The sequence below is a fragment of the Synechococcus sp. MIT S9509 genome (genome assembly GCF_047303035.1).
Lineage (GTDB): Bacteria > Cyanobacteriota > Cyanobacteriia > PCC-6307 > Cyanobiaceae > Synechococcus_C.
The window spans coordinates 2,718,435-2,773,299 of the sequence record NZ_CP138940.1 but is presented as its reverse complement, the minus strand read 5'-3'; the positions used below and the strand labels follow the sequence as shown (position 1 = coordinate 2,773,299).

Annotated in this window: 66 protein-coding genes and 3 tRNA genes (2 of these 69 only partly in view); 50 read left to right on the top strand and 19 right to left on the bottom strand. The window is 54.6% G+C overall.

What is annotated here, in order from left to right; translation table 11 throughout:
- From SIB73_RS15435 to SIB73_RS15425, 3 genes are all read left to right on the top strand, one after another.
- A protein-coding gene (locus SIB73_RS15435; protein WP_413403811.1) for a ComF family protein crosses the window boundary here: on the top strand, positions 1-587 show its 3' portion. The gene continues 79 nt to the left of window position 1, outside the view; only the last 587 of its 666 coding nucleotides appear in the window; its start codon lies off the left edge, out of view; the stop codon is at positions 585-587.
- A 30-nt stretch (positions 588-617) separates the two neighbouring features.
- Positions 618-690, top strand: a tRNA-Phe gene (locus tag SIB73_RS15430).
- A 357-nt stretch (positions 691-1,047) separates the two neighbouring features.
- Positions 1,048-1,617, top strand: coding sequence for a hypothetical protein (locus SIB73_RS15425; protein WP_413403812.1), 570 nt, complete (start codon positions 1,048-1,050; stop codon positions 1,615-1,617).
- Between the two features lie 28 nt (positions 1,618-1,645).
- Here the strand turns inward: SIB73_RS15425 and SIB73_RS15420 are convergent, their stop codons facing one another.
- A complete protein-coding gene (locus SIB73_RS15420; protein WP_413403813.1) occupies positions 1,646-2,104 on the bottom strand; it encodes a hypothetical protein in 459 nt (152 codons plus the stop codon).
- A gap of 171 nt (positions 2,105-2,275) precedes the next feature.
- On the opposite strand from SIB73_RS15420, the gene SIB73_RS15415 reads away from it, so the two are divergent.
- From SIB73_RS15415 to SIB73_RS15365, 11 genes are all read left to right on the top strand, one after another.
- Positions 2,276-2,722, top strand: a complete 447-nt coding sequence (locus SIB73_RS15415; protein ID WP_413403814.1) for a hypothetical protein — start codon at positions 2,276-2,278, stop codon at positions 2,720-2,722.
- The gene (locus SIB73_RS15410) at positions 2,719-3,345 is read left to right on the top strand and encodes a phycobilisome polypeptide (RefSeq protein WP_413403815.1); all 627 of its coding nucleotides are present in this window, start codon (positions 2,719-2,721) and stop codon (positions 3,343-3,345) included. Before SIB73_RS15415 ends, SIB73_RS15410 begins: the two co-directional genes overlap by 4 nt.
- A 26-nt stretch (positions 3,346-3,371) precedes the next feature.
- Positions 3,372-4,094 (top strand): phycobilisome rod-core linker polypeptide, encoded by a 723-nt coding sequence (locus tag SIB73_RS15405; RefSeq protein ID WP_413403816.1) that lies wholly within the window; start codon positions 3,372-3,374, stop codon positions 4,092-4,094.
- 310 nt (positions 4,095-4,404) lie between these two features.
- Positions 4,405-5,307, top strand: a complete 903-nt coding sequence (locus SIB73_RS15400; protein ID WP_413403817.1) for a phycobilisome rod-core linker polypeptide — start codon at positions 4,405-4,407, stop codon at positions 5,305-5,307.
- Positions 5,308-5,599: 292 nt separating this feature from the next.
- Positions 5,600-6,301 (top strand): pentapeptide repeat-containing protein, encoded by a 702-nt coding sequence (locus SIB73_RS15395; RefSeq protein ID WP_413406086.1) that lies wholly within the window; start codon positions 5,600-5,602, stop codon positions 6,299-6,301.
- A 142-nt stretch (positions 6,302-6,443) separates the two neighbouring features.
- Positions 6,444-7,328 (top strand): phycobilisome linker polypeptide, encoded by an 885-nt coding sequence (locus tag SIB73_RS15390; RefSeq protein ID WP_413403818.1) that lies wholly within the window; start codon positions 6,444-6,446, stop codon positions 7,326-7,328.
- 55 nt (positions 7,329-7,383) lie between these two features.
- Positions 7,384-9,030 carry a phycobilisome rod-core linker polypeptide gene (locus SIB73_RS15385; protein WP_413403819.1) on the top strand — a complete coding sequence of 549 codons (1,647 nt, stop codon included), beginning with the start codon at positions 7,384-7,386 and terminating at the stop codon, positions 9,028-9,030.
- 82 nt (positions 9,031-9,112) lie between these two features.
- Positions 9,113-9,847 (top strand): phycobilisome rod-core linker polypeptide, encoded by a 735-nt coding sequence (locus tag SIB73_RS15380; protein ID WP_413403820.1) that lies wholly within the window; start codon positions 9,113-9,115, stop codon positions 9,845-9,847.
- Positions 9,848-10,146: 299 nt separating this feature from the next.
- Positions 10,147-10,686, top strand: a complete 540-nt coding sequence (locus SIB73_RS15375) for a phycobiliprotein lyase (protein WP_413406088.1) — start codon at positions 10,147-10,149, stop codon at positions 10,684-10,686.
- 20 nt (positions 10,687-10,706) lie between these two features.
- Complete coding sequence (locus SIB73_RS15370; protein WP_413403821.1) at positions 10,707-11,321, top strand: chromophore lyase CpcT/CpeT; 615 nt, start codon at positions 10,707-10,709, stop codon at positions 11,319-11,321.
- Positions 11,322-11,627, top strand: coding sequence for a CpeR family transcriptional regulator (locus SIB73_RS15365; protein ID WP_413403822.1), 306 nt, complete (start codon positions 11,322-11,324; stop codon positions 11,625-11,627).
- Positions 11,628-11,629: 2 nt separating this feature from the next.
- On the opposite strand, the gene SIB73_RS15360 is transcribed toward SIB73_RS15365, so the two are convergent.
- The 3 genes from SIB73_RS15360 to SIB73_RS15350 are packed head-to-tail and all read right to left on the bottom strand — an operon-like array spanning position 11,630 to position 12,504.
- Positions 11,630-11,851, bottom strand: coding sequence for a Nif11-like leader peptide family natural product precursor (locus SIB73_RS15360; protein ID WP_413403823.1), 222 nt, complete (start codon positions 11,849-11,851; stop codon positions 11,630-11,632).
- 36 nt (positions 11,852-11,887) lie between these two features.
- The gene (locus SIB73_RS15355) at positions 11,888-12,184 is read right to left on the bottom strand and encodes a Nif11-like leader peptide family natural product precursor (RefSeq protein ID WP_413403824.1); all 297 of its coding nucleotides are present in this window, start codon (positions 12,182-12,184) and stop codon (positions 11,888-11,890) included.
- Positions 12,184-12,504, bottom strand: coding sequence for a Nif11-like leader peptide family natural product precursor (locus tag SIB73_RS15350; RefSeq protein WP_413403825.1), 321 nt, complete (start codon positions 12,502-12,504; stop codon positions 12,184-12,186). The genes SIB73_RS15355 and SIB73_RS15350 overlap by 1 nt, the downstream gene beginning before the upstream one ends.
- A gap of 757 nt (positions 12,505-13,261) precedes the next feature.
- Here SIB73_RS15350 and SIB73_RS15345 point away from each other — a divergent pair.
- The 5 genes from SIB73_RS15345 (at position 13,262) to SIB73_RS15325 (ending at position 17,105) form a co-directional block, all read left to right on the top strand.
- Positions 13,262-13,408, top strand: coding sequence for a hypothetical protein (locus SIB73_RS15345; protein ID WP_413439655.1), 147 nt, complete (start codon positions 13,262-13,264; stop codon positions 13,406-13,408).
- Positions 13,409-13,819: 411 nt separating this feature from the next.
- On the top strand, positions 13,820-14,356 hold the full coding sequence (locus SIB73_RS15340) for a bleomycin hydrolase (protein ID WP_413403826.1): 537 nt from the start codon (positions 13,820-13,822) through the stop codon (positions 14,354-14,356).
- Positions 14,357-14,399: 43 nt separating this feature from the next.
- Positions 14,400-14,897: a class 2 C-phycoerythrin subunit alpha gene (mpeA, locus tag SIB73_RS15335; protein WP_066904288.1), complete on the top strand. Its 498-nt coding sequence runs from the start codon at positions 14,400-14,402 to the stop codon at positions 14,895-14,897.
- A 312-nt stretch (positions 14,898-15,209) separates the two neighbouring features.
- Positions 15,210-16,091, top strand: a complete 882-nt coding sequence (locus SIB73_RS15330; protein WP_413403827.1) for a phycobilisome rod-core linker polypeptide — start codon at positions 15,210-15,212, stop codon at positions 16,089-16,091.
- A gap of 120 nt (positions 16,092-16,211) precedes the next feature.
- Positions 16,212-17,105: a HEAT repeat domain-containing protein gene (locus SIB73_RS15325; RefSeq protein ID WP_413403828.1), complete on the top strand. Its 894-nt coding sequence runs from the start codon at positions 16,212-16,214 to the stop codon at positions 17,103-17,105.
- Positions 17,106-17,112: 7 nt separating this feature from the next.
- On the opposite strand, the gene SIB73_RS15320 is transcribed toward SIB73_RS15325, so the two are convergent.
- Both SIB73_RS15320 and SIB73_RS15315 read right to left on the bottom strand, forming a co-directional pair.
- Entirely contained in the window at positions 17,113-17,742 is a 630-nt protein-coding gene (locus tag SIB73_RS15320) for a HEAT repeat domain-containing protein (protein ID WP_413403829.1), read from the bottom strand.
- An 85-nt stretch (positions 17,743-17,827) separates the two neighbouring features.
- Entirely contained in the window at positions 17,828-19,144 is a 1,317-nt protein-coding gene (locus SIB73_RS15315; protein WP_413403830.1) for a HEAT repeat domain-containing protein, read from the bottom strand.
- 204 nt (positions 19,145-19,348) lie between these two features.
- Here SIB73_RS15315 and SIB73_RS15310 point away from each other — a divergent pair, with 204 nt between their 5' ends.
- Complete coding sequence (locus SIB73_RS15310) at positions 19,349-19,621, top strand: hypothetical protein (protein WP_413439654.1); 273 nt, start codon at positions 19,349-19,351, stop codon at positions 19,619-19,621.
- A 20-nt stretch (positions 19,622-19,641) separates the two neighbouring features.
- On the opposite strand, the gene SIB73_RS15305 is transcribed toward SIB73_RS15310, so the two are convergent.
- Positions 19,642-20,067 carry a DUF2656 family protein gene (locus SIB73_RS15305; RefSeq protein WP_413403832.1) on the bottom strand — a complete coding sequence of 142 codons (426 nt, stop codon included), beginning with the start codon at positions 20,065-20,067 and terminating at the stop codon, positions 19,642-19,644.
- 42 nt (positions 20,068-20,109) lie between these two features.
- Here SIB73_RS15305 and SIB73_RS15300 point away from each other — a divergent pair, with 42 nt between their 5' ends.
- A complete protein-coding gene (locus SIB73_RS15300) occupies positions 20,110-20,997 on the top strand; it encodes a HEAT repeat domain-containing protein (RefSeq protein WP_413403833.1) in 888 nt (295 codons plus the stop codon).
- A 54-nt stretch (positions 20,998-21,051) separates the two neighbouring features.
- On the opposite strand, the gene cpeA is transcribed toward SIB73_RS15300, so the two are convergent.
- Positions 21,052-21,546 carry a class 1 C-phycoerythrin subunit alpha gene (gene cpeA / locus SIB73_RS15295; RefSeq protein WP_066904317.1) on the bottom strand — a complete coding sequence of 165 codons (495 nt, stop codon included), beginning with the start codon at positions 21,544-21,546 and terminating at the stop codon, positions 21,052-21,054.
- Between the two features lie 51 nt (positions 21,547-21,597).
- The gene (gene cpeB, locus SIB73_RS15290; RefSeq protein ID WP_067095448.1) at positions 21,598-22,152 is read right to left on the bottom strand and encodes a class 1 C-phycoerythrin subunit beta; all 555 of its coding nucleotides are present in this window, start codon (positions 22,150-22,152) and stop codon (positions 21,598-21,600) included.
- Positions 22,153-22,523: 371 nt separating this feature from the next.
- Here cpeB and SIB73_RS15285 point away from each other — a divergent pair, with 371 nt between their 5' ends.
- From SIB73_RS15285 to SIB73_RS15245, 9 genes are all read left to right on the top strand, one after another.
- Positions 22,524-22,757, top strand: a complete 234-nt coding sequence (locus SIB73_RS15285) for a hypothetical protein (RefSeq protein WP_413403834.1) — start codon at positions 22,524-22,526, stop codon at positions 22,755-22,757.
- 29 nt (positions 22,758-22,786) lie between these two features.
- Complete coding sequence (locus tag SIB73_RS15280) at positions 22,787-23,371, top strand: phycobiliprotein lyase (protein WP_413406090.1); 585 nt, start codon at positions 22,787-22,789, stop codon at positions 23,369-23,371.
- A 2-nt stretch (positions 23,372-23,373) separates the two neighbouring features.
- Positions 23,374-24,081 carry a 15,16-dihydrobiliverdin:ferredoxin oxidoreductase gene (locus SIB73_RS15275; RefSeq protein WP_413403835.1) on the top strand — a complete coding sequence of 236 codons (708 nt, stop codon included), beginning with the start codon at positions 23,374-23,376 and terminating at the stop codon, positions 24,079-24,081.
- Entirely contained in the window at positions 24,078-24,851 is a 774-nt protein-coding gene (locus tag SIB73_RS15270; RefSeq protein ID WP_413403836.1) for a phycoerythrobilin:ferredoxin oxidoreductase, read from the top strand. Before SIB73_RS15275 ends, SIB73_RS15270 begins: the two co-directional genes overlap by 4 nt.
- 182 nt (positions 24,852-25,033) lie before the next feature.
- The gene (locus SIB73_RS15265; RefSeq protein WP_413403837.1) at positions 25,034-25,552 is read left to right on the top strand and encodes a phycocyanin subunit beta; all 519 of its coding nucleotides are present in this window, start codon (positions 25,034-25,036) and stop codon (positions 25,550-25,552) included.
- A 39-nt stretch (positions 25,553-25,591) separates the two neighbouring features.
- Complete coding sequence (gene cpcA, locus SIB73_RS15260; protein ID WP_066904334.1) at positions 25,592-26,080, top strand: phycocyanin subunit alpha; 489 nt, start codon at positions 25,592-25,594, stop codon at positions 26,078-26,080.
- Positions 26,081-26,148: 68 nt separating this feature from the next.
- Positions 26,149-26,739 (top strand): chromophore lyase CpcT/CpeT, encoded by a 591-nt coding sequence (locus SIB73_RS15255; RefSeq protein WP_413403838.1) that lies wholly within the window; start codon positions 26,149-26,151, stop codon positions 26,737-26,739.
- A gap of 95 nt (positions 26,740-26,834) precedes the next feature.
- Complete coding sequence (locus SIB73_RS15250; protein ID WP_413403839.1) at positions 26,835-28,211, top strand: HEAT repeat domain-containing protein; 1,377 nt, start codon at positions 26,835-26,837, stop codon at positions 28,209-28,211.
- A gap of 84 nt (positions 28,212-28,295) precedes the next feature.
- Positions 28,296-28,790, top strand: coding sequence for a low molecular weight protein-tyrosine-phosphatase (locus SIB73_RS15245; RefSeq protein ID WP_413403840.1), 495 nt, complete (start codon positions 28,296-28,298; stop codon positions 28,788-28,790).
- Between the two features lie 8 nt (positions 28,791-28,798).
- Here SIB73_RS15245 and SIB73_RS15240 read toward each other — a convergent pair whose 3' ends face one another.
- Together SIB73_RS15240 and SIB73_RS15235 are read right to left on the bottom strand one after the other, a co-directional pair.
- Positions 28,799-30,289, bottom strand: coding sequence for a bifunctional pantoate--beta-alanine ligase/(d)CMP kinase (locus SIB73_RS15240; protein ID WP_413406092.1), 1,491 nt, complete (start codon positions 30,287-30,289; stop codon positions 28,799-28,801).
- Between the two features lie 62 nt (positions 30,290-30,351).
- Positions 30,352-30,909, bottom strand: a complete 558-nt coding sequence (locus SIB73_RS15235; protein WP_413403841.1) for a septal ring lytic transglycosylase RlpA family protein — start codon at positions 30,907-30,909, stop codon at positions 30,352-30,354.
- A 347-nt stretch (positions 30,910-31,256) separates the two neighbouring features.
- Between SIB73_RS15235 and purM the strand changes: the two genes are divergently transcribed.
- A complete protein-coding gene (gene purM, locus SIB73_RS15230; protein WP_413403842.1) occupies positions 31,257-32,294 on the top strand; it encodes a phosphoribosylformylglycinamidine cyclo-ligase in 1,038 nt (345 codons plus the stop codon).
- A 133-nt stretch (positions 32,295-32,427) separates the two neighbouring features.
- Positions 32,428-33,045, top strand: a complete 618-nt coding sequence (locus SIB73_RS15225) for a histidine phosphotransferase (protein WP_413403843.1) — start codon at positions 32,428-32,430, stop codon at positions 33,043-33,045.
- Here SIB73_RS15225 and SIB73_RS15220 read toward each other — a convergent pair.
- A complete protein-coding gene (locus SIB73_RS15220) occupies positions 33,033-33,992 on the bottom strand; it encodes an aldo/keto reductase (RefSeq protein WP_413403844.1) in 960 nt (319 codons plus the stop codon). The two genes, SIB73_RS15225 and SIB73_RS15220, sit on opposite strands and share 13 nt — an antisense overlap.
- Before the next feature lie 49 nt (positions 33,993-34,041).
- On the opposite strand from SIB73_RS15220, the gene SIB73_RS15215 reads away from it, so the two are divergent.
- Both SIB73_RS15215 and SIB73_RS15210 read left to right on the top strand, forming a co-directional pair.
- Positions 34,042-34,209 carry a hypothetical protein gene (locus SIB73_RS15215; RefSeq protein ID WP_413403845.1) on the top strand — a complete coding sequence of 56 codons (168 nt, stop codon included), beginning with the start codon at positions 34,042-34,044 and terminating at the stop codon, positions 34,207-34,209.
- A gap of 4 nt (positions 34,210-34,213) precedes the next feature.
- Complete coding sequence (locus tag SIB73_RS15210) at positions 34,214-34,726, top strand: hypothetical protein (RefSeq protein ID WP_413403846.1); 513 nt, start codon at positions 34,214-34,216, stop codon at positions 34,724-34,726.
- 26 nt (positions 34,727-34,752) lie between these two features.
- Here SIB73_RS15210 and SIB73_RS15205 read toward each other — a convergent pair.
- A tRNA-Cys gene (locus SIB73_RS15205) sits at positions 34,753-34,823 on the bottom strand.
- The gene (locus SIB73_RS15200; RefSeq protein WP_413403847.1) at positions 34,803-34,943 is read right to left on the bottom strand and encodes a hypothetical protein; all 141 of its coding nucleotides are present in this window, start codon (positions 34,941-34,943) and stop codon (positions 34,803-34,805) included. Before SIB73_RS15200 ends, SIB73_RS15205 begins: the two co-directional genes overlap by 21 nt.
- Here SIB73_RS15200 and SIB73_RS15195 point away from each other — a divergent pair.
- Entirely contained in the window at positions 34,878-36,101 is a 1,224-nt protein-coding gene (locus SIB73_RS15195; protein WP_413439799.1) for a lipid-A-disaccharide synthase-related protein, read from the top strand. The two genes, SIB73_RS15200 and SIB73_RS15195, sit on opposite strands and share 66 nt — an antisense overlap.
- Before the next feature lie 43 nt (positions 36,102-36,144).
- Positions 36,145-36,408, top strand: coding sequence for a hypothetical protein (locus SIB73_RS15190; RefSeq protein ID WP_413403848.1), 264 nt, complete (start codon positions 36,145-36,147; stop codon positions 36,406-36,408).
- A 2-nt stretch (positions 36,409-36,410) separates the two neighbouring features.
- Here the strand turns inward: SIB73_RS15190 and SIB73_RS15185 are convergent, their stop codons facing one another.
- Positions 36,411-37,055 (bottom strand): ribonuclease D, encoded by a 645-nt coding sequence (locus SIB73_RS15185; protein ID WP_413403849.1) that lies wholly within the window; start codon positions 37,053-37,055, stop codon positions 36,411-36,413.
- A 126-nt stretch (positions 37,056-37,181) separates the two neighbouring features.
- Between SIB73_RS15185 and SIB73_RS15180 the strand changes: the two genes are divergently transcribed.
- Genes SIB73_RS15180 through SIB73_RS15170 form a run of 3 tightly spaced genes read left to right on the top strand, consistent with a single transcriptional unit; the run spans position 37,182 to position 39,016 of the window.
- Positions 37,182-37,580, top strand: a complete 399-nt coding sequence (locus tag SIB73_RS15180; protein ID WP_413403850.1) for a Pex protein — start codon at positions 37,182-37,184, stop codon at positions 37,578-37,580.
- A gap of 31 nt (positions 37,581-37,611) precedes the next feature.
- Positions 37,612-38,166: a cofactor assembly of complex C subunit B gene (locus SIB73_RS15175; RefSeq protein ID WP_413403851.1), complete on the top strand. Its 555-nt coding sequence runs from the start codon at positions 37,612-37,614 to the stop codon at positions 38,164-38,166.
- 37 nt (positions 38,167-38,203) lie between these two features.
- On the top strand, positions 38,204-39,016 hold the full coding sequence (locus SIB73_RS15170) for an N-acetylmuramoyl-L-alanine amidase (protein ID WP_413439653.1): 813 nt from the start codon (positions 38,204-38,206) through the stop codon (positions 39,014-39,016).
- Here SIB73_RS15170 and hemF read toward each other — a convergent pair.
- Positions 38,943-40,043, bottom strand: a complete 1,101-nt coding sequence (gene hemF, locus SIB73_RS15165; protein ID WP_413403853.1) for an oxygen-dependent coproporphyrinogen oxidase — start codon at positions 40,041-40,043, stop codon at positions 38,943-38,945. The genes SIB73_RS15170 and hemF overlap by 74 nt on opposite strands.
- 115 nt (positions 40,044-40,158) lie before the next feature.
- Between hemF and SIB73_RS15160 the strand changes: the two genes are divergently transcribed.
- The 8 genes from SIB73_RS15160 to SIB73_RS15125 all read left to right on the top strand — a co-directional run bounded on the left by SIB73_RS15160 (position 40,159) and on the right by SIB73_RS15125 (position 50,668).
- Entirely contained in the window at positions 40,159-41,235 is a 1,077-nt protein-coding gene (locus SIB73_RS15160) for an Mrp/NBP35 family ATP-binding protein (RefSeq protein WP_413403854.1), read from the top strand.
- Between the two features lie 2 nt (positions 41,236-41,237).
- Positions 41,238-42,512: a rod shape-determining protein RodA gene (gene rodA / locus SIB73_RS15155; protein ID WP_413403855.1), complete on the top strand. Its 1,275-nt coding sequence runs from the start codon at positions 41,238-41,240 to the stop codon at positions 42,510-42,512.
- Between the two features lie 38 nt (positions 42,513-42,550).
- Positions 42,551-43,921, top strand: a complete 1,371-nt coding sequence (locus SIB73_RS15150) for a sensor histidine kinase (RefSeq protein WP_413406095.1) — start codon at positions 42,551-42,553, stop codon at positions 43,919-43,921.
- Positions 43,922-44,014: 93 nt separating this feature from the next.
- Positions 44,015-44,446: a photosystem I reaction center subunit II PsaD gene (locus tag SIB73_RS15145; RefSeq protein WP_413403856.1), complete on the top strand. Its 432-nt coding sequence runs from the start codon at positions 44,015-44,017 to the stop codon at positions 44,444-44,446.
- Positions 44,447-44,520: 74 nt separating this feature from the next.
- A complete protein-coding gene (locus tag SIB73_RS15140; RefSeq protein WP_413403857.1) occupies positions 44,521-46,053 on the top strand; it encodes an anthranilate synthase component I family protein in 1,533 nt (510 codons plus the stop codon).
- On the top strand, positions 46,050-47,198 hold the full coding sequence (gene gshA / locus SIB73_RS15135; protein WP_413403858.1) for a glutamate--cysteine ligase: 1,149 nt from the start codon (positions 46,050-46,052) through the stop codon (positions 47,196-47,198). Before SIB73_RS15140 ends, gshA begins: the two co-directional genes overlap by 4 nt.
- Positions 47,195-50,206, top strand: a complete 3,012-nt coding sequence (gene ppc, locus SIB73_RS15130) for a phosphoenolpyruvate carboxylase (RefSeq protein WP_413403859.1) — start codon at positions 47,195-47,197, stop codon at positions 50,204-50,206. Before gshA ends, ppc begins: the two co-directional genes overlap by 4 nt.
- Positions 50,207-50,668, top strand: a complete 462-nt coding sequence (locus tag SIB73_RS15125) for an N-acetyltransferase (RefSeq protein WP_413403860.1) — start codon at positions 50,207-50,209, stop codon at positions 50,666-50,668.
- A gap of 20 nt (positions 50,669-50,688) precedes the next feature.
- Here the strand turns inward: SIB73_RS15125 and SIB73_RS15120 are convergent.
- A tRNA-Arg gene (locus SIB73_RS15120) sits at positions 50,689-50,762 on the bottom strand.
- Positions 50,763-50,845: 83 nt separating this feature from the next.
- Between SIB73_RS15120 and recF the strand changes: the two genes are divergently transcribed.
- Entirely contained in the window at positions 50,846-51,943 is a 1,098-nt protein-coding gene (gene recF / locus SIB73_RS15115) for a DNA replication/repair protein RecF (RefSeq protein WP_413406097.1), read from the top strand.
- 29 nt (positions 51,944-51,972) lie between these two features.
- Entirely contained in the window at positions 51,973-52,455 is a 483-nt protein-coding gene (speD, locus tag SIB73_RS15110; RefSeq protein WP_413403861.1) for an adenosylmethionine decarboxylase, read from the top strand.
- Between the two features lie 8 nt (positions 52,456-52,463).
- On the opposite strand, the gene larE is transcribed toward speD, so the two are convergent.
- Positions 52,464-53,312, bottom strand: a complete 849-nt coding sequence (gene larE, locus SIB73_RS15105) for an ATP-dependent sacrificial sulfur transferase LarE (protein WP_413403862.1) — start codon at positions 53,310-53,312, stop codon at positions 52,464-52,466.
- Positions 53,313-53,372: 60 nt separating this feature from the next.
- Here larE and SIB73_RS15100 point away from each other — a divergent pair, with 60 nt between their 5' ends.
- Positions 53,373-54,569: a cob(I)yrinic acid a,c-diamide adenosyltransferase gene (locus tag SIB73_RS15100; RefSeq protein ID WP_413403863.1), complete on the top strand. Its 1,197-nt coding sequence runs from the start codon at positions 53,373-53,375 to the stop codon at positions 54,567-54,569.
- Positions 54,570-54,584: 15 nt separating this feature from the next.
- On the opposite strand, the gene moeB is transcribed toward SIB73_RS15100, so the two are convergent.
- A protein-coding gene (moeB, locus tag SIB73_RS15095) for a molybdopterin-synthase adenylyltransferase MoeB (protein WP_413403864.1) crosses the window boundary here: on the bottom strand, positions 54,585-54,865 show its 3' end. 883 nt of this gene lie beyond the right edge of the window; the window shows 281 of its 1,164 coding nt (coding positions 884-1,164); its start codon lies beyond the right edge, outside the window — the gene reads right to left on this strand; the stop codon is at positions 54,585-54,587.

Below are 54,865 nucleotides of genomic sequence, written 5' to 3'. Positions count from 1 at the left end.
GGGAAAAGGACCAGCCTGATCTGTGTGAGGCCTGCCGACATCGGTTCGGTCTCACGGAGGCAGCACTCAAGGGAACGAGCCCACTGCCCTGGCGCGCAGCCTCCTGGTACGAGGGCGACATGCGCGGTTTGATCCTGTCGCTGCGGCGCGATCAGAACTTCAATGCGCTGCGGGCACTCTGCACGGTCCTCCAACTTGACCTGCCACGACAAATCCTGCTGGTGCCGATCCCCGGGTGGAAATCGAGAAACAGAGCCAATCCGCTGCCGGAACTGATGTGTCGCTGCCTGGAGCGTCAATCAATGCAACTTCTGCAGAGGTGCCGGCCCACGGTTGGCCAGCACCGACTCAATCGCAGGCAGAGAGTCAGCAATCAGTGCAACAGCTTCGGGCTGCGGCCTTCATCGACGCAGGAGCCGATGCATCCCGGAGCAACGCCTCCGAACGAGGAGGTCTGGCTGGTGGATGACATCGTCACGACTGGCGCCACCGTCTTGGCGGCACAACAAGCACTTCTTTCTGCAGGAATCGCCGTCCAGGGCGTGCTCTGTCTCGCCAGAACATCAAGGGGGGGGGCCACCCCGTGATTTAAGATTTGAATGTCGCGTGGACAACGCGCCGGGATAGCTCAGTTGGTAGAGCAGGCGACTGAAAATCGCCGTGTCCCCAGTTCAAATCTGGGTCCTGGCACCTTCCTTAAGCGTTAAGAGAACACCGAATGGTTCCTGAAAATGGAGCTGCTCGGTGCTTTTTACTGGCCGACATCTTCAGAAGCCATGCATCCAAGTGGCGGACGTACATCAAACGAACTCACAAGGGCTCGAACGCACCGACTGAACACAAAAAAACGGGATGGCTTCCCTGACCATCCCGTTCCCCCCTGCTTGCGTCATCCAGCTTCCAGCAGACCCTCCTGAATGAGAAACCACAGTTTTGTGTATCAAGCAGATACACAAAGTTGTGAAAGGCACATTTTGGGCACCATTGCAGGATCGAAACGCTTCGTCGTTGATCCTCCCATCGGCAATCAACTCTTACAGGCCAGTAATGAAAGCCTTGCTTTCCCGATGGACTGCTGAATTTCTGTTGAAAGAACACACACACCAACATGTGTGTATGTGTGTGTGGGGTAACGGCGCTGGCGATTCGGTTCTGGTGAAGAGAGCGAGACATAGAATTCGAATCCCTACGCCAAACCCCAGGTCAACGAAGGACCTGCCGCCAAAGCAGTCCATCAGTCAGATCGCGGTGTGGGAGCAACAGGAGATGAGTTTGCCGATTGGCAATGTCTTGACCGTTGCTAAACCAGTTGGAACGTTTGGGAGTAACAGTCTCACCACTTCCAGGGCAACCATTGGTTATGGCCTATTGCAGCATCGCTCCTTGATTCCAGTACCGATTCACGACGATCGTCACTTCAATAACGCCGACGGATTTGCCATGGTGTTCGATCCAGCCTGGAAAGAATGTCTCAAGCGCGGCGAGCTTGAAGAAAAATCAGTTGATGAAAAAATCGAAACCGTGATCCGATGTTTGCATGATCACCCTTTTGTGCAGTCCGAGCCTGAACAGGCTCGTCAGGTCGCTCGGTTCAGAGTGCGCCTGCTTGAGCTATGAACGGCCTGAATGTCATTGAACGAAAGCATCAGGCACTTAACAGATTGAACTGATCATCTCTGTCCTGATCATTGTCGTCTTCATCAGCAGGATCGATCTGTGGGTCATCCACATAGACCGTTTCGTTCAGTGAAGGCACAAGGTCAGGCTCATCGAGATCCTCACGGTCAGAGACTTGTCCATCAACGCAGGCAAGATTCATCTCGGCGGCGGCTGCAGTCACGAGTCCGCTCCCCTGTTCAGGAGCATCTTCGTCGAGCAACAAGCGAAGATGCCTGAGGCGATCACCACTGTCATCAAGCAGCTGCTGACTGGCTTCATCCTGTCCGGAGTCTGTTCCATCAGACCAAGCATCCAGATGCAGCTGCTCGAAACGCTCCTCCAGTGCAAGCAATCGCAGGGTGAGTGACTCTGCAATCTCACTGACAGCATGCAGCTGACGACTGAGCTGCTGGAGCATCACCGACTTGGATTCAGCTGCTGCCATGAGTCATAAACATTGGCGGCCTGATCGTATCGATCATGTAAGGGTTGTCCAGGAGTGCTTGCTGCTACTGCAAACCCACATCGCTCAATCCAGCTTCCGGTGACATCCATGCCGATCGACACCAGGGATTCCGAACAGTACCGATACAGTTCCCAGGGCCGGACTTGAGCGATGAATGGATCACAGCAGGCCAACCTCGTGTCATTGATCGAGGGGGTCGGAGACGAGAAAGAGCAGCTCCACTCGATCGGGGATCAGATCCTTCGACTCAATCTGAAACCCGATGACCTGCAGCTCTGGCAGGACACCTTTGCCTCCATGGCAGAACCAGGGAATGTTCTGCTTGCCTGCGAAAGCGACGCCTGCCCCCTAGAAGCGACCAAACTCACCTGGGTGGTTGGCGCCGCCATCCGCAGCACGGCAGTCAGATCAGCATCCGATGTTGGATCACTGCTGAAAAATCTCGGGGTGTGTGGCCCAATCGCGGATGCCATCCCTCATCACTGCCCGGGGGTCGGACTTGAGATCGCATGGGCTTTCTATCTCGAACGTCACGGCTGGCTGACCGCATGCCCGATTCTTCCGGTCACGTTGAGAAACAACACTGTTCATCCGTGAGCTCCTCTTCAGCTGAACGAATCAAAGAGCTCGCCAGGAAATCGAAGGTGTGTGGTCTCAGCGAGGATCCCAGCCTTCCAGAAGAACTGCGTGATTTGATCCATGAGGCCGATCAGAATCAGCGCCTGCTCCACGACGAGGAGATTCAGTTCTGTTGTCGTTGGTCAGGCCTTGAAGCCGCGCCTCTGACTGCATTGCAACAGCAGGTGCCCGATCTTGTTGACCAGGCGCGGGCGGATCTTCTGAGCGAGCAACCGCAGCTGGTCCAACCAGGCGGGAAATTATTTCCGCAGGATCGGGCCGATGCCTGCTGGCGCGACTGCTTTCATTTTCTGCGGGTCAGCATTTACGGAACGGCCTTACGCAAGACCGACATCACCGACAGGGATGGCATGAGGAACCTGGCTGAGCTTTATGCACAACTCGATGTTCCAGTCGCTGCATTGCTGGTGGCTCTCGATCGCCTGCGCCTTCATTCGGTAGCGAGTTACAGCAGGCTTGGCGCTGATGCGGATGCTCAAGCATTGGGCGACACCTTGTCCCATCTCTGCAACATGATTCGCAAGGAGATGAAGAGACACGACGGGTCGCGACAGCACCTCAGTGAAGCAGACATAAAATGAGCATCGTTGACTGAGCATTTCTACGGATGGCGCTTCGGCTGCTCGACTACCCGCTCACAAGCCAGAACAATCGTGTCGGCGATCAGGGTGGCCTGAAGTCAGAGCTGAATCGAGCCACATTCCCTAGCCGCGAAGATCGAGATTTCCAGATCGAGCAGGCTTATCGGCAGATCTTCTTTCACGCCATGAAATGTGATCGTGACGTGAACCTTGAATCCCAGTTTCGTGATGGAAGCATCACAACACGGGATTTCATCCGCGGGTTGTTGCTGTCAAGACGTTTCCAGGAAGGCTACGTGGCCTGCAGTACAAATTACAGACTCGTTGACCAGGTTGTCGGACGCGTCCTTGGTCGGGAAGTACATGGTCAAAGTGAACGCATCAGCTGGTCAATCCTGATTGCAGAGAAAGGCTTCAGCAGCTTTGTTGATGCGGTGCTCGACAGCAGCGAATATCTTGATTCATTTGGCTATGACGATGTTCCAAACCAGCGTTCAAGAGTCATTCCAGGAGCATCAACAGGTGTGATGCCGATCTATCAGCAATTTCCTCGCTACGGCAGCGACTGGAGAGATCGGCAATGGGATCAGAAACTACAGGCCAGAATTGAAATGGAAACTCTGGCACCTGCTTATATCCAAACGCCTGAGTGGGCCAAGAAGGCATGGCTCGGGCTGGCTGCAATTGGCGCCTTTGAACTGATCAGAGTCCTTCTGATTGTGGCCGGAGAAATGTATGGCACTCGCTGAGTGAAACTTGCTTGATCTAGACATTCTTGCCGTTCACAACCAACAACTGAGAAAGTCGTTGTCCCAATTGACTCGTGAGACACACTGAAGGTTTTGCTTGAAAGAGCCATTCAACACGAGAAACAGCGTCATTTGATAACGACCAATCGCCCACAAAACCATTCATCAAGAAGCATTAAGCCTTGATCCATGGTGATCGAGAAAACCAACGAAATTTGAGAAAACATTTTGTTGCAAGCCACGTGGCTTAAGGGGGCTCACCTGAAAACGCAATTATTGTCAGTGCATAAATATCACTTTGAGATCAGCAATGGTCGCCATCAAGCCGACACGTGATTTCACGAGCCTGAACCGCGTCTCCTACGCCGCAGGTAATTCCACGAAAACATTTCAAAACACGGCGACCAATCTCTACCGACAGGAAAGTGAAAAAGGCAACTTGATCGCACGAAAGGGCCAGGCAGCGTCAACCACAGAGCAATACAAGGAAAATCTCTGCTCCGCCATGGGCATCGGTATTGGGCCAAGGGTCCACAGCGAATGCCCTTTCAGCAGTGTTAATGACCAATACGCATCCAATGGAAGCGAGGCTTTGGAGACAGCTATCGCAGCGAGCTACAAGCAGGTTTTCGGAAACCTCGGCCCCATGGGCAGCCAACGCTGCACTGAACTGGAATCGCAACTCAGCAACGGCGACATCAGCGTGAGAGATTTCGTGGCTGGCCTCGCCAAGTCAGATCTCTACAAAGAAAAGTATTTTCATAGTGTTTCACCGATTCGTGGCATTGAGTTGAACTACAAGCATCTGCTTGGAAGACCTCCCATCAACCAATCGGAAGTGAGTGCGGCCATCGCACTGATCGCAGAGAGAGGATTTGATGCGTTGATCTACAAGATCACTCATTCTGGAGAATATCTTGAAGTGTTTGGAACAGATACTGTTCCCTATCCCCGAGCCTGGACTTCGGCAGCAGGAGCTTATTGCTCCACATTCACCAATCTCGCCAGAGTGACTCCAGCCAACGCCGCGTCGGATACAACGATCGAAGCGCGGAGCCAGCTGGTGATGGAATTCGGCAACGCTCGGAAGATTTCCGAATCAGGCTCCGGATACGACGTGAGTGGATTCGTTTACTCCAAGGCAGTCAAAGACCCATACAGCGGTGCATTCCAACGAATGTATCAGTCTAAAAATGCAAAAACCTGGGCATAAATAAGGAGCCTTCCGCTCCATTATCACCACATCCAAAAATGAGTGGGAAAGCAAAGCACCGGGCCTGGTCAGGCCGGTGCTTTTTAGTGATTTCAAAAAGCCAAAGAAGATCTTGAATCAGCACCTATTCATGATTGCTGTCGAACTGCACCGGCATTAAAAGGAGAACAAGGATCAGCTAAACCTAAAAAACAATCACGCTTTTGCTTCATTCACGAATAGTATTCATCGCTGGGAGAGGTAATCTCCTGACAATACAAACGAGGAGGCCCGTACGCTGACATCACCATTCATCGACCTTCACAACTGGACAGCGCCCGAAACTCAGTCGCCGGAGGGAGCACAGGGTTCAGCAGTGGACGCTCGAGGCTCCGATTGGAGCGGTCATGATTTGGGGCAACGTGATCTAAGCGGAGCTTTGCTCTGCCGTTGCAACCTGCGTGGCACTGATTTGAGCAAATGCAACCTTGAAGGCGCAGATCTGCGTCTTGCGATATACGACTCGAACACCAAGTTCCCCGAGGATTTTGATCATCAAAACAGTGGAGCCGTTGGTCCAGGAGCAAAGCTGAATGGTGCATTTCTGAACAACGCAGATCTAAGGGGGGTTGACCTGCGCAAAGCCGTCTTGATGGGCGCCTATCTCAGTGGGACCGATCTCAGCGGAGCCATTCTCGATGGCACGGCCATGGCTGGTGCAGATCTTCGCCATGCAAACCTGCGAGGCGCGATGTGCAGAGGCACGCGCTTTGGAACCAGTCAGCTGGATATGGCCGATTTCCGAGGCGCAGACCTGGAGGATGCAGCTCTCGACTGCGTTGAATCCATCCGGGGAGCTGATTTCAGTCTTTGCCGGGGGCTCGACCAGCAACTGGAGTCACTGCTGAACCGTGAAGCCCTTGAACTTGATCAATGGAACCCGCTAACACGCAGCTCGACACGGACAAGCCTGGAATCGCTGATAGCTGAAAATGATTCGGCAAACCAAAACTGATGCCTGCTTCAGACCCCTTCCAGGAGCACTGAATTGTCACGTCACGCAATATTTAGACACATTTGATTGAGCTTTATAAAGAACGCGCTCGCGCGCGGTTGATCTGACTGACGATGGGTCCGCGAATATCGCGAGAACCTTCATGCCCTTCGGTCCTGCCTCGCTTTTGGGGGTCGAGCGCTTCTCGGACGAGAGTGAAGCACCCCTCGAACTGCTCCCTGGCGACGACGATGCCAAGAAGGAGCAGGTCATCCGCAAGGTGTACCAGCAAGTGCTGGGCAACGCCTACGTCATGGAAAGCGAGCGCCAAATCATTGCTGAGTCCCAGTTCAAGCTCGGGGAGATCAGCGTGCGAGAGCTGGTGCGACGCATCGCCAAGAGCGAGCTCTATCGCACTCGCTTCTTCGATACCTGCGCCCGTTACCGCTACATCGAACTCGCTTTCCGCCACTTTCTCAGAAGGGCTCCTGAAGACTTCCAGGAAATGCGCACCCATGCTGAGCGCCTCGACAGCAAGGGATACGAAGCAGATATCGACAGTTTTCTGGATTCAGACGATTACCAGAATGCATTCGGCGAGTGGACCGTCCCCTATCAACGCGGTTGGAAAACCGAATGTTGCACGACTCTTCAGGAATTCACCTGGAGCTTCCAGCTGTTACGTGGAAACAGCAGCAGCAGCCTGAAAGGTGATCTGGCAGGCAACCGCAGCAAGCTTGGCGGTGCGGCTTACCAAAACCTGCCACTTCCGGTGGTTCCTCCCTCATCGACACAGGCGACAGGATGGAGTTTCCGCCCTTCGACCGATTTGCAGGATGCACCGACACGACTGGGCGCTGGTGCAGGCGAGGAGGGGGTGACCTATCGGGTGGAGGTCACTGGTTACAGCGCCAACAATCTTCGGCGCATCTCTCGATACACCCGCAGTAATCGTGTCTTTTACGTTCCATTCGACAAGCTTTCCGAACAGTTCAAAAGGATTCATCGAGAAGGCGGAAAGATCGCAAGCATCACTCCGGTGACCTGATCGAATCAGAACAGACATTCGACCCCAACCAAACACCCATTCATCGATCTGAACCATGGCAACCAATCAAACTTCGAACGGATTCGGCGCTGAAACCAAATGGAATAAGCCAGTCAGTTTCCAGAGAAAAGGGCAGAACACTCAGAAGCCTGCACTCACGATCGGAGAGTTCCTAAAGCAGTCCTGCGATCAAATGGCGATCGGCGTGGGCCCTCGCAGCCATGAGGATTGTCCACACCGCGTGACAGCGGAGTGCTACAGCCCCGACGATCAAGCATCGCTGGATGATGTGATTGCAGCCAGTTACCGACAGGTGTTCGGCAATGCACACGTCATGGATTATGAGCGTTGCAATGAACTGGAAGCTCAGCTTCGCAACGGTGATCTCGATGTCAGAAACTTCATCCGAGGGCTGGCGAAGTCGAGCTTCTACAAGTCCCGCTTCTTCTCTGCTGTTGCCCCGCAGCGCGGGATCGAACTGAACTTCAAGCACCTTCTGGGACGAGCACCCCATTCTCAGGCTGAGATTTCACAGAAAATCAGCTTGCAGGCCGGTAGTGGCCACGATGCTCTGATCGACAGCATCATCGATTCCGCTGAATATCTCGAGGTTTTCGGTAGCGACATTGTCCCTTACGCCCGGGCCTGGAGTTCACCCGCAGATCTGGCCACATCAGCATTCCCAATGCTGGCGGCACTGCAAAAGAGCTTTGCCGGAAGTGACAGCGCTCGAGGAAGCAGCAGTGCACTGACAAGCAGCATGGGCTCGGGCATTGCTCCCCGAATCAGCAGTCCTTCAGAAACAATTGGCGTTCGCCCTTCTTCTGCCTTCTCAAGAGGACAGATCCCCAGCAAAGCGCCTGGAATCACCAGCGGCAGCGACAGCGCTCCAATGCGCGGTGACTCCTACGTGTTCTTTGGTCTTGGGCAAAGAGAGCAGGAAACGTTCCAACGCTGTCCTGGCGATAGTGCAGATCAGCTGAATGCTCTGATTCGAGCCTCTTACAAACAGGTGATGGGCAACCCTCATCTTATGGAATTCGAAAGATCCGTTTCGGCAGAAAGCAAATTCATCGACGGCTATCTGAGCACCCGCGAATTTGTGCGTGCCATTGGCCTTTCCGCCGAATACAAGAAGCGTTTCTTCGAAACGAATGCCCCCTATCGTTTCATCGAACTGAACTTCAAGCATTTCCTCGGACGTGCACCTAAAACCCAGGCAGAAATCAGTGAGCACACACGGATTCTTTCTGAAGGTGGTTATGAGGCTGAGATTTGCAGTTACGTTGACTGCGAGGAATACCAAAGCACTTTCGGAGAAGATACCGTTCCATTCGCTCGGATTCTCTCTGAAAACGGCCGCTCACAGGTGGCTTTCAACCGTCATCTCAAGCTGGCCGAAGGGTTCGCTGCAAGCGACACAGTTCTGACCAGTTCTTCATTGGTCACTTCAGTCGCAACAGGAATGGTTCCAGGTGGTTGGAGCTCCACCACAACGAGAATCAACAGAACTGGCACCCAATCTGGTTCACCCGATCCAACCAAAAAGCGCTTCAGAATTGTTGTGGCAGCTCAAGCTGCGCGCACCAGACAACGCACAGCAGGCAACACCTATCTGGTATCAGGGAAAGACATGTCCAGCCAGATGAAGTACATCCACGCAAGGGGTGGGAAAATTGTATCCATCACCGAAGTAATGTAAGAAATTTACATCAATACTTATTGAATAGGCCTTTTGATTATCAAAAGGCCTAAAAATGATCCATCACCTAATCACCTGAGACATGACGGAAACCACCACACTGGCGACCCAGGCAAATGCTGATCTGGGACATGCTGACGAAGTGATTCAAAGCATTTACAAACAGGTTTTCGGCAACCGTCACCTTATGGAGCTCGACGTTAACAAGTCTCTTGAAGCCTTGTTTATGAATGGCGATCTAACGGTTCAGGGGTTCGTGACAGCCCTTGCACAGTCAGATACTTATAAGAAATTATTTCTTGCAGACAAGAGTCCCTATCAGTTTGTAGAGCTCAACTTCAAACATTTACTGGGAAGACCTCCTCATGATCAGCAAGAGCTGATGGAGCATGTCACCCGAATGAACACTGAAGGATATGAAGCTGAGATAGCTAGTTATACGTACAGCGAGGAGTATCTCGCTGCGTTTGGTATTGATAGAGTTCCTCACAATCGCTCAAGCGAATCAATCACTGGTGGTCGAACAATTAATTACACACGAGGAATTGCGGTTGAAGCGGGCTTCGCAGGCTATGACGCCGCAAGCAATGGATCAAAACTCCTGAGCAGCCTCTCAACTGGAAACGCACCTGCGATCGTCGATCGCAAAAGCGTTGGTAATGCCAATGGAATCTCAATTTTTTGGACAACGCGTCGCCAGGTCAGCGCCAATCGCCGTGTGATGCAGAAGTCGGTAGTCAGCCAAACCTCAATGTCTGCAACCCTGAGGAGCATCCAAGCTCAAGGTGGCCGGATCATTTCTATTTCGAAGGCTTAAACCTTCATGGGATTGACCTCTGATTGTTGATTGAATCAGAGATAATTGAATTGGCGTTCAATTACGCCAATTCAATCCCATCAGCTAGACAGATGCCTCTTTTTCTCATCTACACTCCCTGACATGCCAATTTTAAGAGACACGACCAGGTCCGACCCGAATCAAACAGACGCTTTCAATAAATCTGTTGCCTCGGTTCCCATGGCCATGTCCATGATGGTGGATTCGATGGTCAACATGATGCAAGCCAACTTACCTAAAAACACCGAAGGGCTCAATAATCAAAGCAGGAATTAATGATGGATATTGAGCAGTTCGTTGCTCAAAGCATTGGAGACTGGCGCTCAATGAGAAGCGGACATTCTCTTGCATTTCAACAATTCGAAGACGTACTCAGTGAAATATCAATCAAAGAATTCATTGATGATACAAATCAACTAAGAGAACTTATACAGGCTTCGTCTCTGCCAAACGACAGTCACTATATTTCTCCCTTTTCAATGGAATGGAGTGCAGAGAGTGATTGGGAGCCTGATGATCCAAACGAGGTTTCCAGTGGATCATGCATCATTTTGCCAATCCCTAAAGATGGGCAATCCGGAAAACTATTAAGAAGCATTGGCTATGCCGAATCAGTAGCAGCAGAATCAGAATACCGCTTTCTCGATGATGGCACGTTCATTCTCGAAACTCACTATGATCAATCCATTGCGGAAGAAAGGATTTGGTTCATTTCCGACCATGTCCGCTGCCGCTCATCAGTCCTGAAGACCTCAGCGGGATCAGGCATACTGCAAGCATCGTTTGCATCTGAAGTCAAAAAAATTTCCGTTGATTAATTAAAGATTTTAGTTTATTTATGAGACTACAAGACAAAATCAGATTTGCAAAAACGCTGTCTGGAGTCTTTGACAATTTTGCTCAGTCACAAGAACGTCCCAAAGACTTTGCACGTATCAACATCGTATTCCGGCCACTAGCTTGGAATGTTTTTCAAGGACCTGGCTTTTATTCTGAGCAATATTACGACTATTCTCCATGGGATCCCTACAGACAAGGAATTCATCGCTTGTCTTACAAAGACAATTTATTTATCGTAGAAAACTTCGGCTTCAGCAATAAAGAACGTTTAGCAGGATCTGGTAGACAACCAGAATTACTAAAGTCTTTAGATCCCAGCAGCTTACAAAAAAGATGCGGTTGTGCAATGCATTTCAAGGAAAAAACAGCTGGACACTACGTCGGCAATGTCGAACCTGGAAAAGAATGCTTGGTACCAAGGGACGGGAAACTAACGTATCTTGTCAGTGAAGTTGAAGTTGACGAGCAAAACTGGATAAGCCGTGATAGAGGTTTCGACCCTGAAACAGACGAAGTTCGCTGGGGCTCAGAACATGGCCCACTTAAATTCAAACGTATCGCAGATCTTTCTGAGATGATTACACCAGAATGGATCAATGAAGTCAAAGAGTGAATGCAAAGCAGCATAAAGCAGCTTAAAGGATGGATAAGATCACAACACCTGATCTGCGAAGGCACCGACTTTGTGTTTGAAACTGTTGATCAAACTCAGCTCGAAAAATTTGAACAGTGTATTGTTGAAATCGGAGGAAAAGTAAGGCAAATTAAAGCTGTAGGTAACTGGCCTATGGGACCAAATCGTTCCTTTAAAATTCTGCGCGCAATCGCGAGTGTTCCAAGGCCAGGAGGAGAAAATTTAGTGACTTACTGGGCTAAACGTGGCGCCAAACAAACACGTTATTCAGAAATAAATACTTGAGATCACTCCGTAAACCAACCCATCCAGGTTGGTTTTGAGAAGTCAGTGTGCTTACTCCATTTTCTCAAAATTGCTAACGGGTCGATCACAAATCCACGTTCTGCAGCAATTGCAATGACTTGATCCTGATTCAAAGCAGACTTAATCTGGTCCTGAAGGCTTTGATCTGACTTGGCTAGAGCTATAAATTGCTCGAGAATCTGATCCTGTTCAACATCAGACATAATTGAGTCAATAATATCGTGAACAAAGGGCGAGAATCAGGAATGATTCATGTCCGCACCTTCCATCAGCATAGCTCTCCAAGCTGAAATCTGGCGAAATGCCCAAGACCAATGACTCGCTTGAGCACTTAACACTTTTTGCTGCATGGAGTCAGACAATTGTGCAAAATCACATTCATAATATGCTCTCCATTCATTTTGATTAAAATTAAAGCCCTGGCTTTGAGCATAAGTAACAATTTCTTGATGAGAGACAAGAGGTTTTAGTCCGGTCGCAAGCTGATGAGAACGAATAACTTCATCTACAAAACGATTGAGTTCGTCAGATTTCATCAGCAACTCTCGATCCAAATCGCGAAATTGGCATTAGTGCAGATTAATTGCAAAACCAGTGGTCCGCCAGTGCAACGAAGAAGTCTCCAGGGAAGATTTTGGTTGATCACCCCAGAATCCACAAGAATCTTGGGAGGACGCGTAGCTTGATCGAGTGGTATCAAAGCAGCACCTGTTAAGGTTGAATCAACAGATTGAACAACTTTGCGAAGATTTTCAATATCAATCACCTGATTCAACTGATTCTGAAAATCCTGATCGTCTCTTAATCTCTCGACAAAACGCGGCAAAGCTTTTTCCGCTTCAACAGAGACTGGCATTCGATTGATAGAGGATAAGTACATGTTACCAGATAGGAAGAAAATTTTAATGGAGCCACTGCAGGGAGCCAAATCTGTTTACATTGAAAATCAAGACCTGAAGACAAACTGAAAGTCCAAGACAATCTTGTCAATGTGGGATATCGGACACCTCTGCCAGACTGATCGCAAACCTTAGAGATACTTTTATACTCAAAAAGTTTTGGAGAGGAATAGAAAGACCAGCAAAGATTGTTTTTTCCAATGGAACGGTCGAAGAATAAAATGAAATTCTGGCCTCTGACAGAAACGAACAAGTTCATTGACCCGAGAGGGTCCTTCGTGACACCTCACAAATCATCGATCGATGCTGAGACTTCAGACAGCAATCAAATTGAAACAACGTGCTGCAATGGGTCTTGTCCTTTGCGGTCTATTTGGAAGCTCAAGACAAACGACCATCAACAGCCTTCACTGACTCGATCAACCAACTGGATTAAGGATTGAAGCAGCTCCCTCTGAACCCAAACCAGGAAATCCGTCGGTCAATCACTGATCGAAAGAAAATCATTGCCTGCCGCCGCAAGAGAATGCCGTCGTGAAGAAGCTGGCAGATCATGAAATTGACCAGAAATGCATTCGTTGACAAAAAATGCTCATATCTTGTTCAAGCACCTGCAGGGATTGACGAAATGCACTGGACTCAGCAGATCTGAAAATCTTCCCGTCGAGCTCAAATCAGATCTGCATCACTCCTGATCAGCACATCAATGAACAGGTGGCCAACCTTCGAAAAATTCAATGCTTTGATACAAAAAAAGCAATAGATCACCAACGGTATCAACAAAGCCCTCAAGTCCCTGCTGAAAAGCAAAAGACTGAATCGTCCAATATAAGAAAAAATCACTTTGCAGCCTATGACTGACTGACGAAAAGTTCAGCGTGCTACTGCCGCATCGACGCCAAGTTGGCCTACAAGATCACGACTGTTAAGCCACCCCGATCACCCAGGCCAAAGACAACAGATGCATGAGCAGTCGCAACCGTGCAACGAATCGGATAGGGACCTTCATAAAGAGTCAAGAAAAAGCTCATAGCATTGAAAAGGCAATGTGAACGGCGCCTTAAACAGACGTCATAAACATGCACATCCACTGCAGCACTTGACTTCCTGGGGCACGGTCAAGAGGAGGTTGCAATTTTTGGTTTTTCCTTGGAATTGAGTTTGCAAACTTGTGTGTCCTGACAATCTGCTTTTGGTGGGGGAACAGAAAGCAGGGTTAACGTCATTCGTGATGCGGATTTGCATCCCCCTCTAAAACTTTCCGAAGCACCCATGCTCGACGCATTCTCCCGGAAGGCCGTCTCGGCCGATTCCAGCGGCGCTTTCATCGGCGGAGGCGAGCTGGCCTCCCTCAAGTCATTCATCTCCGATGGCAACAAGCGTCTCGACGCTGTCAATGCAATTACTTCTAACGCCGCTTGCATCGTTTCTGATGCCGTTGCAGGTATCTGCTGCGAAAACACCGGTCTGACCGCTCCCAACGGTGGCGTGTACACCAACCGCAAGATGGCTGCATGCCTGCGCGACGGTGAAATCGTTCTCCGTTATGTGAGCTACGCCCTTCTGGCCGGCGATGCTTCTGTGCTGCAGGACCGCTGCCTGAATGGTCTGCGTGAAACCTACGCCGCTCTGGGCGTCCCCACCGGCTCCGCTTCCCGCGCCGTGGCGATCATGAAGGCTGCTGCCAGCGCTCTGATCACCAACACCAACAGCCAGGCCAAGAAAATGCCTGTCACCCAGGGTGATTGCGCAAGCCTGTCTGCTGAAGCAGGCAGCTACTTCGACATGGTGATCAGCGCCATCAGCTGAACCCTATCTGCTTGATCGTTCAAAACAACACACATCCTTCATCATGAAGTCCGTCATCACCACTGTTGTCGGTGCAGCCGATAGCGCTTCCCGCTTCCCCTCTGCTTCCGACATGGAGTCCGTTCAGGGTTCCATCCAGCGTGCAGCTGCACGTCTTGAAGCTGCTGAAAAGCTTGCTTCCGGTTACGACGCCATTGCTCAGCGCGCTGTTGACGCTGTGTATGCCCAGTACCCCAACGGTGCTACCGGCCGTCAGCCCCGCGCCTGTGCCACCGAAGGCAAAGAGAAGTGCAAGCGTGACTTCGTTCACTACCTGCGTCTGATCAACTACTGCCTGGTCACCGGCGGAACCGGCCCTCTGGACGAGCTGGCCATCAATGGTCAGAAAGAGGTCTACAAGGCCCTCAGCATCGACGCTGGCACCTACGTTGCTGGTTTCTCCCAGATGCGTAACGACGGTTGTTCACCCCGTGACATGAGCCCCCAGGCTCTGACCGCCTACAACAACCTGCTGGACTACGTGATCAACTCCCTGGGTTGATCAGTCAGCTCGACTGTTGAATAATTCAGCAATGTGATTGGGGTGGGCATTTCTGCCCACCCTTTTTTTTACCCTGAGTTCAAACGTGAGCTTCACGCTCAAACTTAGCCATTGCTGAACAACGGTCATCCAATCGGTCACTTCACTGATCGTGAAAAAAAGAATTGCACCAATCTCGACAGCGACAAGAATCCGTTAATCGATCTCTTGTTCACCTCAAAGTTTGAAACCGATTGCTCTTGAGCTTCAGCATTTAAAGCAACTGTCAGGGGTAATTCGGGACAAATAGTCAAACCTATCCCAATTCACATCATGCTCGGCCCAGAAACCAGTCTGAAATCAATCACATCAGCAACCAGAACCGGTCCTGCTGCTTATTCCACATCCAGCAAAGCAGGAAAGAACACGATTCACCGCACATTCGCGGGGGCACGCGCCGAGTATAAGAGGCAACACTGTGCGGCAATGGGAATTGGAATCGGTCCTCGACTTCACTCGGAATGTCCCTTTGGAGCAGTTTTTGATCAGTACAACCCTGACAACAATGCAGCGCTAGAACGCGTTATTGCTGCTGCTTATCGTCAGGTTTTTGGAAACCTTCATCCCAGAGAGAGTCAGAGAGAGACATCACTGGAAGTGAGACTGATGAATGGCGAAATCACGGTAAGAGATTTCGTCAATGGCCTAGCAAAGTCAGATTTCTACAAGGCAAACTTTTTTCACAGCGTGGGCGCACAGCGCGGAATCGAGCTGAATTTCAAGCATTTGCTTGGAAGGGCTCCCCTGAACCAGGCAGAGGTGCAGAACCATATCAAACTGCAAGCTGAAGATGGTTTTGACGCGCTGATCGACAAGCTGACTGACTCCGCTGAATACACCGAGGTTTTTGGTTCGGACATTGTGCCCTATGAAAGAGCTCACGATTCCTACGCAGGGATGTTCAACCGTTCCTTCAATCTGATGCGTGAATTGGGTGGCATGAAGGTTGCCGTCAGCGACAATGCCCAGGGCCGCAACAGCCGTACGATCAACCCCCTGGCGATTGCATCAAGAGAAGAATCCAAGCCCCAGCCCTTCAGCTACTCCGCGGTTCAGAAGACCCCTGTCAAGCTTCCACAACAGCAATACAGCGGACATCAACCTCCGAAGATGACCGACTACGTGGCATTCAGACCTTTCGGAGTTCACTTCTGAGCCAAACGCAAGTTTGATCCATAGGTTTCAAAACCCATCTTTTGATGGGTTTTTTTTTGCCAATACCCAACACCAAGCTTCGAGTTAATCAATTAGATTACATACAAGTGAATGAAGATCATGAATGAGTCGACAACAAATCAGCAAATAAACAAACCTGACAGTCTTACTGAACAGGAAGCTTTTGAGTTAGCTGAAGTACTGAAGCAAAAACTGAATGATCAAGAGACACCAAGCTCTGATCAAACTTCAATCAGGCAAATGATTGCTGGACTGGGTGATCAGCGCGGTGCTTTACGACTGACATTCGCACAAAGCCTTGGAAATGTGGGTGAAGCAGCTGTTCCATATTTATGCGATGCATTACAAAACAATCCGAATGTCATCATTCGGCGCGCATCTGCAAAAACACTCAATCTTATTGGTAGCCTAAAAGCATTACCCAATCTGGTTGAAGCATTCAGAACAGATTCTGATCCAGTTGTTCAAGGATCATCGGCAGGTGCCATGGCAACGATTGGAGCGCCTGCAATCGATGATTTACTACAAATTCTGGTAGAGCCAAGCTGTACAGCCTTTCAGGTAGGGCTCGTCAATCTTGCACTCAGCTTTATTGGCTCAAAAGCACCAGATGCATTTGAACAAGCAACACAATCAAGCAATATTGAAATCCGAATAGCGGCGATCACAGTTCTAGCCGAGCAGATTCAGGCGCAAACAAATAATTCCGCAAAAAAAGCATTGATCAAAGCACTATCAGATGACGCCAGCGAAGTCCGGGCGGAGGCGGCCACAATGGCAGGCAAAACGTTGGAGCCTGAAGACGTCTCCAAACAATTGTGCAGGATGCTCAAAGATCAATCTAAGCAAGTCAGAAAAAATACAGCACTTGCTCTGATGAAAATGGAAGCAACTGATGCTATTGATTGCATTAAAGATGCAATAAAAACCGAAAACGAGGAACAGGTCAGGTCTGTGATGAATGTAGCCGTTAACGTACTAAGCAAAAGTTAAGACTTTATCAATCAAAACCCAGGCTCTGACGTCTTTCAAGACTTGCCTGAGCGACTTCGCGAATTAATTTGTCCTTTGAATCATCTTGAGCCAACTTTTGCAGGCATTCATTAACCAGTGGAGAATCTAATTCGGCCAGCGACATAGTCGCACCTTGTACATGCGCAATATTGCTGTTGTCGCAGGCTTTGATCAACAAAGGAATAACCCGAGATTCTTCTGAAGCTTGTTTGGATAGGTGGCCAAGAGTCATCAGAGCGGACTGAGCGACGACAGGACTGACATCATCCAGAGCTTCTTCCAACATCGTTATCGTTTCAGCAGAAAAGGCTTCATCAGGAAAACTCACTGATACCTGAACGATTGCCTTGATACAACATGCTCTGATCGTTCCGTTATCGGATGATTCAAACAGTTGAATCAGCTCAGGGACACTCTTATGACCAATCATCCCTAACGCTTTAACCGCAGTGCGATATACACCTGGATCAGGGTCGTGCATCAACTTGAACAGTCGCGGCATTGCCTCTTCGGGGAATTGCTCTGCCAAACGTGAACATGCGGCGAAGCGAATATTGGGATTTGGGTGGAGTAAATCAGCAAACAAAGAATCAATGGAGTAGCCGGAGGCGTCCATATAAATACACTTGTAATTTTGTCAATTATACACTACCGCCGATGAATATTTAAGTTATACCATTAATGCTGAAAAGCATACTTGATCATGTCAACTGAGTCGACGCTAGCTTGGCCTGGACAAAACAATCATCATCATCAGCAAGAGATTTCAATAAATCTTGGTTTTGAACCCTATTGGTATGTTTAGAGATTGATTCCAATGCCAGAATAATCACATAACGACAATCCCAGGGAGGCGAATATTGCTCATCCAAAAAGTGTGGTATCAGCTCAAGGAAGAGATCTGGATTGAGTTGAGCGATGGAGTAGATAGCCGCAGATCGACTTTTCTGAAACTGAGGTCGCATATTGATTGCTGACGCTTTCAGAATGTCCTCAATGAAATGCTTAGCCTGGCTGGACCAATCGACCCGCGAACCAATTAATCGCATAAAAAAATAATGCGCTCCATAATCGTTATGGGCCTCCTCTTCCCACTCTTTAAACATTACAGGCCAGAGCACGTCCGAAGAAACACAGCTCAATGTCTTCATGGCAAGATAACATCGGCTGAAATCGGTATTGAAGAGATCACGAACTAAAAAATGAGGGTCAGGTGTGGCGTCATACTCATGAACAATATTAATGTCTTCAGGGTCATCGACAAGAACAGCATCTACAAGATGAGTTGATCCCACTAATGTGAATTGGTCCAGTGAACCGAGAAGAAGCCTGCAAGCACGGATTCGAAAAGCTGGAGAGACAGGCGAGCCAATAATCGAAGGAAGATAATCAACAGCTTGAGCATCAATCAAATCCTGGATTGCGCATTGTCTATCCATCTGATTTGACAACACTAGATGATCAGCAATAACAGAAAGCTGGTTTTTAAAACCTGAAAGCTGAGCTTCAGCAGAAATTGCTGCACCTCTGACGCCTGGAGATTCGTTATTCCTAAACAACTGAATAGTACTCAGACTTTCTTGCACAGACAAGCTCGCCAAGCACTGAATCAATACACGTTGATTACAAATATTTTCATTCAAAAGACTAATCATTTTTGCAATCAGCTCAGGCTGATTGCACCTCAACAGTTTAAGCGCGTAGACAGAATTTTCAACTAAATAACGATCATCAGACCATAGGCATTGGCCTATCTTGGATATCGACGAGTCAGCACCTAGCCTCGCGAGAATTTCTACAGCCTTTCTTTTCGCAATATTGACAGCCTGCTCCTTGAGAGGATTGTCCAACAAATCCACTAGAGCTTGCTCTGTTTGAGAGCTTGGGCAATTAATTAAGTGACACGCGGCCATATAATAGTCACTTTGCGACTCCAGCTCATCGAGAGGCCGAAGAAGAATCTGGCGCGCATGTTCACATGTAAGCTCGGGATGAATATTGTCAAAACGACCCGTCATTAAGAGAACAAATAGTGTATAAATTGTAGCTCAAAAGCCGGCAAGACGTCTTTACTAAACTCAAACAGATCAAAAAAAACTAACTCAATGTCGTCAAAAGCAGAAACAGCATAGACTTCCACGAGTTACTTAAACATTGTGGGACCTTTTTCTGGGAAACGATTCATAGTGCAAACAACGACCATGAATCGCTCAAGGCCGTCGATGTCAGTCAATTTCAATATTCCATTCAATGCTCTGTGCCAGGGGATGCAAGTGATGCATCGATCCGGATTTAGCGTCACTGCGCTAAATACAGATTACGTAAAAGGTGAAGGCCAAGTTCAAACAACTACTGGCAATAACGACCTGAAAGCTGAGAAAGCACCAAAATCATCTAATCCTAAAACCACACAGTTAAAAACAGAGAGCAAGTCAGAAAGAACAAAATCAGAGAAAAAGTCAACTCAGAAGAATCGACGCCAACGACGCAAATAAAAAATCTGACCTTCGTTATTTCATGATCTAATTTCAAAGATTGCATCTCTGGGGCGACCGCTTTTAAGGCCTTCCCAGTTGATGCCTAATAAAAATTGTTCAGGATCCGGACATTCAACAACATCAACACCCCAAGACCCTTCTTGAAGTGGTGAACCGGATGTTCCAGGAGAATCTTTTCGGCCCCCGAGAGCAAGCCAATGATGGCCAGAACTGTGAGAGGAAGAGATTCGAAACTTTTTCCATGCCTGAACAAGCTCTTCGGCCATTTCTGCAGGTGACAACGAAGATTCCAAACGAATAAGCCAATGCGGGTGGTTCAAGACTTCAGCTTTATTGAAAGCATTTGATTGATTCAGCAATCCCTCAGCTAATACCTGAGCAGAGATGGCAGGTACGCTATCTGATGTGACCTGGAGATTATGCGAAACAATAAAAACGGTCATGGTTTGAGCTATGGTCAAAGTTAAGTGCGATGTAAGAGCTCAATGAATGACTTCACTGAAACACAGTTGAGTCAAGAAGAAGCTCTTGATCTTGCCAATCATCTCAAAGAAAAACTGAGAGCTGGATTGCCGATCGAATCTGATCCAGATTCAATATCAACAATGGTAGCTGGGTTAGGGGATCCCCGAGGACTTCTTCGACGCCAAATTTCCGAAGGTTTGGGATCGATTGGAACAGCAGCTGTCCCTGCTTTATGTCAAGCGATGCGTTGCAGTGATCAAGTCACAGTAAGAAGAGCAGCTGCTAAAACGCTGATCCTGATTTCAGACCGGAAAAGCCTTCCTGATCTGCTGACAACTTTTCTGAACGATACAGATTCAGTCGTACAAGGCTCAACCATGGGAGCTATGGCTTCGATGGGGAAAGAATCGATTGGTGCAATTCTGAGCATCGTTGAGAATGTGGACAGCACAGAGATGCAAATTGGTCTTGCTAATTGGGCACTAACTATCATTGGTGATAGGGACCCAGAGATACTCAAAGATGCATTGTCTTCAGAAAATCCTAGAGTACGAAAAGCTGCGATTTCAGCTCTTGCAAGCCAGATTCAATCCCCAAGCTGCGAAGAAGATCGCACTTTGATCCATCAATCTTTTCAGGACCCATGCGCTGAAATACGATCTGAAGCAGTGATTCTTCTTGGAACTCTTGAAGATTCAGAATGGTCATTGGATTTACTTTCAGAAGCTCTTTCAGATCAGGATAGTTTGGTCAGAAAAAGCACTGCATTATCACTCATGAAGCTTGGTTGCAGTTCAAGCATTCCTAAACTTCAAAAACAACTCGAGGACGAATCTGATCCAATAGTCTGCAACGTTTTACAGCTTGCGATCAATCGACTCCAAAAATCCCTAGAAAACCACTCATAAAAAAAGGGGATGCTTGAACACCCCCCCAACTTTGCTTTTTACGGTGAATCGAACTCAGGAAAGAGCGTTGATCACATAATCCAGGTAGGACTTGAACTCGTTGAGAGCCTGGGGGCTCATGTCACGAGGTGCACAAGCACGATCGCGGGTGTAGGTGAGCGCTTCAACGTAGGGGCCGGTAGGCAGGCTGAGTGAGCGGTATACCTCCCGAGCTCCTGCAATTCCCCACTCATCCAGAGGACCGGTGCCGCCAACGACGAGGCAGTAGTTGATCAGACGGAGATAGTGGCCCAGGTCGCGATAGCACTTGTCGACCTTGACCTGACTGTCACCGGCCTCGCCGGGCTGCTTCAGATAGGCGTACTTGTTAAAGCACGCATCACCGGCTTCACGGGTCACGGCATCCAGACCGGCAGCCAGCTTTTCAGCTGCTTCAAGGCGAGCGGCGGCACGTTGGATATTGCCCTGAACGGCTTCAAGATCGTTCTGGGAAGGGAAGCGACCTGCTGCGTCTGCAGCAGTCACAACTGTGGTAACGACGGACTTCATTGATGGGTTCCTTTAAGAGGGAGAGTGTCTGAAAAGAAAGCGAGAAGCCGTTCAGGAGACGGCGCCGATCACGCGATCGAAATAGGAACCGGCTTCAGCTACTAGAGCTGAGCAGTCGCCTTGGGTGGTCTCCATCTTGCGGAAACGCTTGCCGCCGGAAGCAGGAGAGTTGGTTTCGCCGATGAGAGCCGTTGCTGAAGCCTTCATGATGGCCACGGCGCGAGCAGCCGACTGGGTCGGTACTCCCAGAGCGATGTAGGTCTCTTTCAGACCATTCAGGCAACGGTCATCCAGCACTGAAGCGTCACCTGCAAGCAGCGCATAGCTGATGTAGCGGAGCACGATCTCGCCATCGCGCAGGCATGCAGCCATGCGGCGATTGGGATAGCAGTTACCACCAGCCTGAATCAGGCCGGTGTTCTCGCAGATCATGCCGGTCACGGCATCAGAGACGATGCAGGAGGCGTTGGAGGTGATGGCGTTGACAGCGTCCAGGCGCTTGTTGCCTTGGCTGACATAGCTGCGAAGGACAGCGAGGTCGCTACCACCTACAGGTGCGGTTTTGGCGTCAGCGCTGACGACCGAACGGGAGAATGCGTCGAGCATTTGGGGCCAGACAGTTTTGTGGGGGAGAGGCTTCTAATGCCGAGAGCAACCACTGAGACAAGACCTTTGAAGGTGTCTTGAGACGATGGTTGAAAAACCCAAGGGGTTGGAAGCGCTTTAACAAACTAAGCCGGGTCAACCAAGCAGTGGTTAGGGATCAGCTGATCACGCAAGAGTTCGTCACCTTGTGAGCTCAACATGGTCCTCAACAGGCTTCGAAACCCCACCACCCTGGCAACGATTAGTGCAAAAGGCACGTATTGAAGGTACATCTGCCTGCAAGACCTCTAGATCACCAAACGCAACAGGGCAGCGCTGAGGCTTCAGTTGGTGGGTAGGCTCACAGGCGCTTTTCTGTTCATTTGCTCAGCATGGCGGATCAACCTCCTCAGCAAGCACCAAGCATTGAAGAATTGCAGGAATCTATTGATGAACTTTCCACCTATCGAGAACGACTTTATAACGACGTTCTAGGACTAGGCAAAAAACTTCGCTTATCCCAAAAGAAAATTGAAGCCACGCTGAGTGAACACCCTGAGCTCACACGAATCGATGAGGTGTTGGATCAACTTAAGGCTCAAAGAAATGCTCAGAAAGGCCAATGACTAGACCAGAGGGAATAATCCCAATGACGATGTCTAGTTTTTTTGAAGCAAGTCGTGGCACTTGGCTGAACCGTCGTGTGGTTCATCACTTGGATTGTCAAGACGACGAAGCCGCGGATTCGAATCTGATCATCGAACCGTTCGACACCAATGATCCTGTTGTTGAAAAAGTTTGCGCAGCGTTGAAAGTGAAGATCAGCGACACCACTGGCGGAGCAAGATTTTGGTGGGAAAGCAATCTAATGGAAGATTCTCGCAATAACGATTACGCAGCAGTTGTTGTTGATGCTCCGAATCCTGAAGATCCTCGTCAAGGTTTCCTACTGAGAGATGTGGGTTATGTTGAAAAAAAAGCCGTTGTCAGCACCTATTCCTTCGCTGATGATGGAGTCTTGACCATCAAAACCCGATACGACACCAATACAGGTATTGAAAGGTGCTGGTTTGTGAATGACCAGATCAGGATGCGCGTGAGTTCGGTGCAGTTTCTCAACGGGGTCGCCATGACCACGTACTGCACAGAATTTCGCTGCCCAAGTGATGCTGACATTGCCGCACTTTCGTCAGCTACAAGATCGAGAGCTGACAACATTCCTCCAACCCAGGAGAGCTGAACGTGTTTGACCCATTTCTCAAGGAACTTCACCACGGCATCGAGCAACGCGGTGGCAAGTCCATTGATGTGCCAGCTGGACTGGAGGAATGTCGCTCCAAGAAAGGCACCAGCGTGATCCGCAGCTGGCTTTGGGAAGTGCCGAATTTCCGTCGCTGGCGTGTCACCAGACTTGATGCCGGTGACAAGCTTCAGGTCCTTAATTCCGTTGCCTACCCCGATTACAGCCTTGACCATCCTCTGATGGGAGTCGACCTCCTCTGGTTTGGTGCGCGGCAAAAACTCGTAGCCGTTCTCGATTTCCAACCTCTGGTTCAGGATTCCAATTATCTCGATCGATATTTTTCCGGGCTCAAGCAACTGAATCAGGAATTTCCTGATCTGAACGGCGAAGAAACGATGCGCTCGTTTGATCCAAATCAGTATTTTTCATCCTGGTTGTTGTTTTGCCGTGGGGGTGCAGATCAAGCAGAAACCTCTCTACCGCCGGCATTCAGTGCATTTCTGAAGGCCTACTGGGAGCTTCACGACACCGCACTCAATACCGACACGCTGATTCAGTCAGATGAAGTGAAACGGCTGCAAGACAACTACGACGTTTACAGCGCCGAACGAGACCCTGCCCATGGACTCTTCACCAGTCACTTCGGCAAAGAATGGTCGGACCGGTTCCTGAGCGAATTTCTATTCCCAGCATCTGCAAAACAATGAGTTCAACCCGATGCACCAGCCTCGATCCTGTTGTCATTGAAGGCTGGAGCTGGCAGCCATTCCTCGAAGACGCTGTCAACTCTCTGCAACCAGTGGGAATTGAACCTTATCCAGTGAAGGAGACATTTCTGTTCAAACAGGATCAGACAGGATCGAAAGCGAAACCTATCAACGTGACCACGGCCACCTGGGCCTGCAGAAGCGAGAAATTCCGACAGGTGAGAGCCGCTTGTGTCAGTGCTGGCTCTTCCGCATCGGTTCTGAACTTTGTGATCAATCCGCTGCCGCGATATGACCTGCCGTTCTTCGGCGGAGACCTTGTCACCCTGCCATCGGGCCACCTACTCGCACTCGATCTTCAACCGGCTGATAAGCAAGACAGCCAACACACTCAAGCAGTTTGGGATCGTCTGATGCCAATCTTTGAGCGATGGCGTTCGCAGTTACCGGACGGCGGCCCCATTCCAGACGAAGCCCAGCCCTTCTTCTCGCCTGGATTTCTCTGGACACGACTGCCCTTGGGAGAAGAAGGCGATCAGCTCATCGAATGTGTGGTGCGACCAGCCTTTAATGACTACCTCAATCTTTATCTGGAACTCGCCGCTGCAGCGATGCCTGTGTCCGATCAACGCATGACGCATCTGCTGGCCGGACAACGGCGTTACACCGATTACAGAGCAGAGAAAGACCCTGCCCGCGGGATGCTGACCCGATTCCATGGCAGTGAATGGACCGAGGCCTACATCCACGATGTGCTGTTTGACCTCTGATTTCTGGCTTGCTGCTCTGCCCTTGTCAAAGCCTTGCTTTGACAAGGGATTAAGCATTATGAACAGCAATCGGGTGCGCTTCGACCACTTAGCGAGAATCTATTTCGACCCCGACGGGACTTTTTACGATGTCCCTACGGTGTCTGTGACACCCATTTAGACGCTGCCAAGAGGAGTTCCAAATGTTCGACGCCTTCACCAAGGTTGTCGCCCAGGCCGACGCCCGGGGACAGTTCATCAACACCAGCGAGATTGATGCTCTCGCCGCCGTCGTTTCTGACAGCAACAAGCGTCTGGACGCCGTGAACCGCATTTCCAGCAACGCCTCCACAATCGTTGCCAATGCTGCACGAGCTCTGTTTGCTCAACAGCCTGCACTGATTGCCCCCGGCGGAAACGCCTACACCTCCCGTCGCATGGCTGCCTGCCTTCGCGACATGGAGATCATCCTCCGTTACGTCACCTACTCGGTGTTTACCGGCGACGCTTCAGTGATGGAAGATCGCTGCCTCAACGGCCTGCGTGAAACCTACCTCGCACTCGGCACCCCAGGCGCATCAGTTGCAGCCGGCGTGAATCTCATGAAGGAAGCTGCTCTGGCCATCGTCAACGACAAAGAAGGAATCACCTCAGGCGACTGCGCATCTCTCAACAGCGAAATCGGAACCTATTTCGATCGCGCAGCAGCTTCTGTCGCTTGATATCGATAGTCCCTTCTTTCGCTTAAACCCTTCTTCAACATGAAAACTCCCCTCACCGAAGCCGTAGCCGCTGCAGATTCACAGGGCCGCTTCCTCACGAACGCCGAAGTGCAGGCTGCATCCGGCCGTTTTACCCGCGCCAAAGCGAGCCTGGAAGCAGCCAAGGCTCTGACTGCCAAGGGTGACGCGCTGGTCAACAGTGCTGCTCAGGCTGTTTACACCAAGTTCCCCTTCACCACGCAGATGGAAGGGTCGAACTATGCCTCAACAACGGAAGGCAAAGCCAAGTGTTCCAGAGACATCGGCTATTACCTGCGCATGGTCACCTACTGCCTCGTTGCTGGTGGCACAGGTCCTATGGACGACTACCTGATTGCTGGTCTTGCCGAAATCAATCGTACTTTTGAGCTCTCACCCACTTGGTATGTTGAAGCTCTGAAGCACATCAAAGCCAACCACGGACTTTCTGGCGATGCTGCGACTGAAGCCAACAGCTATCTCGACTACGCCATCAACGCTCTGATCTGAACAACAAAGTTGTTCAGACTTATAACAAGCCCCCGAAAGGGGGCTTTTTTATTTCCAACAGCTAACAGATGAAACCATCTCTGCAACGGTTCCTAGATCTTCTGTGCGGAGAGTACAGCAATCATCAGCAAGCTCTGGACAACCCACCACTATTTGCACATATTTTCCTGAAATATCGACCGCTAGAGCATCTTCAGCCTGGATCGATTCTACTGGAACAAACTTATGCTGTCGACCCCAAAAATCCATACAGACTGCGGATGATAAGAGCGGAAGAAATCGAAGATGGGGTTATCAAACTCTGGAACCACCTCTTAAAGGAACCCGATCGATTCTCGAAAGCAACAACAGACATCAACTTAAGAAAACAAATCAAAGAGTCAGATCTCATATCATTAGACAATTGTCACTACCAAGTCACTGAAAGAGAAGATGGATATCACGGAGAAATAGAGCCTGGTTCTCAGTGCATTGTCAAACGAGATGGAAAAGAAACCATTCTTGTCAGCTCATTTCACTTGGTTGGAGACACACTATCAACGCTTGACCGTGGCCAGGATCCAGTCACCAATGAGCGATGCTGGGGCTCCATTGCAGGTGAATTTCGATTCAAAAAGTCTGCATCTTGGGAAGCAAGATGGTTTCAACCGTCCAAATAAAATCCCAAACATTACCGATAGATGCTGCTCAGAAAAACAGAGCAGCGACTCCGCCTTTTAAAATGGATAGAACGTGCTAGAAGCGGAATACAAACTTGATCCCTATCAACTCAACACAATCAGCACTTGAAGCCCTTGACCATGAAGATGCTGGCGTTCGATACCACAGCGCTTGGTGGCTGGGCAAACACAGAGCTGTCGAAGCAATCCCAAAGCTGGTCGAGTGCTTGAGGGACGAGAGAGAAGTGACTTCTACAGGCGGATACCCACTAAGAAGGCAAGCAGCACGTTCACTGGGGATGATCAGAGATGCAAGCTGCGTTCACTCACTTCTTGAAACACTGAATACCAACGATGTTCAACTCCATGAAGCAACATTAAGGGCATTGACAGAGATCAATAATGATCAATGCACGAGCTCTCTTATCAGCTACCTAGAAAAAGATATTCACAACAAGCCAATAGAAGCTCTCATCGAAGCACTGGCTTCCCATCAAGTCTGGCAGGTTTCCGAAAAAATCAGGCCCTACCTTCAATCAAACTCCGAGAGAGTTGCGAGTTCAGCAGCAGCATTCTTCTATGGCTGCACCGGCGAAAAAATCTATCTTGACCGAGTCGTTCGACTCCTCGATCACGAGAATCGCTTTGTCAGGCAATCAGCTGCTTTCGATCTTGCCCGCCTCGGAACAATCTCTGCAACCAAACCCGTCCTATCAGCAAATATACCCAACAATGTCAAAATGTATGTCATCAAGGCAATCCTGACCAAGTCGATCCAGAAGCCAACCCTTCATGAGATCGAAAACGAGGCACAGAACGAAGGGTTAAGAGACTCTTTATTCGCAACTCTCGACTCATTGACCAGAGAAAACTTTTCTGGCAACCTTCTCGTCAATCAAAGTCCTGCGAACCACCCCGAGCCAAACAGTCAAATCAATCCAAACATCAAAAAGCTATCCAACCCCTTCGAGAAACTGAAATCACCATCACTTCCAGAGCGGGAAGAAGGCATCCGGCAACTGGTTAAAAACGCCAAATACGCCGACGAAAATTTGCTTAATTTATACTTTAATGAATTGGATCAAGATATCAAAATGGGAGTCATCAAAGCCATGTCTGAACTGAAAAATGCCGCTTTTGTTCCAGCATTCGTTGATGCAATCGGAGCCGAAATTGGCAACCATTGCCAGGGCAATATCCGACGAGTTGCCGCATGCGCCCTCGGAGATATCAACTGGAGTCATCAATTCGAGTCCAGGGCATTCTCCATCGCAATGAAGAAGCTTGGCTGGACATTGCAATATCCTGACGACTGGGGATTGCGCTACAGCGCTTGCATAGCACTTGAGGGCATCGGCAACAGCAAGGCTCAATCTCTTCTGGTTGAGTCAAAAACGAAAGAAGTTGATCAAGTCGTTTCGGCACGCATTGACATTGCCTTGTCCACGATATGCAATACAGATGTTTCTTAATTCCTGCAGACCTTCAACCTGAAATGATTTGCTGCGCAATCCACAAGAGCCGTAACAAGGCTTGAAAAACAACCTGTAAACACCGTGAGAATACTGTTTGTCTGTCTTGGCAACATCTGCAGATCACCCGCGGCGGAAGGGGTGTTTCTGCATCTGTTGAACCAGCGAGGATTGCAAGACCATTTTGTGGTGGACTCCGCGGGTACCGGAAGCTGGCACGTGGGGAATCCCGCGGACCGGCGAATGCAGGCTGCGGCCAAGCGGCGTGGCATCCACCTACCAAGCCGGGCGAGGCAGATCGAACTCAATGATCTGGAAGAGTTCGACCTGGTGCTGACCATGGACAACGAGAATTTCGGGGCTGTCAAGGGCCTGGCCCGTGAGGCCGGGGTTCGGGCCACGGCTGAGATCAGGCCAATGCTCAGCTACAGCCAGCGCTCCAGCGAAACCGAAGTTCCTGATCCGTATTACGGCGGAGAAGCCGGCTTCGATCATGTGCTGGATCTTCTGGAAGAAGCCTGTGGGGCGTTGCTCGATGAACTGAGCGAACACGATCAAGCCACAAACGGCCAACTCTGAAATAGCGCTCAGCGTTCAGGAGTCGGCCAAACCTCTTCAGCGACCCGGCCGCGGAAAAGGTCTTCGAGTGCGTCAATCACTGCATCGATTCCCATCCCGTCGGTGATCAGTTCCGTGGCATCTTCTGCCTGCACCAACGGCGCAATCGTTCTGGTGCTGTCAAGGCGGTCTCGCTCAACAATCTGGGCTTCGAGTTCACTGAGTGCAGGCACGGAATGGCCGCGTGTCTCCAGATCCTTGGCGCGGCGACGGGCCCGTTCCTGAGGAGTCGCTGTCAGGAACACCTTGAGCTCAGCATCAGGGAACACAGCTGTTCCGATATCCCGGCCCTCAGCGACCAGTCCTCCTTTTTCGCCGAGACGCTGCTGCTGCCGGGTCAGCAGTTCCCGCACGCAGGCATGGGCAGCCACCAACGACACCGAGCCGGTCACATTGGGATCGCGAATTGCATCGGTGACATCCCTGCCGTTGACGGATACGGTCTGCACTCCATTGCGCAACGGCGAGAGATCCACCTCCAAACCTTCAAGCAGCCTCTCCACGGCTTCAACATTGGCAGGATCCGCACCGTGCTCCTGAACCCACAAGGTCACAGCCCGATACATGGCTCCGGTATCGAGGTAAAGCAGACCCATGCGTTCAGCAAAGGCCCTGGTCACAGTGCTCTTTCCAGCACCGGCAGGGCCGTCGATGGCAACGATGGGGGAACGGGTCATGACGAAAATGTGATCAATCAGGCGGGTGGAACCGCAGTGCACAGCCGCGGCCAGCAGGCGCAGAGCCTGAGTGTCCTCCGCAGCTTGCAGGGTGGATGGATCCACGACCTCTACATACTCCACCTCAAGGCATGTGCTTTCGAGCCGCTGTCTGAGCCTTTCCAGGACATCCTGCTGGCTTAGAAGCCTGGCCTGAAGCTCTGTCGCTGCGGAACGGAGCCCGGCTCCGAATGCGGCCGCACGCTGTCGCTCCGAGGGAGCCAGATAACGATTGCGCGAGCTTGCGGCAACACCATCAGGCTCACGAACGGTGGCACACCCCCTCACACGAACTGACAAACCCAGGTCGATCACCATCCGACGCAGAATCGTGAGTTGCTGCCAATCCTTCTCGCCCAGCCAGAGCTGCCTTGGCTGAACAAGTGCCAGCAACCGACTGACCACAGTGGCAACCCCATCGAAATGGCCTGGTCTTGAGGGACCACACAAGCCCGACTGCAAGGCTGATGGGACTTTGAGATTCCAGCCCGTAGCGGCACCATCGGGATAAATCTGGCGCTCATCCGGGCACCAGATCGCTGTCGCGCCGGCCTGCTGTGCCAGAAGACAGTCTTCCTCGAAGGAGCGGGGATAACGGTCAAAGTCTTCCCCCTCGCCGAATTGCAGAGGGTTGATGTAAATACTCACCAGGACTGATCCCGGCTGAGGGCAACCTGCAGCCGCAAGGTGGATGAGTCGGGCATGACCTTCATGCAGGCCTCCCATGGTGGGAACGAAATCAATCGGACCGGTGCGAGAGGCCCGCCAGCTGCTGAGCTCGGAGCCAGTTCGGAGAACGCGAAGACTCAGCGAAGCACCTCAAGACGAACCTGAGCGATGCCACTGCTGGTCAAGCCCAGTTCGCTTGCAGCACCATGCGCCAGATCGATCACCCTGTCGCCAGCGAAGGGGCCGCGGTCATTGATCCGTACCACCGCCTTACGTCCATTCCAGAGGTTGGTCACACGCACACGGGTACCGAATGGCAAGGTTCGGTGAGCAGCGGTCATTGTTCCTCGGCGGAACACCTCTCCATTGGCCGTGCGGTTGCCGTAGAGACCGGGGCCGTACCAGCTGGCTTCGCCCGAATGTGTGGAGATGACGAGCGGAGCAACGGGTTTGGCAGGCTCCGGAGGCGGGATAACTTCAGACTCAGGCTCGACGATGGCCTTGGCAGGAACGACCCGCGCTTCGAAGAAGGGTGCGGAGGCTTTCGTGACAGCCACTGGTTCTGGTGGCAACACGAGGTCAAGCGGATCAGTGACATCAAAGCCATCGAGATCCCGTGCAAGCACTGGATAGAGAGCCATACCCGTCAAGGAAAAGCCGGCAAATGCCGCAATGGCGGGGAGATAACGAGACATAAGCAAGGGTCTGACTGCAGCTCGGGGAAGTCCGACGTTTGCGGACATCAAAGGGCTTACAGATCCACGACCAGATGACATCAATCCTTGAACGTATGAATGCTTCGACACTCCCGCAGACAGGCGAAGGCTGACGCGGATAAGCACCAAGACATTGACGAACTGCCCGGAGAGTGTGCGGGAACTGGGCTGCTGGCTCAGCGAGCCGAGAGGCCATTGATCAGCCCAGGCAATTCGAACGACAAACCATACTGATCACCAGAGGACCGGAAGCCGCAGCGGCACAAGGTCATGGTGTGATGCCACGCTCGTGAAGGGAGAGGATCAGAACAGAACTGCAGCTGTTGATGGACTACAGAGCCTCCGGTGTGGACGTGGAAGCTGGTCGAGCGTTTGTGCAGAGGATCAGGTCCGGTGTCGAAGCGACTCACCGCCCTGAGGTTGTCGGCGGACTGGGCGGTTTTGGAGGAATGATCCGGCTTCCGCAGGGGCTCAAACGCCCACTGCTTGTGTCAGGAACCGACGGCGTTGGCACAAAGCTTGAGCTCGCCCAGGAACATCACGGACATCACGATGTTGGGATCGACCTTGTCGCCATGTGCGTCAACGACGTCATCACCAGCGGTGCTGAACCCCTCTTTTTTCTCGATTACATGGCAACAGGTGCCTTAACTCCTGATGCCATGGCCTCGGTGGTCGAGGGAATCGCCGATGGCTGCCGCCAGAGCGGTTGCGCACTGCTCGGCGGCGAAACGGCCGAAATGCCCGGCTTCTATCCCCCAGGCCGATACGACCTGGCAGGATTCTGTGTCGCCGTGGTTGAGGAAGATTCGGTCGTTGACGGCAGCCAGGTGCGAGCAGGCGACCGCATCCTTGGGATCAGCAGCAGCGGTGTTCACAGCAACGGTTTCAGCCTTGTTCGCAAAATCTTGGAGTCCAACAGCGTTTCGACTGAAACCCGCTTCGGCGCCCAGGGCCAACCTCTGATTCAGGCGCTCTTGAAGCCGACCCACCTTTACGGAGCAGCTGTAAGGGGACTGATCGCCTCAGGCACGCCGGTTCACGCCATGGCCCACATCACAGGCGGAGGCATTCCCGAAAACCTTCCTCGCTGCCTGCCGGACGGATTGATCGCCAAGGTGGAGCCCAAAAGCTGGCCACGCCCGGAACTGTTCAACTGGCTTCAGTCTCATGGAGAGATCAGGGAACGCGATCTCTGGCACACCTTCAATCTTGGAATTGGCTACTGCCTGGTGCTCCCTGGGACCGCCGTCGAGGCTGCAAGCAATCACTTTGCGAGCAGGGGTTTCAAGGCATGGGACATCGGCGAGGTCATGACCTCCACAGGCAAGGAAAGTTCCCCCGTGCTTGGCCTTCCGGCCTGAAACAGGCCTGCATCCAACAATCTCCAACAGCTCAGCGTGAAAGCGCACTGAGGCCTTTCAGCCCCGTTAGTCTCCGAAAAGACAGATCGATTTCGTATCGATTAATGCGTCGTGACATACGCCTTATTAATCCATGCCATTTGATAGACCTCAACGCACAACCCGACGTCGTTCATCGGCAGGGCCTACTCCCCCAAGACGCCCGGTCGGATCGGGGTATGACAAAGCAGGAGGTCACCGCCAGGGAGGACCAAGACCGACTTTTCTTGCTCTCAAGGACCACGGCAAGGTTTTTGTTGCCGACATGCCTTTTCTGTCTGATGGACAACTGGCCAACATCAGCAAGGAAGCTGCGGAGGTGCTCGTCAGCCTTGAGCGTCGCATCAGTGAGCTGGAACAGGCTGAAGGTGACCGTGACACGTTGATCAAAGCGTGCACGAAGCGCGATGTCACCCATCGTTTTCTGAGAGCAATCGAAGAGGAACAACAACAACGACGGGACAATCCCGCCGTTCGCCGCGCTGCTGGGGAATCCCTGCCTCGAACATTCCTGGAAATCGCTCGACATCGTCTTCCCGGCGCAACGTTCGATTCCCTGCTTCAGGAAGCCCTCTCTGCCTGCGAGCAATCGGCTGAAGAACCTTCGCCCACCATCAAGCCACCACTCAAGGTGGTCTCCCTGCAACCCCCAGCATCATCCCTGCCTGTGGTCGTCAGCCCGGATCCGGAGCCCAGCGATCAAGCGCTCTGAAAAGGGTTGTCGGGCATTCGAGCCGCAGTATCGAAACTGTATTGATCGAGCAGACTGCGCTCCCGCTCAGTAAGGGACCAGTTCAGAGCCTGTTTGGCATCGATCACCTGAGCCGGTCTGCGGAACCCAGGAATCGGGCAGGTTCCATGGGCCCGGCACCAGTTCAGCGCCACCTGCACCTGATTGACCCCCCTTGCCTGCGCCATGTCAGCCATCGCCTGACGCAGTGGCAGAGAACCAGGCAACAGGCGCCGATACAGACCCGATCGCAAAGGAGTTGCACCACTGGGTTTCCAGGCAGGGTGGCGCGCCAGAACTCCCAGAGCAAGGGGGCTGTAGGCCAACACCTCCACACCAAGGTCGCGGCACACATCGAGGACGCCTCCAGGCTTGATCGGTTCTGGCGCGAGCAGTGACAGCTGCACCTGAACACTGGCCAGCCGTACACCCCGACGCGCCAGATGCTCATGCAAAAGCTTCAGACGCTGAGGGCCAACATTGGAGACGCCAAGCTCACGCACTTCACCCTGATCCACCAGATCTGCAAGTCCATCCAGCAGCGGTCGCTCCTGCCATGGGGCGTAACGGGCCGTGCTCCAGTGCAGCTGAACCCGGTCAAGCTGCCCCCGCAGACGCCCACGACTGGCCTGAAATGCTTTCACCAGGCCACGACGCCCGAGGCGCCAGGGGAACGGAGCCAGCTTGGTGGCGACAATGAGTTTGCGACGGGAAGAGAGTGGAAGACCCTCCAGGCACTGACCAAGCAACTCTTCACTCCGGCCGTTGAATCGCCCTGTGCCATAGGAATCCGCCGTATCCACAAGCACAAGACCGGCTGAGACAGCCGCCGCAAACGTGGCCTCCAGATCTGAATCGTCTCGTTCAGGGCGATAGCCCCAGAGCAGTTGGTTTCCCCAGGCCCAAGTGCCGAATCCGATTCCTGTCACAACGCTGTGGATCGCTGCACGCCATGATCGCTTCAGTACGATTCCGGTGATGTCATCCTCTGCTGCCGAAACAGCTCGCAATCGGCGGGAGGAGAACTCCGCTCAGGATTCAGCGGCAACCGTTGCTGAAGATCGTGTGCTCTGCAATCACTGTGGTCGCACAGCGGGCAACGGCCTCAGCTGCATCGGCATGTGTGTGGCAGACAGCGACTACTGAAGTGATGCGCGTTCTGCCAATCCACCAACAGGCGGTTCTCACGTCCGCCCTGGCTCTTGGCGTGAGCGGACCGTTCGTTGTTCAAGCACAGCTCGAATCCTTTGCTGGTCGATACCAGACCAACAGCAGCAACTGTCGCTTCATCCCAACGACTGGCGAGAAGCGGCGCTGCGGTTCGGTCCAAATCGATGGCCGGACACCCTCAATCCTCAGCATTCGCTTTGTCGGGGCTGGAGATCGGCCTGGATCCAGCCAAAGGCTCACATTCGTGTTGTCCGAGTTGTCAACAACGCCAGTTCTGAACTGCAGCCGAGGCAATTGCCAGCTGAACGCAGCCAACTGGCGAGGCAGGATCAACAGTGTGTCTGAAGCGAACTATGACGCCGATGGGCTCGCGGGAAGTGTGCCGAAAGCCTGGGCAGTAGGAGATGGAAGCTGCGTCGTCAAGGCAGGTCGCATTCTCTGCCTTGCAAAGGCGCCAGATGGAGGTGAGGTCAGTGCCGAAGCACAACTCTGAGCATTCAGACACTTCGATGAAAGCGAAGGCGGCACCCAGATTCGAACTGGGGATAAAGGATTTGCAATCCTCTGCCTTACCACTTGGCCATGCCGCCGACCGGAGCAGAACTGCTCCACTGGCGGATCGTATCAGCGAGACCGCCCCTGCTCTGCTGGTCATCAGCAACGGACACGGCGAGGATCTGATCGCACTCAGAATCATCGAAGCGATCCATCGACTGCAACCTGCCTGGACCGTGAAAGTGCTTCCTCTGGTTGGCCAGGGCAGCTGTTTCCAGGCAGCAATTGAGAAAGGCTGGGTTCAAAGGATTGGCCCGGGAGCACGACTTCCCAGCGGGGGGTTCAGCAATCAGAGCCTGGGTGCTCTCCTTTCGGATTTCATGGCAGGTTTACCGTTGCTCACCTGGAAGCAATGGTTCTGCCTGCGAAAGGAGCGCAAGTCCACTGCCGCAATCCTGGCCGTGGGAGATCTGCTTCCTTTGCTGATGGCCTGGAGCACCCATCGGCCATTCGGGTTCATCGGCACTCCCAAGAGCGACTACACCTGGAGCAGCGGGCCAGGACAATCTCTGAGTGATCGCTACCACGCACTGAAAGGCAGCGAGTGGGACCCCTGGGAATGGCATCTGATGAAACAGGGAGGCTGCCGACTGGTGGCCATGCGCGACCGTCTTACAGCAAGGGGGCTTCGCCGCCACGGCGTCAACGCGACCAGTCCCGGAAACCCAATGATGGATGGACTTGTTCCGTCAGCTCCCCCCGCAAGCCTGGAGCGATGCCGAAGGATTTTGCTGCTGTGCGGCAGCCGGATGCCGGAAGCGTTGAACAACTTCCATCGTCTGATCAGCGGGCTGATACAGATGCACAGTCCCGTGCCTCTGGCCGTTCTGGCAGCCCTCGGCTCGACGCCCCTGCAGGATGAGCTGAGAAAACTGCTGCAAGGCCTTGGATTTCGCAGCTGCCCGCCTCCGAGCAGCACCCTCCAAGCATCTGAATGCTGGGTACGCGGGCCGTTGCTTCTGCTGCTTGGTCCCGGACGGTTCCAGCAATGGGTGAGCTGGGCGGAAGCGGGGGTTGCCACCGCCGGCACCGCCACAGAACAGATGGTGGGACTGGGAATTCCTGCGCTGTCCTTGCCAGGTCGCGGTCCACAGTTCACCCGTGGGTTTGCCGAAAGGCAGAGCCGGCTTTTGGGTGGGGCCGTCCGCACCTGTCGATCTGAACAGGAGCTGGGACGCCGTCTTGCCCAGCTTCTCAACGACCCTCTGCTGCGCCAGGAGATGGGACGCACGGGTCGTCAGAGGATGGGACCGGCCGGCGGCAGCGAAGCCATTGCGCGGGAGGTGATCGGCCAGCTCGCACCCGACAGCTGATACTGGGGTTCATCTCGGAACGAAGGATCTCCTTCCCATCGCCATGGCCGCCATTCAGGACCGCGACTATCTGAGGCTTTGTGCGGAACTGGCGAGCCTGCTCAGCATCAGCCAGGCCTCAGCCCGCCGACGGATCGACCAACAGGCAGCCAGGGACGGCGCACGGGATGTTGAAACCCGTAAAGCAGTGGCAACAAGCCTGCTTGACGCTGCGAAGGCAGAACAGAGCAAGTGCTCAGCGGGCAGCAACTTGGACACGCTGCTGGAGGCCGAGCCACTGGATCAACATTTCATGCTCGAAGACTGAGCTCAGTGCTCGAAGGTGTTGACGAAGCGATAACGATCTAGATCAGACATCACTGGAACGCACGCGAAGCAACGCTGCGCCAGCTCCCAGCGCCCCTCTCGACGCAACATGACCTCCAGCTGCCGGCGCGCAGGAAGCAGATAGCGGGCATCGTTGGCGGCATAGGCCAGCTGCGCGTCGCTCAACTCATCAACCCTGCCCCAATCACTGCTCTGCGCCTGTTTATCCAGCTCAACTCCTACCAGTTCCATGACCAGATCCTTGAGGCCATGTCTCGGGGTGTAAGTGCGAGCCAGGCGACTCCCCACCTTGGTGCAGAACACAGGATTCACCCGGATCGACAGACCCGTGGCTAACGCCGCCACGTCAAACCGGGCGAAATGGAACACCTTTTCAATGGCTGGAGCCTCCATCAGCGCCTTCAGTCGCGGAGCCTCCGTCTGCCCGAGGCCAACGCGAATGCAGGCAACCTGGTCCCCGTCATCGCAGATCTGCACAAGACAGAGTCGGTCACGACCGTGAATCAACCCCATGGCTTCGGTATCAACCGCGAGAGCCTTCGCCTGCACGAAGCGGTCATACCAGTCCTGATCCAGGTCTCCGTCAAAGACTGCGAATGCGCAGGGCTCTTTGGGAATCTCAGCCATGTAAAGAAAGCAAGGGACTTCAACCAACCACCACTCTGGCCTCAGCAAGCGATGGAGCGAGTTTTAACTGAGCGCTTGAAAATCAGAACGAGACCGAGTTAGACAAAATCGAGACAGCTAGTTTTCATGCTCACCCAACGCAAACCAACGCGCTCGTGTCTGGCGGACATCGAACACTATTTCCGACAGCCCCCGCCGCTCTTCCTGGATCTCGAGCTGGCGGTCTGCTGGGTTCTTGACTGCCTGCTGCAGAACGACAGTTACCCCTCAGGACTGCTTCAGCGACTGCAGAGCGACCATCCCAAGCTGCGCCTCTCCGAAACGGTGCTGCATCAGGCAGTCGATTTTCTCGAACAGCAGGAGATGCTTGATTCCTACACCAAGCGTTGTCCCAGCAGGGGTCGCCCCCGCCGCATGCTGCACCTGCATCAGGACGCAAGAGGTCAGGCTGAACGCCTGATGGAACCCTGGAGCCGCTGGCTCCATGAACACGATCCACTGACCACCTCGCCATTGACCACGTAGAACAGAGCTCTGTTCGGGCAGCAGCTAGCGGATGCCATCTCCCCAGACGTCCACTCTGCTGCTCACAGCTCTGCTGGGAATCGGCCTGGTCTTCTTCCTGCGTGCCGCCAGCAAGGATCGAACCACTGTTGTGGAGGTTCGATCACCGCGGCCTCCGGTGGAAGTGCTGAACGGACTCGACGCCTGGCTAAAGCAGCGGGGGTGGAGTCAGCAGGGGGGCGATGCCGAGCGATGCCTGCTGGAATACAGAGGCCGGGTGGACAGCAGCCTTCCTCTTGCGATCCTGCTTTCAGTGCTGGGCACTATCGGCGCTGGCAGCCTTGGACTGGTCGTGCGACAGATGAACCCATCTCTGGGCTGGTGGCCTCTGCTGCTCTCGGCTCTCGGCCCCCTCGCCGGATGGATCTACGCCAGCCGAGCAAGACGTGTGGAGGAGATCCAGATCCGCCTGATCGAGCCCGAGGCTGGCAATGGCAGCACACTGCGTTTGCGCGCTCATCGCGATGAGCTCATCGCCCTGGAGCTTGCCCTCGCCGATCCGCTGGAACTGGCCAGCGATGGCGCGTTGCTGACATCACCGATCTGAAGTGTTTCAACGGCGAGGGCTCCTGCCAATGGCATTGATGAGCGCCGGACTGATCCTGTCGGCCGTGATGACAACCGCCGTCAGAGCTCCCCATCTCCGGGAGGAAGACCCCCTCACGGGGGTCAGGGTTGGCCTGCCAGCCGCCTGGACGGGCCGAGCGACACCCTCGGAGTCAGTGGAGATTCTTGTTCTCGCGGGCCATGCCGACTCCCAGGGCATCAAGGGAGCGGGGACCTCCGGTGCAGCCGTTGACCTTGGAGGGGCCAAGCCCATGGATCCACGTATGCGTGATGAGCTGTTCTGGAATCAACGCATCCGCGACGCGGTGGTGCGGACAGGACAGCAGCGCGGACTGCAGATCCGCGCCTATGAGCCTGATCAACTCACGATTGCCGATGAGGAAGACCCGCGCACCAACTGGTCGGTGGGGCGACGTCACCACGATGCGGGGGGCTACGCCCTGGAGATTCATTTCGACGCCTACGGCCAACACGGCGTCGGCTCAGGCCTGATTCCCAGTCTGCGCAGTCCTGCGACGAGAATTGACGAGAGCCTGGCTCTCAATTTCGGGCGCTACCCCCTGAACTTCCGCGGAGGTCTGGGAGGGCCAAGACGGGGCATCAGCATTCTGGAGATCGGCAAACTCGAGGGACAGCTGGAGCGGGCGCTGCGGGATCCGCAGAGTCGTGATGCGGTGGTCGCTGGGCTGGCCCTTCGGATCGTTGAAGCCATCGAGCAGGGGGTCGGCAAGGCGCCTGGCCCAGCAACCCGGAGGCTCAGTTCACCGCCTGATGGGGACGACAGCGTTCCTCAAGCGAAGGATCGTCGAACCAGTGCTGTGGACGGGTGAAAAGGTCAGTGAGAAGGGCTTCGCGAGAACCCTCCTCGGCCTGATAGCCGTATTCCCAACGCGCCAGAGGAGGCAGAGACATCAGGATCGATTCAGTGCGGCCATTGGTCTGTAATCCGAAAATGGTTCCGCGGTCCCAGACCAGATTGAATTCCACGTATCTGCCCCGGCGATACAGCTGGAACTGACGCTCACGATCGCCGTAGGCGAGGCCATTGCGCTTGTCAATGATTGGGGTGTAGGCGGGAAGGAATGCCGTTCCGTTAGCCCTCGCCAGATCATGCAGCTGCTCCCACGAGAGATTCACTGAACCGATCTCGGCCGCTTTTCGAGCGGCTGGGCCTTCAGGATCCTGACCGCGGTACAGACGCCCCGACCCATCCTGGTAGTCATAGAAGATGCCGCCGATGCCCCTCGTCTCCTGGCGATGCTTCAGGAAGAAGTACTCGTCACACCAGGGCTTGAACACCTTGTAAAGACGCTCATCGACCGAATCGCAGGCCTGCTGATGAGTGCGGTGGAAATGTCGGGCATCCTCAAGGAAGGGGTAATACGGCGTGAGATCAGCTCCTCCTCCGAACCACCAGACCGGTCCGGCCTCGAAATAGCGGTAATTGAGATGCACCGTGGGAACAAATGGATTTCTGGGATGCAGAACCATGGAGGTTCCTGTGGCAAACCAGGGATGCCCTTTGGCCTCGGGCCGCTGTTTGAGGATTGAAGGTGGCAGTTCCATGCCATGCACCTCAGAGAAATTCACACCTCCCTGCTCGAAGATGCGGCCTTCTCGCATCACTCGGGAACGACCACCACCTCCTTCCGGCCGATCCCAGCTCTCTTCCAGAAACTTGCCCACACCATCGATCTGCTCCAGACCTGAGCAGATCTGATCCTGAAGACCCATCACCAGCGCACGGGCACGCTCACGGGAGTCGGCGGGAGGACGCTCGCCGGAGAGGGCCGAAGACGACGAAGGCGCTGATCCGAGCATCCGGCCCTTCAGACGCTTAAGCAGGGAACGGACCATGATCGACGGTGTCGGTGAACTGCTGACCATTTCAGCCCAGCACCGTTTCCGACAAGAGCGTGTGAAGGACTGTCATGGAAAAGCGCCCCTAGGATCCAGCCAATGAATGGGTTGCATGACCACTGCGGAACAGGCCACTCAAGCGCTCAGCGACCTCCGCGATGCGGGCAGTGACCGTTCCCTGCTGGATCTGGGCTGGCTTGATCAGGTGCGGGTGGCACCTCCACGGGCGGTGATCCGGCTGAACCTGCCGGGATTCGCTCAAAATCAGCGCGACCAGATCGTCAGTGGAGCGAGACAGCGGCTTCTGCAACTGGAGGGCATCGATGATGTCCAGATCGAACTGGGTCAACCGCCCTCCCAGGGAGGCATCGGCCAGGCAGGCCATGGACAGGTCGCCGAACGACAGTCGATTCCAGGGGTCCGCCACGTGATTGCGGTCAGCAGCGGCAAGGGTGGCGTCGGCAAGAGCACCGTGGCGGTGAATCTGGCCTGCTCTCTGGCCGTGCGCGGTCTGAAGGTGGGGCTTCTGGATGCCGATATTTATGGACCCAACGCCCCGACCATGCTGGGCGTTGCTGACCGCACACCTGAAGTGAGCGGCAGCGGAGACAACCAGTGCATGCAGCCGATCGAGAGCTGCGGAATCGCGATGGTGTCGATGGGTCTTCTGATTGAGGAGAACCAGCCCGTGATCTGGCGAGGGCCCATGCTCAACGGCATTATTCGCCAGTTTCTTTATCAGGTGCAGTGGGGAGAGCGCGATGTTCTGGTCGTTGACCTGCCACCGGGCACTGGCGATGCCCAATTGTCATTAGCCCAGGCCGTTCCCATGGCGGGCGTGGTGATCGTGACCACTCCTCAGCAGGTGGCTCTCCAGGATGCGCGACGCGGATTGGCGATGTTCCGCCAGATGAACATCCCGGTGCTGGGTGTGGTCGAGAACATGAGCGCATTCATTCCGCCAGACCAGCCCGATCGGAGATATGCCCTCTTCGGCACAGGTGGTGGCCAAACCCTGGCTGATGCCTTCGATGTCCCCCTGCTCGCCCAGATTCCGATGGAGATGCCTGTCCAGGAAGGCGGTGATCAGGGCAGACCGATCACCTTGTCCAAGCCCGACTCGGTGAGCGCCAAGACATTCCTGGTGCTTGCAGATCGTCTTTCGCCCATGGTGAACGACAAAGCCTGATCATGGTGTCCGGAGTCGGCCTCAACGGACAATCCCTGTTCAGAAGGACAGGCAAACGGCGGGGTCGAGGACGTGAGCGGGACTGGATTTTATGGGGAGTGCCGCTGGCCATGGTGGGCGTGGCCGGACTCCTGATTGCCAGCACTCAGCGCCAGGCTGATTACGCCGACTGGTATCACCACTGGATCACTGCAGGTGTCGGCGTGGGAATCGCGCTGTTACTGGCAAGGCTATCGCTGCTGCGACTCCGCCCTCTGCTGATCCCCATTTACGGACTCACCGTGATCAGCCTTGTCGCTGTCCGAATGATCGGCACCACAGCCCTTGGCGCACAACGCTGGATCAGCATCGGAGGCGTGCACGTGCAACCCTCCGAATTCGCAAAGCTGGCTGCAATCCTTCTGCTGGCGGCGGTGTTGGATCGACACCCTGTTGAACGCCCCGTGGATCTGCTCAGGCCACTCGGGGTGATTTCACTCCCCTGGCTGCTGGTGTTCATTCAGCCCGACTTAGGCACATCTCTGGTGTTCGGGGCGCTGCTGTTAACGATGCTCTACTGGTCTGGCATGCCTTTCGAATGGCTGGTTCTGCTGCTTTCCCCCCTGATCACGGCCCTCCTCGCTGGGCTGTTCCCATGGGGACTCGCAGCATGGATCCCACTCACCCTGGGCATCGCCTACCGATCTTTGCCATGGAAAAAAGTCGCGCTGGCCTTGGTCCTGGCAGTGCAGAGCGCAGCTGCACTGGTGACTCCCTGGCTGTGGGCCAACGGTCTGCAGGATTATCAGCGAGACCGACTCGTGCTGTTTTTGGACCCCACCAAGGACCCCTTGGGTGGTGGTTATCACCTTCTGCAGAGCACTGTTGGAATTGGTTCAGGAGGACTGTTCGGAACTGGCCTGCTGCAGGGACAACTCACCAAACTGCGTTTTATCCCTGAGCAGCACACCGATTTCATCTTCAGTGCTCTGGGTGAGGAGCTGGGATTTGTAGGCACAATCCTGGTGGTGGTCGGTTTCGCATTGTTGATGGGGCGCTTGCTTCAGGTGGCAGGGAAAGCCCGCACCGACTTCGAATCGTTGGTGGTGATCGGCGTCGCCACGATGCTGATGTTCCAGGTTGTGGTGAATATCTTCATGACCATCGGACTTGGACCGGTGACCGGGATTCCACTGCCCTTCATGAGCTACGGACGCAGCGCCATGGTGGTGAATTTCATCGCTCTTGGCCTGTGCCTGTCCGTGGCGAGGCGAGCAAGACGAGCCCTAATCCGTTGAAAGACTCCACACCGCTGTTGCAGTCGATTCAGGCCTGCATGGCGACAGGCGTCCCTCCTGGCCAAGCCAGCGACACCAATGCAAGACGGCTGTGGTGGGGTGGCCTGGAAGTGCTTCAGGATCTGCTGGAGATCCAGGACAACACCGCAGCAGGCATCTGGCTGGCGGCACCACTGCCGGCCCTCTATGCCCCCGATCTGCTCCAGCGTTTTCAGGGCTGGGTCTGGGCGCCTGAGGTCCTGGATGTGCTGAGTGCCGCCGAGCGATCAACCCTTCTCCCTCCGGATCGCCTCAAAGCAAGACAGTGCTCTGCCCCATCGGCCAGGCCGAACGAGCACTTCCAGCGCCTCCCCTTGAGAGAGTCCGACAGCCACGATCCACTGCTGATCGTGATTACAAGCCGGCTCCAGGTGGCACTGGCCCTCCACGGCGAAGAGGGGCAGCGGCAGCTGCTGATGCGCAGTGAACCCGACATCCTTGGTCAGGCCCTGACGCTGGTTGAACAGCGTCTGCGCCTGGATGCGCCTGAGCAGGCCGACGGGCTGCAACAGGCGGTTCGACAACTCGGTCCTTTGCAGAGCAGCAGCGATCTTGCCAAACAATTCTGGCCCTGCCTGGCGGAGCGACTTGCAGACATGGCGCCCACGGTCATGCTGCAGACGACGCAGGGACCCAATGCCCCGACACATCCACCGCAGTCTGCAGATGATCATGGGGATGAGGATGCGGAACTGTCGCTCCTGGAGGCCATCACGCATGAAGTGCGCACACCCCTGGCAACCATCCGCACCTTGATCCGCTCCCTGCTTCGGCGCCGTGACCTCCCCCAGCAGGTACTTGGTCGTCTGGAGCAGATCGACACGGAATGCAGCGAGCAGATCGATCGGTTCGGGCTGATTTTCCAGGCGGCCGAACTGCAGCGGCAGCCCCAGAGTTCATCCGCGCTGGCTCGCACCGATCTTGGGGCGATGCTGAATCTGCTGGCACCTGGATGGGAACAGCAGCTGCAACGCCGTGGATTGCATCTCGAGCTGAGTCTGGACAGTGAGCTTCCGCCTGTCCTGAGCGATCCAGGTCGACTGGAGCCGATGCTTGGCGGACTGATTGACCGCTGCAGCCGCAGCCTCCCGGCAGGAAGCAGCCTTGAATTGACCCTTCAACCCGCAGGCGCCCGCCTGAAGCTGCAGATTCTCACAAGAACGCCTGATCAGCTCTCAACCACAGCGGCCAACGCTGACGATCTGTCTCAGGAACGCCTTGGGCCAGTGCTCAGCTGGAACACCAGCACTGGTGGGCTGCAGCTGAGCCAGACAGCAACCCGCCGACTGCTTGAGCGCCTTGGCGGGCGCCTCACCCAGCGCCGGGACCGCGGGCTGACGGTGTTCTTTCCAATCGCCGATCATTGTTGACGGGTGTGAAGGTCCGGATCAGATGAGCCAATCAAAGCCGAATCATTTGCTACTTTCCAAACAGATCGGCATGCGGATTTCCTCAGGACAGCCATGACATCAACTCCTTTGACAGGGCAGCTTCCCCAGTACATCGGAAGCACCGGCGGTCTGCTCAATTCCGCTTTAACAGAAGAGAAATACGCCATCACCTGGAGCAGCAAAACCGATCAGGTCTTCGAGCTGCCCACCGGAGGTGCTGCCGTGATGAACACCGGCGAAAACATCATGTATTTCGCTCGCAAGGAACAGTGCCTGGCACTGGGCACCCAGTTGCGTACCAAGTTCAAGCCACGCATCGAGGACTACAAGATCTACAGGATCTACCCCGGTGGAGACACTGAATTCCTGCATCCCAAGGACGGTGTCTTTTCCGAGAAAGTCAACGAGGGCAGGGAGATGGTTGGTCATAACCCACGCCGCATCGGGCAGAACACCAACCCTGCAAAGATCAAATTCACCGGACGCGAAACGTTCGACACCTGATCCACTCTTCCCCTGGATCCATCTCGTCGTTCCGTCGAGCGTCATGATGGTCGGCGGTCGGTTTCGACTCTTTCATGCTCAGTCCCGACCGCAAAGCCTTCCTGGAAGCCGCTCAAGCAGGCGCAACCATGATTCCTGTGGCCTGCAGCTGGCCTGCGGATCTGGAGACACCACTGACCACCTGGTTGAAAGTCGGTGACCAGCGACCACCGGGAGTTTTGCTCGAATCTGTTGAAGGCGGAGAAACTCTCGGGCGCTGGAGCGTGGTGGCCTGTGACCCTGTCTGGACGTTGTCAGCAGCGCGTGATGGGCTCGAGCGAACCTGGCGAGACAATCACCGCGAAACCTTCAGCGGCAACCCATTCGATTGCCTGAGGAGCTGTCTTGAGCCCTACAGACCGGCAACCCTTCCTGGACTTCCTCCACTGGGCCAGCTCTATGGAATGTGGGGCTATGAATTGATCCGCTGGATCGAGCCCAGCGTGCCCGTCCATCCAGCGATCGCCGATGGTCCTCCCGACGGATTGTGGATGCTGATGGACAGCATCCTGATCTTCGATCAGGTGAAACGCCTGATCACCGCTGTTGCCTACGGGGACCTGAGCGGGCAGCGCAATGCAGCCTCAACTCCTGAGGAGGCCTGGGAAGGGGCGATGGAGCGAATCAACTCATTGCGCGAACGCATGGCTGCCCCACTGCCGTCCGTGCGGCCTCTCAACTGGAGACCAGACAGAGGCGCGACCCCGGAGACCAGAAGCAATCGCACCCGCGAGGATTTCCACCAGGCGGTGGATCAAGCGCGTCACCACATTGCTGCGGGTGATGCCTTCCAGCTGGTGGTGAGTCAGCGACTGAGCGCTGATGTCAATCATCCACCGCTGGATCTGTATCGCAGCCTGCGGATGATCAATCCCTCCCCGTACATGGCGTTTTTCGACTTCGGTGACTGGCAGCTGATCGGCTCCAGTCCCGAGGTGATGGTGAAAGCGGAACCGGATCAAGGCGGGATCCGCACAGTGCTGCGACCGATTGCCGGTACAAGGCCTCGAGGCAGTAACCCTGTGGAAGACCGGAACTTCGAAGCCGACCTGCTCGCTGATCCCAAGGAACGAGCCGAGCATGTGATGCTTGTTGATCTGGGCCGCAATGATCTCGGCCGGGTATGTACGCCCGGTTCGGTCACCGTGCGCGAACTGATGGTGATCGAGCGGTATTCCCATGTCATGCACATCGTGAGCGAAGTGGAAGGCCGTCTTGCCCCTGGCAAGGACATCTGGGATCTGTTGATGGCTTCTTTCCCGGCAGGGACTGTCAGCGGAGCACCGAAGATCAGGGCGATGCAGCTCATTCACGACCTTGAACCAGACGCCCGCGGTCCCTATTCGGGGGTCTACGGATCGGTGGACCTGGCCGGAGCACTCAATACCGCCATCACCATTCGCACCATGGTTGTGAAACCGAGGTCCGGCGGCGGATGGACCCTGCAGGTGCAAGCAGGAGCCGGAATCGTGGCCGATTCCCAGCCAGAGGCAGAGTTCCAGGAAACACTGAACAAGGCACGCGGCATGCTCACAGCGCTCGCCTGTCTCGAGGACTTCGGGGCATGACCCGGAACAGGTTGCTCAAAGGCTTTGAAGTCGAACTGTTCACAGGGCGGCCCGATGGACGCAATGTCGGTATTGCAGCCCGCGCACAGCAGGAACTACCAGGATTCGTCACGGAACCGGATCACCGCAATCTCGAATACGTGACCGATCCGCTGGCGGATTACGACGCAATTCCCGAAGCACTGCTTTCACCTCGCCGCAAGTTGCGTCGCTGGCTGATGGAACAAAATCTCACCCTGCTGCCAGGCAGCACCCTCAGCTTCGGCGACACCGAACGTTTTGAGCGTTCAGACCCGAAGAACCCTTACCACTCACTGATTGAATCCACCTACGGCACGGCCGTGGTGACAGCAAGCATCCATATCAATCTGGGGATCAACAATCCAGCCGAACTCTTCGCTGCGCTGCGTCTGGTGCGATGCGAAGCGGCTCTGTTGCTCTCTCTGAGTGCCAGTTCACCCTTTCTCAACGGCCGCATCACCGGAGCGCATTCCCAGCGCTGGCTCCAGTTCCCGCTCACCCCGGCCCGCGTTCCTCTCTTCCTTGACCATCAGCACTTCATCTCCTGGACCAATCAACAGATTCAGGACGGTTCAATGCACAACGTCCGTCATCTGTGGACCTCCGTGCGACCCAACGGACCTGACCGTCCGCACCAACTGAATCGTCTCGAGCTGCGCATCTGCGATCTGATCACTGACCCCGAGGTGCTGATTGCAGTGACTGTTCTTCTGGAACTGCGCGTGCAGCAGGTGCTGCGAGAGCCCATGCAGCACGACCCCCTGCAAAGCAGTGCACTCAATCTGCAACAACTGCAGGAGCTCAGCATGAGCAACGATCGCGCCGCGGCCCGTTCCAGTCTTGAGGCCACATTGCACAACTGGCGCGACGGACGCGAACGCTCCTGCCGAGACTGGCTGGAGCAGCTGATCGACAGCGTGACGCCTCTGGCTCAGGAACTTGGATTGAAGCAGCAACTCGAGCCACTGGCCGCCGTCTTACGAGAAGGGAATCAGGCCATGCGATGGCTGCAGGGAATCCAATCCGGGAAAAGCATCGAAGCGGTGCTGCGCGAAAGCATCACGGCAATGCAGGAGGAGGAAATGCGTGGGGTTTGCACGCCCACCGAGCGCACTTTGGGATGATCATGACGACTTCAGATCCAGACCCACTCTCGATGTCCTCCTCCCCTGCAATCATTCCTGCGAGCGATCAGCCCAGGGCTGGGGTACAGGAGACATCCGGCAATGGCCATCTGCTCCAGCAGCGCCTGGCTCTGGTGGAGGATCTTTGGCAGACCGTGCTGCGCAGCGAATGTCCTGCTGAACAGGCAGAACGCCTGCTGCGCATGAAGCAACTCAGCGATCCCGCCCTTCCCGAGCCCAGTGCCGTCAGTTCGGATTCCGTGGTGTCGCTGATCCGAGATATGGACCTCTCAGAGGCCATCGCAGCCGCCAGGGCCTTCTCCCTGTATTTCCAGCTGGTGAATATTCTCGAGCAGCGCATCGAGGAGGACAGCTACCTCGAAAGCATTGTTCGCTCTCAGGAACTGGCCGAGCAGGTCGATCCCTTCACTCCACCTCTGGCAACCCAGACAGAACCAGCCACGTTCAGTGAACTGTTTGAACGCCTTCGTCGCCTGAACGTTCCTCCAGCACAACTGGAGACTCTGCTTCAGGAGCTCGACATCCGACTGGTCTTCACAGCCCATCCCACGGAAATCGTGCGTCACACGGTGAGGCATAAGCAGCGACGTGTTGCCAGCCTCCTGCAACAGCTGGAGACTGCCTTCGAGACCAGTCCACGCGAAGCCGACGGCATCCGTCTTCAATTGGAAGAGGAAATCAGGCTCTGGTGGCGTACGGATGAACTGCACCAGTTCAAGCCATCAGTGCTCGATGAGGTGGATTACGCCCTGCACTATTTCCAGCAGGTGCTGTTCGACGCGATGCCGCAGCTGCGGCGACGGCTCACAACCGCTCTCGCCTGCAGCTACCCAGATGTTCAGCTGCCTCCTTCCTCTTTCTGCACCTTCGGCTCCTGGGTCGGCTCCGATCGCGACGGCAACCCCTCAGTCACAACCGACATCACCTGGCGCACAGCCTGTTACCAGCGCGAATTGATGCTGGACCGATACATCAGCGCCGTCCAAAGCCTGCGCGACCAGCTCAGCATTTCGATGCAATGGAGTCAGGTGAGTGCTTCTCTGCTGGAATCACTGGAAATGGATCGGTTCCGCTTCCCGGAGGTCTACGAGGAGCGAGCCACCCGCTATCGCCTCGAGCCCTACCGCTTGAAGATGAGCTTCATGCTCGAGCGGCTGCGCCTCACGAAGCTGAGAAACGATCAACTTGCTAATGCAGGCTGGCGTGCCCCTGCCGAAAGTCCGCAACCCTTCGCTCCAGAGAGCCAACCAAGCGAAGCTCTGCACTATGGCTCGGTTGCCGAATTCCGCAGTGATCTCGAACTGATTCGAACCAGCCTGGTGAGCACCGATCTCACCTGCGAACCCCTCGACACACTGCTCACGCAGGTTCACATCTACGGTTTCTCGCTTGCGGGGCTCGACATCCGTCAGGAGAGCACGCGGCACAGTGACGCACTGGATGAACTCAGCCGATACCTCAATCCAGAACAGGCCTACGGAGACCTGAATGAGCAGGAGCGCGTGAGCTGGTTGCTGCAGGAGCTGCAGACGCGTCGCCCCCTGATTCCTCCTGCGGTGGATTGGTCAGCCACCACAGCGGAAACGGTGGATGTGTTCCGGATGCTCCATCGCCTTCAGGACGAGTTCGGCAGCCGGATCTGTCGCACCTATGTGATCTCCATGAGTCACAGCGTTTCCGACCTGCTGGAAGTGCTGCTGCTGGCCAAGGAAGCCGGCCTTGTGGACCCCTCCTCCGGTCATGCGGATCTGCTCGTGGTGCCCCTGTTCGAAACGGTGGAGGATCTGCAACGCGCACCCGAAGTGATGGAGGAACTGTTCCAGACATCGCTCTACAGAAACCTGTTGCCACGCGTGGGCAGCCAGGGGCTGCCTCTTCAGGAGCTAATGCTTGGATATTCCGACAGCAACAAGGACTCTGGATTTCTGTCCAGCAACTGGGAAATCCACAAAGCGCAGATTGCCCTTCAGGATCTGGCGGCACGTCATGGCGTGGCGCTGCGTTTGTTCCACGGCCGTGGAGGGTCAGTTGGCAGAGGCGGTGGCCCTGCCTACCAGGCAATCCTCGCCCAGCCCAGCGGCACGCTTCAGGGAAGGATCAAGATCACCGAACAGGGCGAAGTGCTGGCCTCCAAGTACAGCCTGCCCGAGCTGGCCCTCTACAACCTCGAAACGGTCACCACTGCCGTGGTGCAGAACAGCCTGGTCACCAATCAGCTGGATGCCACACCGAGCTGGAACGACCTGATGGCCAGGCTGGCGAAATGCTCTCGGCGTCACTACAGAGCCCTGGTTCACGACAATCCGGATCTTGTTGCCTTCTTCGAGCAGGTCACTCCCATTGAGGAAATCAGCAAGCTGCAGATTTCGAGTCGTCCGGCCCGGCGCAAATCCGGTGCCAGGGACCTGTCCAGCCTGCGGGCGATCCCATGGGTGTTCGGCTGGACCCAGAGCCGTTTCCTGTTGCCGAGCTGGTTCGGTGTGGGAACAGCTCTCAGTGAGGAGCTGCAGGCTGATCCAGAGCAAATGACCTTGCTGCGCACGCTCCATCAGCGCTGGCCGTTCTTCCGGATGCTGATCTCAAAGGTGGAGATGACACTCTCCAAGGTGGATCTTGATCTAGCCCGTCACTACGTCAGCAGTCTTGGCAGCGCTGATCATCGCGACGCATTTGAACGGATCTACAACACAATCGCGGATGAATACACACTCACCCGACGCCTGGTGCTGGATATCACCAGACAGGAAAGGCTCCTGGATGCAGATCCTGCGCTGCAGCTGTCCGTGAACCTGCGCAACCGCACCATCGTGCCACTGGGATTCCTACAGGTCGCCTTGCTCAAACGACTGCGTGATCAGAACCGTCAGCCACCGATGAGCGAGTTTCCGAGTGACGGCGACGGTCGGACCTACAGCCGCAGCGAGCTTCTCCGTGGAGCTCTGCTGACCATCAACGGCATCGCTGCCGGCATGCGCAACACCGGTTGAGTGGCACTGCTTCCCTTCCGTCAACAGGCCGCCGCTCCAAGGCTCCCGGAGCGCTACAGCGTCAGCATGGAGTTCGTTCCTGACGGGCACAGCATCAATGCCCTGCTTCAGGACTGCGGCGATCAACCACACCCGGTGGAACGTTGGCCACTTGCACTGCAACGCAGCATCTGGCATCTGAGCATCCTTGACAGTGAAGAGCAGCGGCTTGTGGGCTTTGTGAGAGCCACCAGCGATCAGGCGCTCAATGCCAATCTCTGGAACCTCGCTGCCGCTTCAGGACCTGATCAATCCAGATTGCTGGCGGTGCTGGTTCACCGTTCCCTTGCCTGCCTGCGCAGAGATCTGCCTGGATGCAGCATTTCAATTGCAGCACCCGATCAGGCGCTGGATGCACTCAAATCGCGCGGATTCATTCTTGATCCAGGTGGGATCAGAGCAATGGGACTGCGTCTCCGGTAGCTGGTCACTCTTTCTGTACACGAGCATGGAGGGACTCGAACCCCCGACCCTCAGAACCGGAATCTGATGCTCTATCCAACTGAGCTACATGCCCACGCGGCGGCTGGGAGAACAACCACGCTCCGGTTACCTTAGCCACACACCGCACCAGAACCGATTCGGCTTCTCCGGCTCGAACTGCAGGAGTTCCGCAACCACTGCAATCTGCAGCTGGAGATCGATGCGCCTCGTCTGCTTGTGATCGGCAGCAACGGCGTTGGCAAATCCAACCTGCTCGAATCAGTGGAGCTGCTGGGCAGTCTGCGGTCGCATCGATCCAGCCAGGATATGGATCTGATCCACTGGGACGCCTCCCGCGCTCTGCTCAAGGCCACCTGCCTGGATGACGATGTGGTCGAGCTCGAACTGCGGCGACGGGGAGGACGACAGGCACGACGCAACGGCAAGCTGCTGACGCGGCAAATGGATCTGATCGGCCCGCTGCGCTGTGTCGGGTTCAGTGCACTGGATCTGCATCTGGTGCGTGGAGAGCCGGCGCTGAGGCGTCAGTGGCTCGATCGTGTCGTGTTGCAACTCGAACCCGTCTATGGCGACCTGCTCGGTCGCTACAACCGTCTGCTGCGGCAACGCAGTCAATTCTGGAGACGAGGTGGCCTCGGCACATCGCTGGAACGGAACGTCCTGCTGGACAGCTTCGACACCCAGATGGCACTGGTGTGCACACGCATTCACCGACGCCGACGCCGTGCATTGGCGCGACTCGAGCCACTCGCTGCAGCCTGGCAGCAACGTCTCAGCCAGGGCCATGAACAGCTGGAACTGCTGTATTCACCTGGGAGCGTGCTGGAGGGGGAAGAGGCTGAGGAAGCCTGGAGGTTGTCCATCGAAGAGCAACTTCAGCGGCAGCGGCCTGAGGAGGAAAGGCTGGGCAGCTGCAGGGTGGGACCCCATCGCGACGAAATCAATCTGATGCTCAATGGCACCGCAGCCCGTCGCTTCGGCTCTGCCGGGCAGCAGCGCACCGTTGTACTGGCACTGAAGCTCGCCGAACTGGAATTGGTCGGTGAACTCTGTGGTCATCCCCCTTTGCTGCTGCTGGACGACGTGCTGGCGGAACTGGATCCACGCCGCCAGCTCACCCTTCTGGAAGCTGTGGGTGATTCCCATCAATGCCTAGTGAGCGCAACGCACCTGGATGCCTTCGAAGGCCAATGGCGGCAGCGCTCACAGATTCTCAACGCCGATCACTTGAGAAACGGAATGAGAAAAAGCTAAGGTCTGAGGCTCTTTTCCTTGATGCCCTGATGGAGCAGACCCTGTCCTGCCTGCATCCCAACCCGGGATGGGACGACGCTTTGACTGTTACAGCCCCCAGTCCCAGTCAGATGAGTGCTACTGACATGGTGGGGAAACATTGCATCCTTGAGCTCTACGGCTGCGATCAGCGCAAGCTCAACGACGAAGCCTTCCTGAGAACCACCATCACGATGGCAGCGAAACGTGCTGGTGCCACTCTTCTCAACCTCATCACACACCGATTCGAACCTCAGGGTGTTACTGGACTAGCTCTGCTGGCCGAGTCCCATATCTCCATTCACACCTGGCCTGAAAACGGATACGCCGCAGTGGATGTGTTCACCTGCGGCGATCACACCATGCCCGAATCAGCCTGTGAGCACCTCAGGCAAGAGCTAGGCGCAGATCGCCAGTCCATGCGCAGCTTTCTGCGTGAAACACCCTCGGCCGTGGCTGAAGCGGAACGAACACCCAGCGTTCAGGCCGGTTGAATCGACCCTCAACCGGGTAGGCCCCGGTTGAGCTTTCCACTCACCAATCCTTCCAAATCCAGGCTCACACTGGTGAAGCCGAGTTCAAGCATGAACTGAACGAGTGGTTCTCTGAGCTCAGGCGCAAGCAGTTCCGAAAGCCGCTCCTGAGGAACTTCAATTCGAGCAGAGAGGCCCTGGGATCGAACCCTCACACGAGAGAAACCCCGTTCGATCAACCAGGCTTCAGCATGACCTACCTGCCTGAGGCGGTGATGGCTGATCGCTTCCCCGTAAGGAAACCGCGAGGCCAGACAAGGCTGAGCTGGCTTGTCCCACCAGGGGAAACCCAGTGCCCTGGACAGTCGTCGCACACAGGTCTTGTCGATCTGAAGATCAGCCAGCGGCGAAATCACACCAGCTTCACCGGCCGCCTCAAGGCCTGGTCGATGATCGCCGAGGTCATCAAGATTGACACCATCGAGCACCCTCGCCCCTTCAGCCGCCTCTGCTATTGGGGCGAGATGACTGTGCAACTCGCGCTTGCAGGCATAGCAACGATCCGTGGGGTTGCTGCTGTAGGCGGGGTCTTCAAGCTCTTTGGTTTTCACTTCACGATGCCTGATTCCCAGCCAGTGAGCCTGTTGGCGAGCTTCAGCCAAAAGATGAGAGGCCAGAGATGGCGACACACCGGTGACGGCACACGCGCAGTCGCCAAGCTGTTCCTGAGCAATGGCGGCAACGAGGGTGCTGTCCACACCACCGGAATAGGCAACGAACACACGCTTGAAGTTCAGGATCCGTTCGCGCAACTGCTTCAGCCGCTGCTCGTCTTCGATGGAGAGCGGTTCCAGCAGGCGAAAAGTCTCGGGAGCCACTGCTGAAGGCGGGAATCTCAGTATGCTCCGATCGTAAGAAGCGCCATCCAAGTACTGACGATGGACGCAGTCCAGTCATCCGATAGCTCCAGCGGAGCACGTCGCCGCAGCAATCCAGGCATCGGCATCGTCACAGCTGCCGACAGTCGTGAGCGCAGCCTTGGCCAGCTGCATGTCTACGACGGAGAAGGCAAAGGCAAGAGCCAGGCTGCACTGGGAGTGGTGTTGCGCACGATCGGTCTTGGCATCTGCGAGCAGCGGCGAACCAGGGTTCTGCTGCTGCGGTTCCTCAAAGGACCTGGCCGGGCTTACGACGAGGATGCGGCGATTGAAGCCCTGCAGCAGGGTTTTCCCCACCTCATCGATCAGGTCCGGACAGGACGCGCTGACTATTTCAACGCTGACGAGGCAACCAAATTCGACCAGCAGGAAGCCCAGAGAGGCTGGGACATTGCCCGAGGTGCGATTGCCAGCGCTCTTTATTCGGTTGTCGTTCTGGACGAACTGAACCCCGTGCTGGATCTCGGGCTGCTCGACATCAACGATGTGGTCAAGACTCTCTCGGCTCGACCGGATGGCATGGAAATCATCGTGACCGGGCGTGCAGCCCCCCAGCCTTTGATTCAGATCGCCGATCTGCACTCCGAGATGCGTGCCCACAGACGGATCGAGCCCAAGGACGATTCGCTGCTTCCGTTCCCGTCACCGGGTGGGATTGAGATCTACACCGGTGAAGGTAAAGGGAAATCCACCAGCGCTCTGGGCAAGGGGCTCCAGGCCATCGGCAGAGGCATCAGTCAGGACAAGAGCCACCGCGTGCTGATCCTGCAATGGCTCAAGGGAGGCAATGGATACACCGAAGATGCTGCGATCGCAGCGCTGCGTGAGAGCTATCCGCACCTGGTGGACCACCTGCGTTCCGGACGGGACGCAATTGTCTGGCGTGGCCAACAGGAACCGATCGACTATGTGGAGGCCGAACGCGCCTGGGAAATTGCCCGAGCGGCGATTGCGAGCGGCCTCTACAAAACCGTGATCCTGGACGAACTGAATCCCACTGTTGATCTTGAACTTCTACCGGTCGAACCCATCGTGCAGGCCCTGGTGCGTAAGCCCTCCGAAACCGAAGTGATCATCACAGGTCGCTGCAAACACCCTCCGGCCTACTTCGATCTGGCGAATATCCACTCAGAGATGGTCTGTCATAAACACTATGCGGAGCAGGGAGTCGACCTCAAACGTGGGGTCGACTACTGACGCTCTGATACGTCCTCAGTAGCGGGGAACGTCTGGATCAATCTGCTGCGACCAGGCGTCGATGCCTCCCGACACATTGGTGGCCTCGATTCCATGCTCGGCCAAAAGCTCGACCGCACGCGCAGAACGTCCACCCAGCTTGCAGTGCACATAAATGGGTCGTTGTCCGGCAAGGCGGCGAATCTCGTCGATCCCCTCTCCGTTCTCGATTGTTGCAAGCGGGATCAGTTGCGATCGAGGAATCACCCCCACATCGGCTTCCGAGGGATTACGCACATCAATCAGCAGCAGCTCAT

Coding starts and splice junctions, on each gene's coding strand:
- SIB73_RS15330 (WP_413403827.1), top strand. CDS start 15,210: ATGCTCGGCCCAGAAACCAGTCTGAAATCAATCACATCAGCAACCAGA.
- SIB73_RS15300 (WP_413403833.1), top strand. CDS start 20,110: ATGAATGACTTCACTGAAACACAGTTGAGTCAAGAAGAAGCTCTTGAT.
- SIB73_RS15215 (WP_413403845.1), top strand. CDS start 34,042: ATGTCATCCTCTGCTGCCGAAACAGCTCGCAATCGGCGGGAGGAGAAC.
- SIB73_RS15225 (WP_413403843.1), top strand. CDS start 32,428: ATGCCATTTGATAGACCTCAACGCACAACCCGACGTCGTTCATCGGCA.
- SIB73_RS15170 (WP_413439653.1), top strand. CDS start 38,204: ATGAGCGCCGGACTGATCCTGTCGGCCGTGATGACAACCGCCGTCAGA.
- SIB73_RS15405 (WP_413403816.1), top strand. CDS start 3,372: ATGGCGCTTCGGCTGCTCGACTACCCGCTCACAAGCCAGAACAATCGT.
- SIB73_RS15420 (WP_413403813.1), bottom strand. CDS start 2,104: ATGGCAGCAGCTGAATCCAAGTCGGTGATGCTCCAGCAGCTCAGTCGT.
- mpeA (WP_066904288.1), top strand. CDS start 14,400: ATGAAGTCCGTCATCACCACTGTTGTCGGTGCAGCCGATAGCGCTTCC.
- SIB73_RS15385 (WP_413403819.1), top strand. CDS start 7,384: ATGGCAACCAATCAAACTTCGAACGGATTCGGCGCTGAAACCAAATGG.
- SIB73_RS15320 (WP_413403829.1), bottom strand. CDS start 17,742: ATGGACGCCTCCGGCTACTCCATTGATTCTTTGTTTGCTGATTTACTC.
- rodA (WP_413403855.1), top strand. CDS start 41,238: ATGGTGTCCGGAGTCGGCCTCAACGGACAATCCCTGTTCAGAAGGACA.
- SIB73_RS15140 (WP_413403857.1), top strand. CDS start 44,521: ATGCTCAGTCCCGACCGCAAAGCCTTCCTGGAAGCCGCTCAAGCAGGC.
- SIB73_RS15190 (WP_413403848.1), top strand. CDS start 36,145: ATGGCCGCCATTCAGGACCGCGACTATCTGAGGCTTTGTGCGGAACTG.
- SIB73_RS15160 (WP_413403854.1), top strand. CDS start 40,159: ATGACCACTGCGGAACAGGCCACTCAAGCGCTCAGCGACCTCCGCGAT.
- SIB73_RS15315 (WP_413403830.1), bottom strand. CDS start 19,144: ATGACGGGTCGTTTTGACAATATTCATCCCGAGCTTACATGTGAACAT.
- SIB73_RS15265 (WP_413403837.1), top strand. CDS start 25,034: ATGTTCGACGCCTTCACCAAGGTTGTCGCCCAGGCCGACGCCCGGGGA.
- SIB73_RS15270 (WP_413403836.1), top strand. CDS start 24,078: ATGAGTTCAACCCGATGCACCAGCCTCGATCCTGTTGTCATTGAAGGC.
- SIB73_RS15380 (WP_413403820.1), top strand. CDS start 9,113: ATGACGGAAACCACCACACTGGCGACCCAGGCAAATGCTGATCTGGGA.
- SIB73_RS15100 (WP_413403863.1), top strand. CDS start 53,373: ATGGACGCAGTCCAGTCATCCGATAGCTCCAGCGGAGCACGTCGCCGC.
- purM (WP_413403842.1), top strand. CDS start 31,257: ATGGACTACAGAGCCTCCGGTGTGGACGTGGAAGCTGGTCGAGCGTTT.
- SIB73_RS15310 (WP_413439654.1), top strand. CDS start 19,349: ATGTCAGTCAATTTCAATATTCCATTCAATGCTCTGTGCCAGGGGATG.
- cpeA (WP_066904317.1), bottom strand. CDS start 21,546: ATGAAGTCCGTCGTTACCACAGTTGTGACTGCTGCAGACGCAGCAGGT.
- SIB73_RS15210 (WP_413403846.1), top strand. CDS start 34,214: ATGCGCGTTCTGCCAATCCACCAACAGGCGGTTCTCACGTCCGCCCTG.
- SIB73_RS15375 (WP_413406088.1), top strand. CDS start 10,147: ATGGATATTGAGCAGTTCGTTGCTCAAAGCATTGGAGACTGGCGCTCA.
- SIB73_RS15415 (WP_413403814.1), top strand. CDS start 2,276: ATGAATGGATCACAGCAGGCCAACCTCGTGTCATTGATCGAGGGGGTC.
- cpeB (WP_067095448.1), bottom strand. CDS start 22,152: ATGCTCGACGCATTCTCCCGTTCGGTCGTCAGCGCTGACGCCAAAACC.
- gshA (WP_413403858.1), top strand. CDS start 46,050: ATGACCCGGAACAGGTTGCTCAAAGGCTTTGAAGTCGAACTGTTCACA.
- SIB73_RS15425 (WP_413403812.1), top strand. CDS start 1,048: ATGAAAGCCTTGCTTTCCCGATGGACTGCTGAATTTCTGTTGAAAGAA.
- SIB73_RS15150 (WP_413406095.1), top strand. CDS start 42,551: ATGGCGACAGGCGTCCCTCCTGGCCAAGCCAGCGACACCAATGCAAGA.
- SIB73_RS15325 (WP_413403828.1), top strand. CDS start 16,212: ATGAATGAGTCGACAACAAATCAGCAAATAAACAAACCTGACAGTCTT.
- SIB73_RS15360 (WP_413403823.1), bottom strand. CDS start 11,851: ATGTCTGATGTTGAACAGGATCAGATTCTCGAGCAATTTATAGCTCTA.
- SIB73_RS15305 (WP_413403832.1), bottom strand. CDS start 20,067: ATGACCGTTTTTATTGTTTCGCATAATCTCCAGGTCACATCAGATAGC.
- SIB73_RS15200 (WP_413403847.1), bottom strand. CDS start 34,943: ATGGATCGCTTCGATGATTCTGAGTGCGATCAGATCCTCGCCGTGTCC.
- SIB73_RS15180 (WP_413403850.1), top strand. CDS start 37,182: ATGCTCACCCAACGCAAACCAACGCGCTCGTGTCTGGCGGACATCGAA.
- SIB73_RS15255 (WP_413403838.1), top strand. CDS start 26,149: ATGAAACCATCTCTGCAACGGTTCCTAGATCTTCTGTGCGGAGAGTAC.
- SIB73_RS15145 (WP_413403856.1), top strand. CDS start 44,015: ATGACATCAACTCCTTTGACAGGGCAGCTTCCCCAGTACATCGGAAGC.
- SIB73_RS15280 (WP_413406090.1), top strand. CDS start 22,787: ATGTCTAGTTTTTTTGAAGCAAGTCGTGGCACTTGGCTGAACCGTCGT.
- SIB73_RS15175 (WP_413403851.1), top strand. CDS start 37,612: ATGCCATCTCCCCAGACGTCCACTCTGCTGCTCACAGCTCTGCTGGGA.
- SIB73_RS15340 (WP_413403826.1), top strand. CDS start 13,820: ATGCTCGACGCATTCTCCCGGAAGGCCGTCTCGGCCGATTCCAGCGGC.
- SIB73_RS15350 (WP_413403825.1), bottom strand. CDS start 12,504: ATGCCAGTCTCTGTTGAAGCGGAAAAAGCTTTGCCGCGTTTTGTCGAG.
- ppc (WP_413403859.1), top strand. CDS start 47,195: ATGATCATGACGACTTCAGATCCAGACCCACTCTCGATGTCCTCCTCC.
- speD (WP_413403861.1), top strand. CDS start 51,973: ATGGAGCAGACCCTGTCCTGCCTGCATCCCAACCCGGGATGGGACGAC.
- SIB73_RS15185 (WP_413403849.1), bottom strand. CDS start 37,055: ATGGCTGAGATTCCCAAAGAGCCCTGCGCATTCGCAGTCTTTGACGGA.
- cpcA (WP_066904334.1), top strand. CDS start 25,592: ATGAAAACTCCCCTCACCGAAGCCGTAGCCGCTGCAGATTCACAGGGC.
- SIB73_RS15355 (WP_413403824.1), bottom strand. CDS start 12,184: ATGAAATCTGACGAACTCAATCGTTTTGTAGATGAAGTTATTCGTTCT.
- SIB73_RS15400 (WP_413403817.1), top strand. CDS start 4,405: ATGGTCGCCATCAAGCCGACACGTGATTTCACGAGCCTGAACCGCGTC.
- SIB73_RS15235 (WP_413403841.1), bottom strand. CDS start 30,909: ATGTCTCGTTATCTCCCCGCCATTGCGGCATTTGCCGGCTTTTCCTTG.
- SIB73_RS15285 (WP_413403834.1), top strand. CDS start 22,524: ATGGCGGATCAACCTCCTCAGCAAGCACCAAGCATTGAAGAATTGCAG.
- SIB73_RS15370 (WP_413403821.1), top strand. CDS start 10,707: ATGAGACTACAAGACAAAATCAGATTTGCAAAAACGCTGTCTGGAGTC.
- SIB73_RS15390 (WP_413403818.1), top strand. CDS start 6,444: ATGCCCTTCGGTCCTGCCTCGCTTTTGGGGGTCGAGCGCTTCTCGGAC.
- SIB73_RS15365 (WP_413403822.1), top strand. CDS start 11,322: ATGCAAAGCAGCATAAAGCAGCTTAAAGGATGGATAAGATCACAACAC.
- hemF (WP_413403853.1), bottom strand. CDS start 40,043: ATGGTCCGTTCCCTGCTTAAGCGTCTGAAGGGCCGGATGCTCGGATCA.